Origin of the sequence: Streptomyces sp. NPDC057253, assembly GCF_042669125.1 — a bacterium.
GTDB lineage: Bacteria > Actinomycetota > Actinomycetes > Streptomycetales > Streptomycetaceae > Streptomyces.
Genome location: NZ_JBHUXV010000047.1, coordinates 1 through 55,578 on the forward strand (window position 1 = coordinate 1; position 55,578 = coordinate 55,578).

Sequence of the window (55,578 nt, forward strand, 5' to 3'; positions counted from 1 at the left end):
TGACCGGGCAGCGCCGATGTATAGCTCCTTGCGGATCGTTTCCGCCGAAGCGGGGCGTGGATGTTCTTCCCAGTGGCGGGCGTCAAGCGTGCGAACCTTCTCCAACAGAAGATCACCAGGCCTGTCGGCAGTAGTCGCTTCATCTGCTTCCTGCCTCCGCTCCAGATGGGCTGCGCCGTCCTTGGCTCCGTCTGCCGGACGGTGCACCAGCAGTTCGACCGAGAGCAACAGAGCTACCGGGGGCCACCCTGCGACAGGGACCGGTTTTCCTTTCCAAAGTCGGCGCCGCGGCAACGTTCGCGGCCAGCGAGACGGCAATCCCCTGCAGGAAGGCCGACCGAACAGCCCAGCGTGCACGACGCGTCACCGACTCCGAGTGCTTCAGGCGGCCGACCGTGGCCAATAGCAGCAGGCCGTCCACGGACAGCGGCCACATCGAGGCACTCACAGGATCCGCTCCGCCTTGCCGGGCGAACTCCCGCTGATGCACGTATGACGCATAGGCGGCGACCCCTGCGACAACCAGCGCGCACAGAGGTCGCGCCCATGCTTCGAGATCCATTGCGCGTTGACTCGGGAGGAGCTCCGTCGCCTCTTCGCGACGCTTCATCCGGCCCTCACAGGCGGCACTCGCCCCCCTGGACTTCCCATCCGGCCAACGCTCGCTGCCAGCCAAGGCGCGCCACCCGCCCCACAAGATCGTCGCACATTCAGTGCGCACTCGGCCGGGAACTGCCGGGAACTGGAGGGAAGTCCGCCGTATCCCGCAACGCAACTTTCCAGGTCAGCAAGGGTGCAGCTCAGGCCCAGGATGTCACCGGCATAAACGAACTGTCCTGCCGGAACTGTCCGGAGTCGCCGAGGACCATCTGATGGTGGTGCAGGCCTGCGTCGAGCTGGTCAAGCCGACCCTGGACGATCTGAAGGAGGTGGCCCAGCACTCCCGGCTGCTGCTGGGCCGGGGAAGCTGATCGGGCCAGCCGTTTCTGACTTTGCAGGTCCGGCGCATCCCCGACGACGAGGTACTCGCCCGGCGGGTGTCAGCCCAGTTCGACCAGGTGATCCACGCGGCGGCGTCACAACCCCCACCGCCACGGCAGCGCGCTGCCCACCGCGATGAGCCTGGTGAAGGGATTAGTCCTGGCCGCTCTGGGCGAACGCGGCAAGGTCGTCTCGAAGATCATCAAGCCGACGCAGTCCCTCGACACCATCCAGCACGACTCCGTCCCCGAGATCAAGAAGTTCAGCGGCGGAGAGCTGCTCACCGTCTCGGTGTTGCTGTACTGCACGCTGACCCGGCTGCGGGCCGCTAAGCAGGGCCGCACAGGGTCCTGAGGGGTGGGCACCCTGTACTGGACAACCCGTTCGGCAAGTCGAACTATGCGCCCTTCATCAGCCTGCAGCGCCGGGTCGCGCAGGCTCATGGCATCCAGCTCGTCTACACCACGAGCTCAAACGACCTTCCGGCCCTGGAGCGGTTCCCGCTCATCATCCGTTTACGCAGCGGCACCGACGCGCGCAACCGCGCCCAATACGTACAGATCGCAGGCCGCTACAGCGACGCCGTCGACCGCGGCCTTCAGCACGCCCCGCACTGGCATCAGCTCCGCCCGTCTGCACCGCCCCGACTGCGAAGAGACCTCGGCCCCGGATCAGGGCGGGACAGACATCCCCCGGCAAGGCAGCCAGCCGCAGCCCCCAGACGGTGAGCCGTCATGCCCCCCGCGCAACGCATGGCCGCCCATCTGCACGCGCAAACCCGGGTGAGCCCGTCCTCGTCAGATTCCGGCGCAATCCGGGTTCGGCAGAAACGGCCATGCTCGACCATCTCCACCAGCAGAACTGGTGCGGTACAAGCCTCCTCTGCCAGCCCACAACTGAATGAGCCACCTTTCGGGCCCACACCGGTCATTCGTAAGATCGCCGGGCCCCGCCGCGGCCGCGCAGGACCGCATGGCATCGTCGGCGCCCGGTTCTCGGCCGACGGGACTTCACCACGCCGATGCTGCGGCTGGACTCGTCGGGGGACTTCATCTGTTCGCCGACGGTCGAGGCGTGGCTGTACCTGGCGCCGTGATCGATCTGTGTACACGGAACGGCCCGGGCATCCTTCGCAGCCGCTCGGCGCCCGCGACGGCCGCCCTGCGCTCAGCTCCGCGAAAGCGCCGAGGTCGGCACGCGAAGGATTTCCCCTCGCGAGTCCGCGGCGCACGGAGTGTTTGTTTCAGGGCGGCCAGATCGCGGAACCGATCGACTCAGCCGCCGCTCTTGCGTCGGAAGGACCGCTGGCTCGCGGCCGGGCCGTTCGTCCTGCGGACCTTCGGCGCATCTCCGTTCTGAGCGAGGCCGGCGGAGTCCGTCTGCGCACCACGCTTGCGCGCAAGGGCCTCCCGGAACTTGCGTTTCAGGTCGTAGTTGCCGTCGCTGTCGGGGACCAGAGCGGACGTCTCGGGGTCAGCCGGCTCCGAACCTTCTTGGGATGCAGACTCTGCGGTCATGGTGACCTCCTGGGTTCGGACGGTGGGAAGCACAGCTTGTCATGCCGGGCGACGCACGGGCTCCGGCAACATCGCCACAGGTCGGCGGGATCGCCTCCGACGCACGGGGTCATCGGGCACCACTTCCGGATCCTCATGTCCGGCCAGCGCCTGGAATTCGACGTCCAGATGCTCGCACAGCCCGCCCACGACGCCGCCCTCCAGCCGTAGGCCGAGCTGATGTGTTCCTGTCCTCCCGGCCCCTGACTGGCCCCTGGTGCTCGATGAGTCGGACGGTCGCCACAGAAGCAGCCGCGTTCGCGCAGTTCAGCCAAGGCGACGGAACACTCACACATCGGATTCCCCTTCCCACTTACGGAGGCCGCCGACTGCCTCATTGACACCTCCGATCTGCGGCATTACCGGACTGGCGGTCCTCTGCTCGGCCTATTCGGTCGAGGACCGTAGGTGCCTGAAGGCGGCACTTGGCGCCCACTACGCCTGGTGCCCCGTGCCGGACGGCGTCCACCGTCGCTCCCGTGTTGTCCGGGAGCAGATCAGCCCGGAGGGGGAGCACGGCGGCGGGGACCGGTCGTCTCCTCGTGGCCGCGGCCGACGAGGAGGCGGGGCTCACGCTCCTGCGCTGCGACCGCGACGTCGAGACCATCGCCCGTACGACGGGGCAGCCTGCCCGCATGATCGGCCTCAGGACCCCGGCCCCCGGCCCAACTCCGTTTCGATGAAGTGACGCAGATGTCTCCGCGCGTCCTCCACCGTCAACGGCGGTGTCTGGCGCAGGCGTTGCAGGGCCAGGCCGTCGGCCAGGGCGGCGAAGCGGACGGTGAAGCCGTCCAGGTCCACGGAGGTGATGCCGCCCTCGAGGGCGCGTTCGGCGAGGGTTCGGATCTGCCGGTGCCAGCTCTCGTAGCGGCGGTCCTGGCCGCGGGCGAACGCCGGGTCCGGGTGGTGCTCGCCGACGTTCCAGTACTCGAACCACATCCGCCAGTGCCGGTCGGTGTCCTCGGTGAACAGCGCGTCGACCAGCAGCCGCAGCCCCTCCGCCCCGCTGGTGGCCTGGTCCGCGGCCTCGCTCAGACCCTTGTAGTACCGCTCGATCTGCAGCACCATCGCCTCGGAGAGGATCTCCTGCACGCTGCCGAAGTGGTAGGTGACCGTGCCGACGGACACCCCGGCCGCGGCGGCGACGTCCCGGACCCCGACCGAGGCATAGCCTCGCTCTGCGATCAGCGGGACCGCGGCCTCGACGATGAGCCTGCGACGCACCTCGGTGGGCTGCCGGGTGCGGTCGGCGGCGGGGACGGCGCGGCGCGGGCTCTTCTCGGCCTTCATCCCGACGTCCTCGGGGTGGTGCGGTGCCATACGCGCTTGGCCACTGTCTCTCCGTTCGCCCGTGCTTCGAGGTGACTGTCCATGACGAACTCCGTGGCCGTGGCCCGCAGTTCCGTCCGTGCGAAGACCTCGGTGTTCCACTCGTCCCCGTCCTCGCCACGGGTCAGCCGGATCGTCCACTCGGAGAGGGCCGAGGCCGAGAGGGTATCGTCGCTGCGGATACGGTACGTCTCCCTGGCGTTCTCCTCGTATCGCAGGCCGTCGGGGTAGGTGCGGGAGCCGCCGTAGCGCGGGTCGACCTCCAGGGTCCACTCCCCCGCCGCCACGTCATGGGTGACCAGGCGTTCCGGGCGCGGCTCGGAGGCGACGTCGTACGTCACCGGGAGCGGGGGTGCCTGTTCCGGTTCCTCGAAGCGGATCGGCGGCTCGTCGCCGGCCTCGCGGACCGGCAGCATGAGGGCGCTGTCCGCCGGCAGCAGGGTCAGCTCGCCGCGTTCTCCGTGCGGCCACACCCACGGCCAGTACGTGTCCGATACGGCGACCCTGATGCGGTGGCCGGGCGGGAAGGCGTACCCGGTCGCGTTGAGCTCGAACTCGACGTCCTCGCACGTGCCCGGCGTCCACTCCACCGCCTTGTCCCGTCCGTGCCGGGCGAGCAGGTTGAGTACGCCCCGGGTGACGAGGGTCGACGAGCCGTCCGGGGCCACGTCGCACACGCGGGCGATCACATGGGCGCGCGGGGTGGCGCTGTCCAGGCGGAGCCGGACGCGCGGGCGGCCCAGGATCTCGACGCGTTCGGTCAGCGGCGCCGAGTCCAGGCAGACCGAACGGCCGTCCTCCTCCCGCTGGTCGGGCGCCAGATCGCTCGCGTTGCCGAACGGGAAGAAGCGGCCCGCGTCGATGCCGGTGTGGTGCGGGGAGCGGACGAGGACGGGCGGGGTGCCGTCGATGCCCAGTGGGCGCTGCTGCCAAGTGACCCGCGGCGACGGCCACTTCGTGTCGCCGACCCACCGGCCCGGCATCACCTCGTACGACGTCGCGGGCGGGACCGGGTCGTTGACCCAGGCGCGCAGCAGCGGTTCGCTCATCGCGCCCGTGTCCTGGCCCTTGAGCCAGTGGTCCCACCAGCGCAGCGTCTCCTGGAGGAAGCCGATCGCCGGGCCCGGCGGCAGGCCGCGGTCGGGGTACTGGTGGGACCAGGGTCCGATCAGGCCGCGTACGCGGTCGTGCGGCAGGTGCTCCACCAGCCGCAACACCGTGTCGCGGTACGGGTCGTTCCAGCCGCCCACCGCCAAGACCGCGGCCTGCACCGCGCCGTAGTCCTCGCACACGCTCCCGTGCCGCCAGTACTCGTCGCGCTGCTGGTGGGCGAGCCACGTGTGCAGGAACGGGTCGAGGGCTTCGAGGCGCTCGCGCCACATCGGCAGCCAGCGGTCGGCGCCGACGTTCGCCGGGTCCGGCGGGCGGGCGGCGAAGGCGAGCATGGTGCCGGCCCAGGCGAGCATGTCGATGCCGAGGACTGCGCCGCCCATGTAGTGGACGTCGTTGTCGTAGCGGTCGTCGGTGGAGCAGACGGTGACGATCGCCTTGAGGGGTTCGGGGGCCAGGGCGGCGATCTGGAGGGAGTTGAAGCCGCCCCAGGAGATGCCGAACATGCCGACCTTGCCGGTGCACCAGGGCTGCCGGGCGAGCCAGTTGACGACGTCGACGCCGTCCGCCAGCTCCTGCGCGTCGTACTCGTCGCCCGGCGTGCCCTCACTGTCACCGTGGCCGCGGATGTCGACGCGGACGGAGGCGTAGCCGTGGCCGGCGTACCAGGGGTGGCGCTGGGCATCGCGCGGGGCGGTCCAGTCGCTCTTGCGGTACGGGAGGTATTCGACAAGCGCGGGCACCGGGTCGGCCTCCGCGTCGGCCGGGCGCCAGATACGGGCGTGCAGGTGGACCCTGCCGTCACGGGTGGGGATCCAGACGTCCTCGCGCACGACCTGGCGCTCAAACCGCTCGCGGTACTTCACGAAACTCCTTCGCTGACAGAGGTGAGGAGGGTATTGGCCGGGCGCCAGCGGCGGGCCCGGTGACCGTCGCCGAGGTCCATCCACAGCTCGCCCGGCTCCGCCGCGTCGAGCCACTCGGGGGCTTCCTCGACGAACGGCTGCGCGTCGGGGTCGGGCTCGAGGGCCGCCGCCATCAGCTCCCGGGTGTACGGGTGGGCCGGGTCGGCGAAGACGGCCTCGGTCGGGCCCTCCTCGACCACCACGCCCTGGCGCAGGACCAGCACGCGGTCGGCGATGCCCCGGACGACGGCCAGGTCGTGACTGATGAACAGGCAGGCCAACTGCCGTTCCCGCCGCAGGTCGTCGAGCAGGCGCAGCACCTCGGCCTGGACCGAGACGTCCAGCGCGGTCGTGATCTCGTCGGCGATCAGCACGTCCGGCTCACCCGCCAGCGCCCGCGCGATGCCGATGCGCTGGCGCTGCCCGCCGGAGAGCTGGGCGGGCAGCCGGTCGGCGAACGCCGGGTCCAGGCGTACGTCCCGGATGAGGTCGAGGGCCTTGGTGGCGGCCTGCCGCCGGTCGGGGGCGGTGCCGAAGAAGCGCAGCGGGCGGCGGATCGCGTCGCCGACCGTGCGGCGCGGATTGAGGGAGGTGTCGGCGTTCTGGAACACCAGCTGGACCAGGCGCCTGAGCGCGGTGGGGCGCCCGCGGGCGGGCTTGGCCAGGTCGCCGGAGCCGTGCCTCATCGTGCCGCCCGAGGGGGCGCGCAGACCGGCGAGGGACCAGGCGAGCGTGGACTTGCCGCTGCCCGACTCCCCGACCAGGGCGACGATCTCGCCGCACCGGACGTCGAAGGAGACGCCGTGCACGGCACGCGCCGAGCCGTAGTCGATGGTGACGTCCGTCGCCGACACCGCGACCGGAGCGTCCGCGGCCACCACCGCCTTCGCCCGCACCTCCCGCTCACCGTGCTCCCCGACGAGGGCGAGCCCGTCGTCGGTCAGGCGCGGCACGCTCGCCAACAGGCGCTTGGTGTAGATGTGTCGGGCTCCCGTGAAGAGGGTGCGGGTGGGTGCCGACTCCACGACCCGGCCCGAGCGCAGCACGCTCACCTCGTCGGCCATCCGCGCGACCACCCCGAGGTCGTGGCTCACCAGCACGGCGGCCAGGCCCAGTTCGTCGCGCAGGGCGGTGACGAGGTCGAGGATGCCGCGCTGGGTGACGACGTCGAGGCCGGTCGTGGGCTCGTCCAGGACGAGGACCCTGGGGCGGGCGGCGAGCGCCATGGCGATGGCGACACGCTGCTGCTGGCCGCCGGAGAGTTCGTGCGGGTAGCGGCGCGCGAGGTCGGCGGGGCGGGGCAGCCGTACCTGTGCGAGGAGGTCGAGGACCGGGACCTCGCCGCCGGCCTCGGCGATCTGCCGTCCGACGCGCATGGACGGGGTGAGGGAGTGCCCGGCGTTCTGGGCGACCATCGCCACCGTCCCGCCGCGCAGCCGCCGCAACTCCTTCTCAGGCAGGGCGAACACATCCTTGCCGTCCACCCGCACGCTCCCGCCGTCCAGGCGCGAGCCGTGTCGCAGATGGCCGAGCAGAGTGGCAGCGACGGTCGACTTGCCGCTGCCGGACTCGCCGACGAGGGCGAGGGTGCGGCCCTCGGCGACCTCGAAGGAGACGTCGTGCACGACGGGCACGTCACGCCCGCCCGAACGGTAGGAAACATAGAGGGAGTCGACACAAACCACAGCGGTCGAGGTCTTCACGAGCCCTCCCTGATCCGGTCCACGCCCCATGCCTTGGACAAGCCGTCGGCCGCGAGGTTGAGCCCGACCACGAGCGTGGCCAGGGCGATGATCGGCGCGAGGCTCGCCACGGGGACGACGGTGATGGCGGTGCGGTTCTCGGCGACCATGAGCCCCCAGTCGGGGGTCGGCGGGTCTGCGCCGAAGCCGAGGAAGGACAGCGAGGAGATCAGCAGCACGACCCAGGAGGCCCGCATGGCGAACTCCACGTACACCACGTCGGCGATGTTGGGCAGGACCTCCCGCCACAGGATCGACCAGGTGCGCTCGCCGCGGGCGCGGGCCGCGGTCACGTAGTCGGCGGGTACGACGGCCAGCGCCGCTCCGCGCACCACCCGTACGACCTGGGGTACGAAGACGACGGCCACGGCGATCACGATGACCGCCGGGCCGGTGCCGAGCGCGGTCACGACGACGAGCAGCGCGAGGATGGCCGGCACCGACAGCACCGCGTCTAGGACGCGACCGAGCACGTCGTCGAACCAGCCACCGCGCAGCGCCGCCGCACAGCCGATGACGGTGCCGAGGGCGACGGCGATGACGGTGGCGACGACGGAGACGCCGAGCGCGTAACGGCCGCCGTACAGCACGCGGGTGAGGACGTCCCGGCCGTACATGTCGGTGCCAGCCCAGTGCGACCAGCTCGGGCCGAGGAGGGCCTGGGCGGGGTCGTTGGCGGTGGGGTCGTATGAGATCAGCAGGGGGGCGAGGAGGGCGACCAGGGTGTGCACGGCCACGATCGCAAGGCCGACGAGGGCCGTTCGGGACGAGCGCAGGGTGCGCCAGGTGCGGGCCGCGCGTCCCGGCGTCGACGCCGCGGTCACCGGCAGCGTGTCGAGGGTGGTCATCAAGTCCTCCCGCGCGTACGGAGCTTGGGGTTGAGGGCCATGGCGCCGAGGTCGGCGGCGAGGTTGCAGACGACGTACACGACCGCGCTGATCAGGGCGACGGCCTGCACGACGGGCAGGTCCCGGTTCTGTACGGAGCTGAGCATCAGCTTGCCGATGCCCGGGTAGTTGAAGACGTTCTCGACGACGGCGACACCGCCCACCAGCCAGGCCACGTTCAGGGCGATGACGTGCAGGGTGGGCAGCAGCGCGCTCGGCAGGGCGTGCCGGGTGACGACCCGCCAGGTGGACAGGCCCTTGAGCCGGGCCGTGGTGACGTACTCGCTGGCCATGACGTCGATGACCGACGTGCGGGCCATGCGGATGATGTAGGCGGCCATCACGATGGCGAGGGCGAGCGCGGGAAGCCATACGGCGGGCAGGAGTTGGCCGACGCTCGCGTCGGGGCCGTACAGGACGACCGCCGGGAACCACGGCAGCGCGACCGAGAAGCACAGCACCAGGACGGTGGCGACCACGAACTCCGGGACGCTCATGCCGACCAGGCCGGCGGTTGAGATCACGTGGTCGGCCCAGCGGTCGCGGTACAGGCCGGCGAGGATGCCCAGCACGAGGGATCCGGTGACCGCGAAGACGATGGTGACGACGGCGATGAGGGCCGAGTTGCCCAGGTACTGGGCGACTTCGCTGCCCACGGGCTTGGCGGAGACCAGTGACGTACCGAAGTCGCCGTGCACGGCGCCCTTGATCCAGTCGAAGTAGCGTTCCCAGGCGGGCTGGTCGAGTCCGAGCTGCCCCCGCAGGGCGGCGACGGCTTCGGGGGTGGCGTCCTTGCCGAGGATCTGGGTGGCGACGTCGCCGGGCAGGGCCTGCAGGGCGAGGAAGACCAGGACGGAGGAGAGGAGCAGTGTGCCGAGGGCGGCTGCCAGTCGGCGGGCGACGAACACGAGCATGTTCAGGCTCCCTTCAGGCCGATGCCGAGGTAGTCGAACTCGAAGCCGTGTTCGGCGTATCCGCGCACCTTGCGGGAGATGCCCACCAGCCGGTCGGCGAACATCGGGGTCATCGCCCCGCCTTTCTCGATGACCATCGTCTGGGCCTGGCTGTAGAGTTCGCGGCGCGACGCGTCGTCGGTCTCGGCGCGGGCGCGGTCCAGGAGCGTGTCGAAGGTCTTGTCGGACCAGGCGGTCTCGTTGTAGGAGGAGCCGCTGCGGAAGATCTGTGTGAAGAGCTGGTCGACGGGCCGGCCCGTGTACCAGTAGGTCGCCATCAGCGGCTTCTTCATCCAGATCTGCGTGTAGTACGAGTCCGCGGCGGCGGTCTTGACGCGGATGCGGATGCCGGCCCGCTTGGCGGACTCCTGGTAGGCGAGGGCCATGGGCGTGAGCAGGGGGTCGTAGGCGGAGGTGTAGAGGTCGACGGCCAGCCCCTCCTGCCCGGCCTGTTTCAGCAGTGCCCGAGCCTGCTCCGGGTCGTGCTCGGGGTGCGTGGCAATGTGCAGCGGGTCGTCCGGCGGGACCGGGTTGTCCCAGCCGGCGGTGCCGGCGCCCTGCAGGGCGACCTTCACGACGTGCTCGGGGTCGTAGGCGAGCTTCATCGCCTGGCGTACGCGTACGTCGGTGAAGGGTTTGTCGGTGGTGAGCATCGGCAGGACGTACCACTGGGCGTTCTTCACGCGGGCGACGGTCGCGCGGTCGGAGGCGGCGACCACGCGGGCCGTGGCGAAGTCGAGGTTGGTCTGGGAGAGCAGGTCGACCTGACCCGCGAGGAGGGCGTTGGCGCGGGCGGACATGTCGGCGACGGAGTAGAAGGAGATCGCGTCGAGGACGGGGCGTCCGGCCCAGTGGTCGGCGTAGGCGGTGACGCGGCCGGGGCCCGCGGGCGCGAAGGACTCCAGTTTGAAGGGGCCGGTGCCGATGCCGGTGCGGCCGATGGACTTCGCGCTGCCGTCCGGGACGACGTAGCAGTTGTAGTGCGTGAGCAGGCTCGGGAACTCGGCGTTCGGGGACTTCAGCGGGACGACGAGGGTGTGCGCGTCGGGGGTGCGCAGGGTCTTCGCGTCGATGAGCGGGGCGAGGACGGCGGCCTGCGGGGAGGCGGTCGCCTTGTCGATGATGTGGCGCAGGGTGTAGGCGGCGTCGGCGGAGGTGAAGGGCCGGCCGTCGTGGAAGGTGACGCCCTTGCGGAGCCGGAAGGTCCAGGTGGTGGCCTTGGCGTCGGTCTCCCAGGACTCGGCGAGGTCGGGGGCGAGGGCGCCGTCGCTGCGGACGCGGACGAGGCGGTTGTAGAGGGCGCCGAGGTATTCGTACGCCGACAGGGAGCTGGCCGGGTCGAGGGTCTCGGCGTCGGAGGCGGGCGGCCGGGCGATGCGGAGGGTGCCGCCGTGGTCCGGGGTGCCCGCCGGCGCCGCGGCCGGCAGCACCGTGCCGGCGTCCGCGCCCGAGCATCCGGACAGCAGCCAGGACGCGCCGAGGCCGGCGGCGCCAGCCGCGCCGGCGGTGAGGAACGACCGCCGTCCTGGGTGGTGGGTGTCGGGCATGGGCCGACCGTCCTTCTCGTTATTCGTTCAGCGGAACGATTGAGTGGAGTGCGTGAACGATAGCCAGTGGACGGTTTCCCGCCAACCCTCGGGCGCGGAGAATTAACCGCGGAAACGGACCCGTAACCGGCGGGGCGGGGCCACGGGGAGCGCCGGGCGGCCGCCCGGCTGACTATCCTTTCCGCCATGACCAGCGCCGGAAGGCCCCGTGACACCTCGGTGCAGTCCGTGGACCGCGCCGTCTCGATCCTTCAGTCGCTGTCCCGGCGCGGGCCGTCCGGAGTCACCGAACTCGCCGAAGCGCTGGGCCTGCACAAGGCGACGGTCTTCCGGCTGCTCGCCACCCTGGAGTCGCGCGGTCTGGTCGAGCAGGACGCCGAGCGCGGGCGCTACCGCCTCGGCTTCGGCATGGTCGAGCTGGCCGCCGGTGCCGGGCGGCAGAGCGATCTGTCCCTGCTGAGCCGCCCGGTCTGCCGGGAGCTGGCCGCCGCCGTGGGCGAGACGGTGAACCTCGCGATCCACGACGGGCTCGAAGTGATCACCATCGACCAGGAGATGGGCGGCGCGACCATCTCCAGCATCGACTGGGTCGGCAAGCGCAGCCCCCTGCACGCCACCGCCGCCGGCAAGCTCTTCCTCGCCCACATGCCCGAGGAGCAAGCCGACGAGGTGCTGGGGCGCGGGCTCGCGCGGTACACCCCGCACACGATCACCGAACCGGCCCTGCTGAAGGCCGAGCTGCGCACGGTCCGGGAACGCGGGTACGCCACCACCTCACAGGAGCACGAGATCGGGCTGGCCGCCATCGCCGCGCCGATCCACGACCTGGACGGCCGGATCGTCGCCGCCGTCACCGTTTCCGGGCCGACCTTCCGCCTTGACCTCGGCGCCGGCGACGAGACCGTGCCGGCTCTCGCGGAGCAGGTCAGGCAGGCGGGCGAGCGGATTTCCGTACGCCAGGGACGTCGCCCGCAGGTCTGACGAGGCTCTTCCCCACCGCTGCCGCCTCTTGACGGCTACGGCTGACCGCCTCCACCATTTGTCTCGCATCGCGAGTCTGTTTCGCGATACGAGACAAACGCGCTCGTTGCGTGGCGCCGTCGACGCCCTCACGCAGCGGCCGGTCTCCCACTTCCCGAGGAGTGGTTGTGCCTTCCCAGAGCCTCGATCCCCTGCTCCAGCCCTTTCGCCTCAAACACCTCACCCTGCGCAACAGGGTCGTCTCCACCTCCCACGAACCCGCCTTCGGCGAGGACGGTCTGCCCAAGGACCGCTACCGCGCCTACCACGTCGAGAAGGCGCGCGGCGGTGTCGGCCTGACCATGATCGGTGGCTCCGCCGTGGTCTCGCCGGACAGCCCGCCCGCCTTCGGCAACCTGCTGCTGTACCGGGACGACATCGTGCCGTGGCTGCGCCGGCTCACCGACGAGGTGCACGAGGCCGGCGCCGCGGTGATGTGCCAGGTCACCCATCTCGGCCGCCGTACCAGCAACTACACGGGCGACTGGCTGCCGGTGCTCTCCGCGTCACCGCTGCGCGAGCCCGCGCACCGGGCGTTCCCCAAGGCCGCCGAGCCGTGGGACCTCGACCGGATCACCGCCGACTACGTCTCGGCAGCGCTGCGCTGCCGCGAAGGCGGCCTGGACGGCATCGAGTTGGAGGCGTACGGCCGCTTCCTCGACAGCTTCCTCTCCCCCACCACCAACCACCGCGACGACGAGTTCGGCGGCAGCCTGGAGCGCCGCATGGCGTTCCCGCGCCGGGTGGTCCGGGCGGTGCGGGAGGCGGTCGGCCCAAACTTCGTGGTCGGGATCCGGCTGATGCTGGACGAGGTCCGGCCCGGCGGGCTGACCTTCGACGACGCGCTGGTGGCGGCGGAGCGTTTCACCGAGGACGGCATCGACTTCGTCAGCACCATCCGCGGCTCCATCGAGAGCGACGCCTCGCTGGTACGGGCCATCCCGCCGATCGGCACTCCCTTGGGACCGTTCCTGGAGTTCACCGGCGAGGTCCGGCGCCGGCTGCGGGTGCCGGTGATGCACGCGGCCCGGATCGCGGATCCCGCCACCGCGCGGTATGCCCTGCGCGAGGGACTGCTCGACCTGGTCGGCATGACCCGCGCCCAGATCGCCGACCCGCATCTGGTCGCCAAGGTCGCCGCGGGCCAGGAGGACCGTATCCGCCCGTGCGTGGGCGCGAGTTACTGCCTCGACGCGATCTACGACTCGGGCGACACGAAATGCGTCCACAACCCGTCGACCGGGCGGGAGCTCCACCTGCCCCACACCATCCCGGCCACAACCGGCCCCCGCAGGAAGGCAGTTGTCGTCGGCGCCGGTCCGGCAGGGCTGGAGGCCGCCCGCGTCCTGGGCGAACGCGGCCATGACGTGGTGCTGTTCGAGGCGGGGGACCTGCCCGGCGGCCAGATCCGGCTCGCCGCCTCCAACCCCCGCCGCCGCGACCTGCTCGGCATCGTCGACTGGCGGGTCGCCGAGTGCAAGCACCACGGCGTCGACCTGCGTCTGGGCACGTACGCCGAGGCCGCCGACGTACTCGCCGAACACCCCGACCTGGTCGTCGTCGCCACCGGCGGCATGCCCAACAGCACCTTCCTGGACGTGGGCGAGGACCTGGTCGCCGACACCTGGGACGTACTGACCGGCTCACTGCGCCCGAAGGGCGAGGTGCTGGTCTACGACGACCATGGCGGCTATCCCGCCCTCGACGGCGTCGAGGTGCTCGCCGCCGCCGGCGCCCGCCTGCACTACGTGACACCGGAACGCACTCTCGCCCCCGACGTCGGCAGCATGAACTCCCCCGCCTACCTCCGGGTCTTCGCGGAACACGACGTCACCACCACCCTCGCCCGCCGCCTGCGCGCCGTGCACCGCGCCCCGGACGGCCGCCTGACCGCGACCCTGAGCAGCGACTACACCGACGCCGACACCGAACTCACCGTCGACCACGTGATCGTGGAACACGGAACCCTCCCGGCGGACGAGCTGTACCGCGAACTCCTGTCCGGATCGAGCAACTTGGGCGAGGTGGACCACCGCGCCCTGCTCGCCCACCGGCCGCAGACGGTGGTCCGCGACGATACCGGCCGCTACCAGCTGTTCCGCATCGGCGACGCGGTCGCGAGCCGCAACATCCACGCCGCCGTCTACGACGCGCTGCGCCTGTGCCTGCCGGTCTGACCGTCACCAACCGTCTGGAGAAACGACGTTGACGACATTCGCCCCCGTGACCTCGGTGTCGGACCCGGCCGCCCTGGTGGCGCGCCGCGCCCCCGGCCTGAGCCTCGAAGCCCCCTTCTACACCAGCCAGGACTTCTTCGACCTTGACATCGAGGCGGTTTTCGCCCGGAGTTGGCTGTTCGTGGCCGCCGAGGCCGAACTCCCTGAACCCGGCGACTACGTGACCGTGGCTCTCGGCCCGTACTCGGTGATCCTGCTCCGCGACGACGACGAAGAGGTACGGGCCTTCCACAACGTCTGCCGTCACCGCGGCGCCCGCATCCTCAACGAACGGCGCGGCTCAGTCGGCAACATCGTCTGCGGCTACCACCGTTGGACCTACGGCGTGGACGGCCGTCTGCTGCACGCGGAGTCGCTGCCGCCCGACTTCGACCGGTCCTGCTTCGGGCTGCGCGCCGTGCACACCCGTACCGTTGCCGGCCTGGTGTTCATCTGCCTCGCCGATCAACCGCCCGCCGACTTCGACGAGGTGGCCGCCCGCATCGAGCCGTACATCGCGCCGCACGGCCTGGGCCGGGCCAAGGTGGCCACGCAGATCGACCTGGTGGAGAACGGGAACTGGAAGCTCACCATGGAGAACAACCGGGAGTGCTACCACTGCGGCGGCCACCCGGAACTCCAGTGCTCCCTCTTCCCCGTCTACGGCTACGCGGAGGAGGACGTGCCGCCGGTACTGCGCCCGGCGTACGACCGCTACCTCCAGGCCGACGCCGAGTCCCGGACGACGTACGAGTCGCTGGGCCTGCCGTATGCCGCAATCGAGGAACTGGACACCCGCGCCACGGGTTTCCGCATCCAGCGCGAACCGCTGGACGGCGCGGGCGAGTCCTTCACCGAGGACGGCACGGCGGCCTGCAAGAAACTCCTGGCCGACTTCACCACGCCCCGCCTGGGCCGCCTGTCCCTGCACATGCAGCCCAATGCCTGGTTCCACTTCCTCTCCGACCACGCCATCACCTTCTCGGTGATCCCGCTCGCCCCGGACCGCACCCTGGTCCGCACAACCTGGCTGGTGCACGCCGACGCGGTCGAGAGCGTCGACTACGACCTCGACGCCCTGACCCGGGTATGGACGGCCACCAACGACCAGGACGCGGTCCTGGTCGCCCGAGCCCAGCAGGGCATCTCCAGCCCCGCCTATCTCCCAGGGCCCTACAACCCCACCGAGTACCAGGTCGAGGCGTTCGTCAACTGGTACGTGACCCGGCTGAAGGCACACCTCGCACGATGACCGACACCCTCCCGGCCTGGACCGACGCCCTCCCCTGGAACGACGAGGACACCGGCGGGCTCCTGGTCTGCAAGCAGGTCCACGTCCTCACCCCCGACGTCAGGACCTTCGTCCTCCAGCCCCCGCAACCCCGGCTCTTCCGCCACGACCCCGGGCAGTTCCTCACCCTCGGCGTCGACATCGACGGCCGATCCGTCGAGCGCTGCTACACCATCTCCTCACCGCCCACCCGCCCCCACTCCCTCACCGTCACCGTGAAGCGGGTGCCGGACGGGCTGGTCTCCAACTGGCTCCACGACCACCTGCGTCCTGGGGGCACGGTACTGGCGCGGGGCCCGCTCGGGGACTTCTCCTTCACCCGGCACCCCTCGCCGAAGTACCTCTTCCTGTCCGGCGGCAGCGGCGCGACGCCGATGATGGCCATGACCAGGACCCTGTACGACCTCGCACACCCGGCCGACGTGGTGTTCGTGCACAGCGCCCGCACCCCCGACGACATCCTCTTCCGCCGCGAACTCGACCTGATCGCCGCCACCGCGCCCACCATCCGGGTGGCGCACGTCTGCGAACAGGACGGCCCCACCGAACACTGGGGCGGCCACCGCGGCCGGCTGACCCTCGACATGCTCCGGCAGATCGCCCCCGACTTCCGCCAGCGGAAGATCTTCACCTGCGGCCCGGCCTGCTACATGGCGGCGGTGCGCGACCTGCTCTCGGCGGCCGGGTTCCCCATGGACCGCCACCACGAGGAAACTTTCACCTTCGAACCGCCCCAGGCCGACGAACCCCCGGCCGACCCGACCGACACCGCCGAAAACCCGTCGTACACCGTCGAGTTCACCCGCAGCCGGCGCACCCTCACCTGCGACGCGGACACCTCCCTCCTCGCGGCGGCCTCCCGGGCGGGCCTGAGCCTCCCGGCGTCCTGCGCCCAGGGAATGTGCGGTACCTGCAAGACGACCCTGCTCTCCGGGTCCGTCGACATGCGGCACAACGGCGGCATCCGGCCTCGCGAGATCGCCCAGAACAAGATCCTGCTGTGCTGCGCCAAGCCGCGGGAGGATCTCGTGGTCGACGCCTGACGACGCCGAGTGCGATCGGCGCGAGCGCTGTCATCGGGACAGCGTTCGGGACCGTCGGCAAGTACCGAACGAGGGCAACACCGTACGGACCGAAGGCGGACGTTTTCTGGCGCGACGGGAACCGACTCTCCAGCCCGGTGCCCCCATCCCGCCCGGTACTCTTCAAGCTCGTCGAGTCCGCCCAGCAGCGGTGGCGGGCCGTGAACGCCCCCCCACCTCGTCGTCTTTACACCCTGGCCCAGGGCGTGGCAGGCAGCTACCACGACCCCGGGCACGGTACGGATCATGCGGTCGCCTGGTCCCAGTACTCGGCGGAGGCCGCGCCTGCCTCACCCGGCCGCGGCAGGCTCCGGAGCCGGGGTGGTGGCCGGCGGGTGCATGAGGTCGTAGGCGCTCTCCGCGTGCAGGTGGACGTCGACGCCCTCGCGCTCCGCCTCGGGGTGGACCCGCAGGCCCATCGTCTTGTCGAGCGCCTTGGCGATGAGCCAGGTGATGGCGAAGGAGTAGGCGAGTACGGCGAAGGCGCCGACGGCCTGCTTGCCGAGGAGGGAGAGGCCGCCGCCGTAGAGGAGGCCGTCGACGCCGTTGGGGGCGTCCGAGGTGGCGAGGACGCCGACCAGGAGGGTGCCGGTGATGCCTCCGACGAGGTGGATGCCGACGACGTCGAGGGAGTCGTCGTAGCCGAACTTGTACTTCAGGCCGACGGCGAGGGCGCACACCCCGCCGCCGATGGCGCCGAGGACGAGTGCGCCGACCGGGGAGACAGCGCCGCAGGAGGGGGTGATGGCGACGAGTCCGGCGATCGCGCCGGACGCGGCGCCGAGGCTGGTGGGGTGGCCGTCGCGGAGCTTCTCGACGAGGAGCCAGCCGAGCATCGCGGAGCAGGTGGCGGTGAAGGTGTTCAGCACCACGACCGACGCGGCGTTCGAGGACGTCAGCGCGGAGCCGCCGTTGAAGCCGAACCAGCCGAACCAGAGCAGGCCCGCGCCGAGCATCACCAGGGGGAGGTTGTGGGGCCGTTCCTGGCCGCCGTCCTTGCCCCAGCCGATGCGTTTGCCGAGGACGAGGATCACGGCGAGGGCGGCGGCGCCGGAGTTGATGTGGACGGCCGTGCCGCCGGCGAAGTCGATGGCGCCGAGCTTGTTGACGATCCAGCCGCCGGTGACGTTCTCGCCGTCGAATGCGAACACCCAGTGCGCGACTGGCAGATAGACGAGGGTGACCCAGATGCCGGTGAAGGCCATCCAGGCGCCGAACTTGATGCGGTCCGAAATGGCGCCGCAGATAAGGGCGGCGGTCAGGGCCGCGAACAGGGCCTGGAAGGCGACGAAGACGGAGAGCGGGATGACGGCCTTCGGGTCGTCCTTCATGACGCCGCCGAGGCCGAAGTACTCGGTGACGTCCCCGAGGATCCCGGCGCCGCCGATCGAGTCGCCGAAGGAGGCCGAGTAGCCGTAGACGACCCAGATGCAGCCGACGAGGGCCACGGCTCCAAAGGTCATCATGATCATGTTGAGGACGCTCTTGGCGGCGACCATGCCGCCGTAGAAGAGGGCGAGGCCGGGCACCATCAGACAGACCAGTGCCGTGCTCGCGAGCATCCAAGCGGTACTTCCGGTGTCCATGCGCACACTCCGCGGAGAGGTCCAGCTACAGGAGACTTCGTTTCACCGCAGTAGACCGAAGGTGCGTTACAGGACACGCTCATGGCCGATTAAAGCCGGGTTTCAGTGCTGCGGGCTGTCCCCGAAGGCCGTCACCGTCAGGAAGCGGATCGGCAACTCCACCAGCCGCTCCGGGCCGTGCGGGGCCTCGCCGTCGAACTGGAGGGCATCACCGGGGCGCAGGGTGTAGCGGGACTTGCCGTGCCCGTAGACCATCTCGCCCTCCAGCATGTAGAGGAGCTCGGTGCCGGCGTGCTGGAAGAGCGGGAAGACCTCGCTCTGTTCAGTCAGCGTGACCAGCAGGGCGTCCATCCGCTTGTGCGCGCCGCGCAGCGAGCCGAGCTGGGCGTACTCGTGGCCGACCTTGGTGCCGCGCCGGACGATCCGGGCGCCGTGCCCGGCGGGGACGAAGACGGCCTCGCGTTCGTCGTCCATGCCGCGGAACAGGGCGGTGACCGGGACGTCGAGACCGCGCGCGAGCCGGGAGAGGGTGGTGAGGCTGCACGCGGTCTGGGCGTTCTCGATCTTCGACAGCATGGCCTTGGAGATGCCGACCCGCTGCGCCATCTCGCCGACCGACAGCCCGGCCGCCTGCCGGTACTCGCGGGCCCGGACCGCGATGATGCGCTCCAGGGCCTTGTCGTCGAGGTCCGCCGCGGGTTCAGGTTGATCGGTCACCGCCGCATCCTATGCGGTGGGCTTCAGGCGGAAGCGGTCGTGGGGCTCGGCACGGCCCGTGGCGAGATCGGCGGCCATCGCGCCGATGAGCGGGGTGAACTTGGCGCCCTGGCCGGAGCACGGGGAGACGATGACCAGCGGGCCGTGCCGGTCGAGGACGAAGTCGTCGTTCGGGGCGGTGGTGTACAGACAGGTCGCCTCCGCGACCGGGTCGGGGTCCAGGCCGGGGAGCCGGTGGCGGACGAAGTCGCTCACGCGGGTGCGCGACGACGGGTCGACGACACCGGTGCGGGTACTGGCGGTGGTGGGGGTGCCCCGGTCGTGCTCGGCGACCTTCATGGCGGGCCGCGGACCGCCGTCGCCGCCCGACGGCAGTCCGTACGTCTGCATGGTGTCGTCCTTGTAGACCAGGGTCGGCCACACGACCGAGGCCTCGCGCTGACGGAAGTGGAAGACCTGCTGCTGGGTCACCTTCAGGTGAAACGGCGGCAGCGGGACCGGCAGTTCGAGCTCGGGGAGCCAGGCTCCGGCGGCGATCACCACGGTGTCGGCGGTCAGTTCACGGCCGTCGTCGGTGCGCAGGAGCACCTTCTCCCCCACCTCGAAGCCGGTCACCCGCACCCCGATCCACGCGTCCGCGCCGTGCTCGATGGCCCTGCGCACACAGGCCGCGACCGTCTCGTCGGCGTCGATCACCCCGGCGCCCGGGTGGTGCAGGACCGGTCCGTCGAAGCGGACGTACGGCCAGCGCTCCGTGGCCTCCTCGGCGGAGAGCACTTCGTGCGGCACTCCGGCCTTCCCCAACACTCGTCCCAGGCCCTTCGGGTCACGTCCCGCCCCGAAGTCGAGCCCACCGGTCAGGCGCAGCAGGGGAGTCGAGCTGTCGTGCTCCAGTTCGCGCCACTGCTCGTACGCCTGCCCGGTCAGGTCCACGTAGAGCTTCTCGCCGTACGCCCGTCGGAAGATCCGCGAGCTGCCGTGCGAACTGCCCCGCTTGTGGCCGATGTCGTACGCCTCGATCAGCGTGACCGCATGGCCGCGGCGGGCCAGTTGCCAGGCGGTGGCCGCGCCCATCAGACCGGCACCCACGACTGCGATCACAGGCCCTCCCCGGGGATCCAGTTGGTGCCCGCGAGCGGGACGCGGGCCATGGCCGCCGACTCGATGGTAAGGGCGACCAGGTCCTCCGGCTCCAAGTGCAGCAGGTGCGCCTTGCCGCAGGCGCGCGCCAGGGTCTGGGCCTCCATGGTCATCACGCGCAGGAAGTTGGCGAGGCGTCGTCCGGCGTCCACCGGGTCGAGGCGGGTGGCCAGCTCCTCGTCCTGGGTGGAGATGCCGGCGGGGTCGCGGCCGTCCTGGTAGTCGTCGAAGTAGCCTGCGGCGGAGCCCAGTTGACGGTACTCGGCGTCGTACCGGGGGTGGTTGTCGCCGAGCGCGATGAGCGCCGCCGTACCGATGGCGACCGCGTCCGCGCCAAGCGCCAGCGCCTTGGCCATGTCGGCGCCGCCGCGGATACCTCCGGAGACGATCAGCTGGACCTCCCGGTGCACGCCCAACTCCTGCAAGGCGCGCACGGCTTGGGGCAGGGCGGCCAGGGTGGGGATGCCGACGTGCTCGATGAACACGTCCTGGGTGGCGGCCGTACCGCCCTGCATCCCGTCGACGACCACGACGTCGGCGCCGGCATGGACGGCGAGCTTGACGTCGTAGTACGTCCGGGTCGCGCCGACCTTCACATAGACCGGCTTCTCCCAGTCCGTGATCTCGCGCAGCTCCAGGATCTTGATGGCGAGGTCGTCGGGGCCGGTCCAGTCGGGGTGGCGGCAGGCGCTGCGCTGGTCGATGCCGACGGGCAACGTCCGCATTCCCGCGACCCGTTCGGTGATCTTCTGGCCGAGCAGCATGCCCCCGCCGCCGGGCTTGGCGCCCTGGCCGAGGACCACCTCGATGGCGTCGGCCTTGCGCAGATCGTCGGGGTTCATGCCGTAGCGGGACGGCAGGTACTGGTACACGAGATGCTTGGAGTGACCGCGCTCCTCGGGGGTCATCCCGCCGTCGCCGGTGGTGGTGGAGGTGCCGGCCTCGCTGGCACCCCGGCCGAGCGCCTCCTTGGCCTGGGCGGAGAGGGCGCCGAAGCTCATACCGGCGATGGTGACCGGGGTGGCCAGGCGCAAGGGATGCTTGGCGTGCCGGGTACCGAGGACGACGTCCGTGTCGCAGCGCTCACGGTAACCCTCCAGCGGATAGCGGGACATGGAGGCGCCGAGCAGCAACAGGTCGTCGAAGTGCGGGAGTCGCCGCTTGGCCCCCCACCCGCGGATGTCGTAGATGCCGGTCTCGGCGGCGCGCTGGATGGCGTGGATGGTGGCACGGTCGAAGGTGGCCGACTCGCGCAGGCCCTGGGATGCGGGTTCCATGTGCGTCGAACTCCCTCAGTATGCGCTCGTGTTGTCGACCTTGAAGTGGTACAGCTCCCGGGCCGAGCCGTAGCGGCGGAAGTCCGCCGGGTCCTCGTCCCGCTCGGCCGCCTTCAGCAACTCGGCCAGCTCGGCGAGGTGTTCGGGGCGCATCTCCTTCTCGACGCAGTCGGCGCCGAGGGACTTCACCGTGCCGCGGACGTAGATACGGGCCTCGTAGAGCGAGTCGCCCAGCGCGTCGCCCGCGTCTCCGCACACGACCAGCCGTCCGGCCTGCCCCATGAACGCGCTCATGTGGCCGACGTTTCCGCCGACGACGATGTCCACGCCCTTCATGGAGATCCCGCACCGCGCGGAGGCGTCCCCGTCGATCACCAGCAGGCCCCCGTGGGCGGTGGCGCCCGCCGACTGGGAGGCGTTGCCGCGCACGCGGACCGTGCCGGACATCATGTTCTCGGCGACCCCGGTACCCGCGTTGCCGTGGACGGTGACCGTGGCGCGCTGGTTCATGCCGGCGCAGTAGTAGCCGACGTGGCCCTCGATGTCGACGGCGAGGTCCTCCCGGATGCCGCAGGCCACCGCGTGCGCGCCGCGCGGGTTCAGGACACGCCAGGCCGTGGCCCCGGGCGCGTGCAGAGCCTGGTTGAGTTCGCGCACGGGCGTGGTGGCCAGATCGATCAGCGTCGCCATACGTACACCTCTTCCGGCTCGGGTTCGAAGATGCGGGCGTTCTCGATGCCCGGCAGGACGTCCAGCGCCCGGTACTCAGAGGCCATGGCCACCCATGCGTCGGTCTCGGCGACCAGGGCCGGCTTGCAGGCAATGGCGTCGCGGACGACCGCGAAGGAGTCGCTCGTGGAGACCAGGAGGGTGTAGAAGCCGTCGAACCGCTCGCACAGCAGCCGCAGCGCCTTCTCCAGGTCGGCGCCCTGCGCCAGCTGGTGGGCGACGAAGCGGGCGCCCACCTCGGAGTCGTTCTCACTGTCGAACTCGACGCCCTGGGCACGCAGTTCACGGCGGATGGTGGCGTGGTTGGCGAAGGAACCGTTGTGCACCAGGCACTGCCCGGGGCCCACCGAGAAGGGGTGGGCGCCTTCGGGGGTGACCGCCGACTCGGTGGCCATCCGGGTGTGGCCGATGCCCTGCCAGCCGGTGACGGAGGCAAGCCCGAAGGACTCGGCCAACCCCACAGGATTTCCGGTGCCCTTGAGCACGGCAAAGCCCTCACCTGAGCCGATCACCCTGGCGTCCGGGAGCGCGGCGGCGACCGAGGCGGCGTCCGTGTGCACGACCGTCGTGGCATCGGCGTCGTAGGCCCGGACGCCCGGCAGTACGGCCTCCACCTCGGCCTTCGACGTGCCCAGCACGGACACGACGGTGCGTCCCGGCGGACACAGGCCCGGGTCGCCGTAGACCGCGACCCCCGCGGAGTCGGGCCCGCGTTCGACGACCTGGCCCAGCATCGCGGTCAGCAGCTCACCGAGCCGGACTTCCAGGGAGGGCTCGCGCAGATGCAGCCCCACGATTCCGCACATCCCACGTCCCTTCAGAATGCGGTCAGATAGCGGTCGAGCTCCCAGGGGCCGACCGTGGCGTGCCAGTCGAAGAACTCCTCGCGCTTGAGGTCGGCGAAGTACGCGCTCACTCCGGTGCCCGCCGCGTCCAGCGCGCCGCTGATCACGTCGTCCGACTGGAGCGCCTCGACCGCGTGGAGCAGGGTCGGCGGGAGTTCCGGGCCCTTGCCCGCGGCACCGGGTTCGCCCGGATCGAGGCCGCGTTCGATGCCGTCGAGTCCGGCGGCGAGGGCGGCGGCCGCCGCGAGGTAGGGGTTGGCCGCGCCGTCCCCGCCGCGCAGTTCGATGCGGTCGCCGTCGGGGACGCGGACGAAGTGGGTGCGGTCGTTGCCGCCATAACTCGCCACGCGCGGCGACCAGGTGGCGCCCGACCGGGTCGAGACGGCACCCGTGCGCTTGTAGGAGTTGACGGTCGGCGCGATGACGGCCTGCAGTCCCCGCGCGTGCTCGACGATCCCGGCGACGAAGGAGTAGGCGAGCGCCGAGAGGCCGAGGCCACGCTCGTCCGTGCCGTCGGGAAAGGTGGGCTCCTCGCCCCTCCACAGCGACATGTGCAGATGCATGCCGGTACCGGTGCGGTCGGTAAACGGCTTCGGCATGAACGTGGCGGTCATGCCCCGCTGTTCGGCCAGCACCGACACCAGGTACCGCATTGTGATGACCCGGTCGGCGGTGGTCAGGGCGTCGGCGTGCTTGAAGTTCTGCTCGAACTGGCCGTTGCCGTCCTCGTGGTCGTTGGCGTAGTTGCCCCACCCGAGGGCGTTCATGGCACTGGAGACGGCGGTGAGGTGGTCGTACATCCGGGTCAGCCCACGGGCGTCGTAACAGGGTTGGGCCGCGGTGTCCTTGGTGTCGGCGACGCTGAGCACGCCATGCTCGTCGCGGTTGACCAGGAAGTACTCGACCTCGGCGCCCACGGAGAGCGAAAGGCCCCGGTCCGCGGCCCGCTCCAGCAGGCGGCGCAGGATGACGCGCGGGGCGTAGGGCCAGGGCTCGCCCGCCACGTACGGGTCGCAGTGCACGAGCGCGAGGCCTGGCTTGACGAACGGGACCGGCGTGTACGAGCGGGCATCCGGCCGGGCGATGACGTCCGGGTCGCTGGGCTGCTGGCCGAGCGCGCCGGCCGCGTATCCGGCGAACCCGACGCCCTCGTCGCGGAGTTCCTCCACGGCCTGGGCCGGCACCAGCTTGGCGCACGGCTTGCCGGTCAGGTCGACGAAGACGGCCAGCACGAACTCGATGCCGTCCGCGCGAACCAGGTCCGCGAGATCGGGGTCGGTCCTCACGGGATCCTCCCTGCCCACCAGAAGGTGTTTCCTGTAATGAATCTTTGTTGCACGTGAGTAGACACCACTGGGGTTACGGAATGATTTCCGCCTTGGAAGGGATCCGTTAGGCGACGTGCTCGGCCACAGCGGCCCGGTCCTTTGCCACCCTCCCGGACCGCGGGCGGCGCAGAGCGCGTGGACGTGGATCAGGGCGAGGCAGGCCAGCGTCGGCAATGAGCAGGCGATGGGTAGCGGGAGGAGCGCCCGGTACCGACAGCGAGGATCGGATCATCAGCACGCCGGTCTACCTGAGCAGCGTGAGGACCTGAGGAGGCGTCACGTACGTCCCAGACACGACGAGCCGCCGACGTCGCGGCCTGGTCCATCGCGCCGTCCATGCCCGGCGAGGCATCCGCCGGAATCCCTGCTCGCACCACGAACACTCTCCGTAACTGACGCACCCGCTTGACGGGACCGCGCAGGGCCGCGTGCGCGCCGTCTCCGGTTCCCTGCCTGGACGACGTAGTGCGTCGTCGCCCTTCTGCCGCCCCCGGACATACCGGTCGACGTCCAGACCGCCGTGTCGACGCGCTCGCGTCGGACTTGCCAAGCACTTATCGAAAACGTACTGTCGAAAACGCGTTTTCTATATTGGCGTCCGGGTGGGCGGGCGTGGACCGGCGACCTGGACGACGGGAGTCACTGATGAGCAAGCAGCCTCCGACCTCCAAACGGCGCAAACGGCTGACCGAGGAGCGCGAGCGAGAGATCCTCGACGTCACCTTCGACCTCGTCGCCGAGGTCGGCTACGAGCAGGCGACCGTGGACGAGGTGGCCAGGCGGACGCAGGCGAGCACAGCCACGCTGTACCGGCGGTGGGAGAACAAGCCCAGGCTCGTGATCACGGCGATGACGGCACGCAAGTACCCGCCCCTGCCGCCCATCGACACCGGCGGCCTGCGCGATGACCTGGTGGCGCTGGCTCGCATGATGCCGACGCCGCACCCGCAGGGTGCCCCGACTCTGGGGATCTGGCAGGCGGTCGTGTCCGACCCGGCACTCGCCCAGGCACTGCGGGATGTCCTGTTCGCCCCCTACCTCCACACGCTGCGCACCATTCTGGCCCGGCACATCGAGCGCGGAACGATCCGGGCCGACAACCCGGCCCTGGCGCACGTCGAGATGTTCCTGATGGGCAGCGTCTTCGTGGAGAAGCTCTTCACCGGCACCGAGGCCGACGCCGACCAGCTCATCGCGGTAATGGACGCCCTGCTGCTGCCGGCGCTGACCAGTTAGCCGCAGCCGACCACTTCCTCATGCGAAATACGAAAAGGACAAAGGAGTTTGGTCATGAGCAGCACTTCGACCCATACGTCGACCGATACCGTCCTGGTCACCGGAGGCTCCGGGTTCCTGGGCGGCCGTGTGATCGCCCAGGCACTCGGTGAGGGCTACCAGGTCCGCACCACGGTGCGGTCCCCCAGCCGCGAGGCGCAGGTCCGCAGGGACTTGGCGGCCATGGGTGTCGATGCGGGTAAGCGACTCACCTTGGTGGCGGCGGACCTCACCGCGGATGAAGGGTGGGCCGAGGCGGTGGCAGGCTGCCGCTACGTCCTGCACACCGCCTCCCCGTTCCCGGGCGGTGAACCCGACCACGAGGACGAACTGATCGTCCCGGCCATGGAAGGCACGCTGCGCGTGCTGCGCGCGGCCCGGGACGCAGGCGTCGAACGTGTGGTGGTCACCTCGTCCTTCGCCGCCGTCGGCTACGGCAGACCCGCCACCGAACAGCCCTTCACCGAGGACGACTGGACCGACCCTGACAGCGACGTCCCCGCCTACATCAAGTCCAAGGTGCTGGCCGAGCGGGCCGCCTGGGACTTCGTCGAGCGCGAGGGCAACGGCCTCCAGCTCACCACCGTGGCCCCGGTCGGCATCTTCGGCCCCGTCGTCGGCAGCGACCACTCCTCCTCGATCAGCATGATCACCGGCCTGTTCAGCGGCGCCATGCCGGGCGCGCCCCGCCTGTACTTCGCTGTCGTCGACGTCCGTGACGCCGCCGACCTGCACCTGAAGGCCATGACCGACCCCAGGGCCGCCGGCGAACGCTTCATCGCCGCCGCCGGCGACGCCGTCTCCCTGCACCAGATCGCCCTCGCCATCCGCGACCGGCTCGGCGACGCCGCGAGTGCCGTCCCGGCCGTCGAACTCCCGGACGAGGTGATACGCCGGGCCGCCGAGGCCAACCCGGCACTGAAGGGCCTGCTGCCCAACCTCGGCAAGGTCCGCCGTGTCAGCAACGACAAGGCTCGTACCGTCCTCGGTTGGAGCCCGCGCGGCAGCGAGGACGCCGTCGCGGCCACCGCGAAGAGCCTCCTGGAACTCGGCCTTCTGCCTGCGGCGGATCCCGCCCAGTACTCTGGCTGAAGTTCTTGATCACTGTTGCGGAGCGAACGAGCGCCCTCTGGGTTCGGTTGCGGGAGCTCCTTCAGGACCAGGAGCTTGACCCTGAGGTGACGGTCGTCGTTGGCCTCCTGCAGGAGCGCCCCGATCACGAGGAGGGCCAAGTCTCCGGCGACGGCAGGGTCTACAGGTGAGAGGTCTTCACCGGGGTCGCCTGATCCGCCTCGATGGTCCTGGCCGCCTCGGCTGCTTCCCGGAAGGTGACGACCGCCTCCCCGTTCTCCCGCGCCCATGCGGTCAGCATCCTGATGGGCTCCTCCAGGGTTCGCCCGAGATCGGTCCGGCCGTACTCCACGCGCGGCGGCGCCTCGGCGTACGCGTGCCGCTCGACGAGACCGTTGGCTTGGAGCCGGCGCAACGTCTGGGTCAGTACCTTGCGCGAAATGCCACCGCTCAGCTCGACCAACTCGCCGTGGCGCAACGGGCCGTCGGTCAGCGCGAAGAGCGTGACCATGGACCACTTGCTGGCGATGATCTCCATGGCCAGGAGAGCGGGACAGCCGGCGAGGAAGGCAACTCCGGGTCGCAGGCTCATGCCCCGAAGGTTACCTGGAGGTACCTGATGGCCTCCTATCGTCGTCGAGGTGCGCACGCCCCCTTACTCGCATCTCGCACGATTGAGGTTCAGCCATGTTCGTCTCCCTTGCCGTCGTCACCGTGTTCATGTCGGCGCTTCTCCTGGTATCGGCCGGGGCCAAGTCTCTGCGAACGCGGCACATCACCGAGCAGATGTCCACCCTCGGAGTGCCGCACAGCATGATGGCTTTCCTGATCGGCGCTCAGATCGCGGGCGCGGCCGGTGTGGTCGCCGGACTCTGGTGGGGACCCGTCGGAATCGCCGCCGCGATCGGCCTGACGCTCTATTTCGCTGGGGCGGTCGCCTTCCACCTGCGCGTCCGCGACCGCAAGGGCGCGTCTCCGGCGCTGGTCCTCACCATAGCCTCCGTCGCCCTCATCGTGCTCCGTGCTGCCACCCTCTGACAGCGGACAGCCGGTCTGACGGCAGCCTTGATCGTGCTGAGTGAGGTTGGTCTCCGATGAGGACGGCCACCGTTGATCATCCTGAGTTGTGTCGACAAGCGAAGATCAGCCGGTGGCCGTGGGCCACAGCGTCGATCCTGCTCGGTGGCCATCGGTATTCGAGGGCGTGATGGGCAAGGTGGCCGGCCGGTTCGCCCGGATGGAACCCCGCCGCCGAGCAAGGGCGTTCATGCTGAGGCTGCGCTTGCGGACCTGCCAAGGAAGAACTGCTGGACGATCGCCGGGCACGACGGGTAACGCCGGCCCGGCCGGCATGCGGCACCTGCTCAGCCGGGCCCGCCGGGATGCCGACCGAGTGCGTGACGACATAAGGGACTTCGTAGTCGAGCACCTCGGCGACGAGGACGCCGTACTGGTCGTCGACGAGACCGGGGACCTGAATAGCCGGAGTAGCCGGCGCAACCCGGAGACCGATCCGGGATGCTCTCTGGGCACAGAGTCCCCGTCAGCGAACTGACGGGGACTCATGAGCGATCGGAACCAAAGTTCAGGAATCGCGATCAGAGAGTCAGTACGACGCGCTCGTGCACCTGACCACTCTCCAGCAGGCGATGGGCCTCGCCGGCGTCCTGCATGCGCATGGTCCTGTACTCCCGCAGCCGAAGCCGCCCCTGAGCCAGCAACGGCATGGTCTCCTCCAGCGCGTGAGGAGCCCGCTCCGGACTGGGATGTGACAGTACGACACCGAAGTCCCCCGCAGCGGGGTCGGACAGGGTGATGACCCGGTCGGCGGCGCCGGTCAACGCGATCGCGTCCGCCAGCGCTCCCTTGCCGGACGCGTCGAACACGAAGTCGACGTCCCCGACACGTCGGACCGCGTCAACCAGCTCGGCGCCGTACCGTACGGGCGTGGCGCCCAGGGACGCGACCAGTTCGTCGTCCCGCGCGCCCACGGCACTCACCACCTTGATGCCCTGAGCGACAGCCAACTGCGTCGCGATCAAGCCGACGGCTCCGCCGGCACCGATCACCAGCAGGGTGTCGCCTGTCTTCACCCCCAACTGCCGCAGAACCCCCGCCGCGGCCTCCGCCGAGGCCGGCAGAGAGGCCGCGGCCGCCCACGGAACGGACGGTGGCTTCTCGACCCACATCGAGGCGACCGCGTATTCGGCGTATCCACCGAGGTCGAAGAGCAGCGCTGCCACTTCGTCGCCGACCTGCGTTCCGTCCACGCCGGGCCCCACCGCGTCGACGGTGCCGGCCACCTCGAAGCCGAGGACAGCGTTGGGCTGCAGCGAAAAGGCCTTGAGCCTGCCCGACCGCAGAGCGAGATCAGTCGGCCCGACACCTGCGGCTTTCACCTTCACCCTGATCTGCCGCTCGGCCGGCTGAGGCAGGGGCACGTCAGCCCACTGCAACACGTCAGGATTGCCGAAGTCGGTCAGCGTGATCGCTTTGGGCATGTTTCCTCCGTCGGGAAGTCCATGAATTCGTGTAACACCGTGGAGAGTGTTCTGCGGGGCGGAGGCTCGGCATCGGTGCCTACATGCGCTCGTGCAAGCCATGGCAGCAAGGATCTGTCCGCATCTTCGGAGTCTCGGATCCGGATCTCCTGCTGGTGGGCAGTGCCCCGGATCTCCTGCTGGTGGGCAGTGCCCGCAGCGAGTCAGGCCCGGATGGCGGGCTCGGCGCTCCTCCTGGTCCAAACTGCCGTCTCAGCAAAGGCACTTACGCAGTGGCTGCCTCTGGTCAGAGGGAAGGCAGAAGGCAGTGACACCGGCGGTCCCTTGGCAGGCAGATGTGCATCCCCCACCGCCTGGCCCCAGGCACACTACTCGGCCACACACCATCGGTCAGGCATGAGTTCATGCCTGTAGCACGGTGTGGGGGACCAAAAAGGTTCAGCCTGTAGTGGCCCATGTCGAGGAGAGGGCGCGCCCCCGCGACGTGGTGCAGGGGACCAAAGGTCACGCGTTCCGGCACCGGGTTCACCGCGATCTACGTCGAGGCCGCAGCCTGCGACGTGGCCCGCTGAGGCTGGGCGGGCATCCGGTCCGACGGAGCCACCGTCTCCGAGCTGCGAATTCCGCTGACTTGACCGCCGAGCACCGCTGTGGAGTCGTTGGATCATCGAGAGCCTCTCGCGACATCGTTGTGGCGGTTCGCGGTAGGTGTCACACCACGTCAGGCGCACTCTCCTTGACGGGATCTGGATGCCGGGTGATTCCCACCACCGGCCGGGGCGGCGGCACGCAGCGCCGCCTCGACCCGGCGGTTGCTGGTCGTGGTCGCGGTGACGGCGGTCATGGCGAGGAGGAGGCCGGCGGCGGTGTAGAGCGGGGTGCGGATGTCGTAGGTGGTGGCCAGCCATCCGCCGAGGAAGGCACCGAACGGGGCAGCGCACATGGCGAGCATGCGGGAGGTGGAGGCGACCCGGCCCATCAGGTGGGCGGGGACGATCGCCTGTCGGAGGGAGGGTGCGAGCACCATCGTGGCCCCCATGGCCGCGCCGCAGACGGCGAGCGCGAGGCCGGCGACGTAGGGGTTCGCGGCGGCGGCGAGGCCCAGGATGGCGAGTCCCTCGACTGCGGCCGTGCAGGTCAGTGCGGTGCCGGTGCCGAGTCGCCGGCCGAGGAGGGAGGCGATGCCCGCGCCGAGCAGACCGCCGGTGGCCTCCGCCGTGAGGAGCAGGCCGTAGCCGAAGGTGTCGATGCCGAGGCGGTCGTGGGCGAAGAGGGCGAGTACGGTCTCCACGGCGATGAAGGCGATGTTCCCGACCGCCGGGCGCAGCGCGAGCCCGAGCAGCAATCGGTCCCGGAATACGTACGAGGCCCCGGCGCGTGCCTGCCGGAGCAGCGACTCGCGGGTCTCGGGCACCGGCGGGGGTAGGGCGGGCAGCGTGCGTACGAGCAGGGCGGAGACGAGGAACGACATCGCGTCGGCGAGCAGCGGAACCGCGCGCCCGAGAGCGAGCAGCGCACTGCCCGCAGGCGGCCCGGCGAAGCCGGACATGGCGGTCTGGGCGCCGCGCAGGCGGGAGTTGGCACGTTCCAGGAGCGCGGGGTCGCGGCGGAGCAGGTCCGGCAGGTAGGCCGTGGCGGCCGTGTCGAAGAAGAGTCCGCCGAGGCCGAGCAGGAAGGCGACGGCCGCGAGCAGCGGAATGTTCAGCATGTCGAGCACGGCCGCTGTCGCCGGTATGGCGAGCAGCGCCGCACGCGCGGCGTCCGCGCTGCGCTCCACATCGTGCGCCGGCGGTCCCAGCGGTCCACCAGCGCACCGCCGAGCACCCCGAAGAGCAGCCACGGCAGCGTCCCGGCGGCCGTGACGACGGCGAGGGCCATCGGGTCGCGCGTGAGCGTCAACGCGATCAGCGGCAGTGCGGCGTGGGTGACCCCATCCCCGAGGGAGGAGACCGTCTGCGCGGTCCACAGGCGTGAGAAGCCGGCCGGCAACGGCGCCTTCCGTACGTCCGAGGTCACTTGGCGCCTCCGCCAGTCCGCTCGCCCTGCGCGGGGTGGAAGAGCGCGAACACGAGGGACGCGTCGGGCAGCGACGGATCGGACAGTTCGCGGTACTCGTCCGCCAGCGCCTGGAGCCGCTCCCCCAGCTCCGCGAACTGCTCGTCGGTGAGCCGCAGATGCGCCATCCGTACGTGCCGCTCGGCGTCCGCCGGGGCGGCCTCGAGGTCCGCCACCGCGTGCCGCATCAGCACGTCGGGGCCGCCCTCGCCCGGCTCCGGCAGCACGATCGACCGCGCGGCCATCGCGTAGTACCGCTCGGTGACCCCCCGCACCTTGCGCGTCCGCACCACCTTCACCAGGCCGGCCCGCTCCAGCAGTCGCACGTGATAGCTGGAACTCCCCTTGGCAAGGCCCACTCGCTCGGCGATCTGGGTGATCGTCGCGGGCTCGAAGCGGAGCACCGCCATGATCCGGTGGCGCGTGAGATTGGAGACGGCACGTAACTGTTCGTCCGTGGTGACGTGGACCGCCTCGGGAAGATCATCAGTAGGCATGTGAGCAATGGTCAACGATTCTTGACCATTCGGCAAGGGGATTTCGCGCGCACCTCCAGAATCTGCTGGCCGGCGCACGAAACTCCCCGGCCGAAGCCCCTCACCCGCCGCCGAGCCGGGCAGCCGTGGCGGACAGAACAAGATCCATCGCACGGCACGGGCGCCGGCTCAAGTCCAGCGTGGTCAAGAAGGCCTGATCCGAGACTGGGTCGGGTGACCGGCCGGCAACCTCCCCGCGCCGTCAGGCCCGCCGTGCTGCCTATGGATCGATCAGCCAGGCCGCAACAGGATGCTTAATTGCTAAATTTTGCAATTCATTAGATGCTGTGGTTGCTGTGCCGGTCGGTAGCCGCGGGCACAGCCTTCGCTTGCCCCAGGCTGGGGCGCTGTCGGGGAAGCCGAGGGATCGTGTCCGTTCCGCTGTACCAGGCCAAGGCCGAGTTCTTCCGGATGCTGGGGCATCCCGTACGGATACGGGTGCTGGAGCTGTTGCAGGACGGGCCGATGCCGGTGCGGGATCTGCTGGCCGCCATCGAGGTGGAGCCCTCCAGCCTGTCGCAGCAGCTGGCGGTGTTGCGCCGCTCGGGCATCGTCAGCTCCCAGCGCGAGGGCTCAAGCGTCGTCTATGCCCTCGCGAGCGGCGATGTCGCCGACCTGATGGCGACCGCGCGCCGCATCCTGACCGAGATGCTCACCGGGCGGAACGAGCTGCTGGCCGAGCTGCGGGAAACCGAGGTCGCCGCGCGATGAAGACCGCCTTTGGCCGGGTCGGCGCCCGGGTCGGTGCCCGGCTCACCGCGCTGCTGCCGGGTCGTACCGATCTGACGGAGATACGCCGCGACCCGCGCCGGGACCTGCTGGCCGGCCTCACGGTGGCGATCGTCGCACTGCCGCTCGCGCTCGGCTTCGGCGTCTCCTCCGGGCTCGGCGCCGAAGCGGGGCTGGCCACCGCGGTCATCGCCGGCGCGCTCGCTGCGATCTTCGGTGGTTCGAATCTGCAGGTGTCCGGGCCGACGGGCGCGATGACTGTCGTCCTCGTGCCGATCGTCGCCCGGCACGGGCCTTCCGGAGTGCTCGCCGTAGGACTGATGGCGGGCGTGATGCTCGTCGCGCTCGCCCTGCTCAGGGCCGGCAAGTACATGCAGTACGTGCCCGCGCCAGTCGTGGAGGGCTTCACCCTCGGCATCGCCTGCGTGATCGGTCTCCAGCAGATCCCGAACGCCCTGGGCGTACCCAAGCCGGAGGGCGACCGCGTCCTCGTGGTGACCTGGCGCGCGCTGGAGGAGTTCGCGAAGAGTCCGAACTGGACCGCCGTCGCCTTCGCCGTGGCGGTCGCCGCCGTCATGCTGACCGGGGCCCGCCGGCGGCCCACGATCCCCTTCTCCATCCTCGCGGTGATCGCGGCGACGATCGTGGCGCAGCTCGCCGGCCTGGACGCGGCCGAGCCGATCGGCGAACTGCCGTCCGGCCTGCCCGCACCGTCCCTCTCCTTCCTGCACCCGGGCACGCTCAGCTCTCTGCTTGCCCCGGCGGTCGCGGTGGCGGCGCTGGCCGCCTTGGAATCGCTGCTGTCGGCCTCGGTGGCCGACGGCATGACGGTGGGCCACCAGCACGATCCGGACCGCGAGCTGTTCGGCCAAGGCCTGGCCAATATCGCCGCGCCGTTGTTCGGCGGCGTGCCGGCGACCGGTGCGATCGCCCGCACCGCGGTCAACGTCCGTACCGGCGCGAGTTCCCGGCTGGCCTCCCTCGTTCACGCCGCGATCCTCGCGGTGATCGTGTTCGCGGCCGCACCGCTCGTCTCGAAGATCCCGCTGGCCGCGCTCGCCGGCGTGCTGCTGGCCACCGCGATCCGCATGGTCGAGGTCGGCTCGCTGCGGGCCATGGCCAGGGCCACCCGTTCGGACGCGCTGATCCTCGTCCTCACCGCCGCCGCGACCCTCGCGCTCGACCTCGTGTACGCCGTGATCATCGGCCTGGTCGTGGCGGGTGCGCTCGCCCTGCGCGCGGTGGCCAAGCAGGCCCGTCTGGACCAGGTCCCGCTCGACCGCGGTGACCACGGCGCCGAGGAGCACGCGCTGCTCGCCGAGCACATCGTGGCGTACCGCATCGACGGCCCGCTGTTCTTCGCCGCTGCTCACCGCTTCCTGCTGGAACTGGCCGAGGTCGCCGACGTCCGCGTGATCATCCTGCGCATGTCCCGGGTCACCACCATCGACGCCACCGGCGCCCTCGTCCTCAAGGACGTGGTGGAGAAACTGAACCGGCGCGGCATCGCCGTCATGACGTCCGGCATACGCCCCGGCCAGCGCCAGGTCCTGGACTCCGTCGGTGCGCTGGAACTGCTGCGCCTGGACGGGCGCGAGCACGCCACCACGCCGGAGGCGATTCAGGCCGCGCGCACCTTTCTGGAGGGCACCGGCGTGATGCCGCCTCCTTCCCGGAAGTCCCGGCCCCTCAGCGAGGAAACAGAGGAAACCGTCGGATGAGCACTGCCCCCGCACGCCCGCGTACGGCCGATATCCCCGGCGCCAAGGCCCTGTGGCTGCTGGAACACAGCGCGCCGGGACGACTGGTCCACGTCCGGCGGGAGACGGCCCTGGTGCACCCGGCCCCGCACCTGCGGGAGCTCGGACGCCTCCCTGGGCGCACCCCGGTGCAAGCGACCGTGCTCCCCCGGACGGCGACGTACCACGCGGAGGAGATCTGCCTCAGACCGGCACCGGCTGGACCGTCACCGTCTCCGGACCGGTCGACGTGATCAGCGATCCCGATGAGACCGCCCACGACCAGCGCACCCCCGGCTGGAGTCACGGTCCCCACGACACCCTGCTGCGTATGCAGCCGCAGACCGTGACCGGATTCCGCCCGGCCCGCGCGGAGGCGTGATGAGCACCCGGCTCGAAGCCCTGCCCCACCGCCATGTGCTCACCCTTCCCACGCTGCCGTCCGCCGTCCGGCTCTCCCGCGAGACCGCCGAGCGGGCCCTGGCCGAATGGGGGATGGACCTGCGCCATCCCGCCATCGGCCCCGCACTCCTGATCCTCGGCGAGCTGGTCACCAACAGCATCCGGCACGCCGCGGTGCTCTCCCCGCAGGTGACCGTCATCTACGCGGCCGGCGAGAACTGCCTGGCGTTCGCCGTCCACGACCGCCACCCCTACCAGCCCCCGCTGTACGGCGCGGTCGCCGATACCGGTGGCGGCGGGCTGGCCACCGTCATGGAGCTCACCCTCGGCCTCGGCGGCACCGCGGTCGTCCGGGGCGACGCCGACGGCAAGGGCAAGAGCATCTGGATCACCCTGCCCCTGTGAATCAACAGGCTTACCGCACAAGGAAGTTGACGGCCATGACTATCGAATGGCGCTACACCGTCGAGCAGGACATCGGCATCCTGTCCGTCTCCGGCCACCTGGGCCCCGACGCCGCCCATCGCTTCACCGGCGCCATCGGCTGGGTGGTGGGACGAGGGAGCGGACCGGTCATCGTCGACCTGACCGAACTGCGCGGCTGGTCTACGGAAGGGCAGCTGGCGATCACCGAGGCCGCCCGGCGTCTCGCCGCAGCGGGCCGCGTCCTGGAACTGGCCGCCATCCCCGCCGAAGGCTCCCTCGTCCCCGACGGGGACTGCCCGCCCATCCCCGTCCACGCAAACCTGAACGGCGCGCTCGCGGCACACAGCACACAGCACGGCGAGGCACCTGAGGGCCGCCACGAGTGGCGGACGACGGGGTGGCAGACCGGAGACGACACGGGAGAATGAGCCCGGCTGGTTCAGCAGGGGCGAAGGCACCGTCAGGGTCCCGTACGGGCAACAACGGTGCAGCTGTCCTCCTCCGTCGCGATGGCCACGTCCGCGGCGAAGCCCGTTGCGGCCGGCTCCCGACCGCAGGCGCGAGCCGCGATGGCGCGGGTGAGGTCGGGGGTAGCCTCGTAGGCCGCTTGCACGGCGGACGCCTCAGCGGGCAGCGATCCCGCGCCCTGAGCGTGCGCGTCGGCGATCAGGGCACCGGCGCCCAGCAGGTCCTCCAGCGCGGGGCGCAAGCTGCGGTCCGGCCATCGCTCACCCGCGGTGATCACGGCCACCGGAGGCTCGCGCGTGCCGTAGCCGCGGGCGGTGAGCCGGCTGCCGACCGCGGTGATGTTGCGCAGTCAGGCGGCGTCCGTTACGAGGCGGCTCGCTCCGGCAGGCCCCACTCGAAGCGGATCCCGCCACCGACCGGACGGCCCAGGTCACCCATGCCCCACCTCCCTCGCGAATCCGTGTGCCGTGCGCGGGTCAGCCCCGGTCTTCGCCGTCCGGCGTGGACGCGGTGGACCGACCGCCGAAGGGCAGCGGCATCATGTGGGAGTGCCCGCACCGGGAGCAGGAACCATCCGGGCCGACTTGAGGCGGCATGCGGGGCACTTGTGCCAGGCGACGCTCGCGCCGGGCAGCGGAGTGATCACGCAAACCCCCTCACGCAACGTATAGAGTTGCAAACCTTGGCAATTGTTGAGGTCGTCATCTCTGGTTTCGGATGGCTCTGTTCTCGTCCGCGGATTGGCGTGACCGCGCCGCACGGGAGGATGGGGCTCATGTTGTTGACGAGTAGGCGGATGCGATGGGCCCAGGGCCGGCCGGTGCGGTTGGGCTGCTGTACCGGGGAGGCGACGGCACGATGAGTACGCCGCTGTACCAACTGAAGGCCGAGTTCTTCAAGACACTGGGGCATCCGGCGCGTATCCGGGTACTGGAGCTGCTGAGCGAGCGTGAGCACGCGGTGGCGGAGATGCTGCCCGAGGTGGGGATCGAGGCGGCGCACCTGTCGCAGCAGCTCGCGGTGCTGCGGCGGGCCAACCTGGTGGTGACCCGCAAGGAGGGCTCGACCGTGTACTACTCGCTCACCAGCCCGCACATCGCCGAACTCCTGCGAGTCGCGCGGACCATCCTCTCCGGGGTGCTGGCCGGGCAGGCCGAACTGCTGGCCGATCTGCAGGCCGCCCAGACGGAGGCGAAACCGCCGTCCTAGCGACGGCCCCGAAGCGGCGGCCGCCTCCCGGGAGTTGACACCGCTCCGTGGTGCGGGAGGCCGCCGCCTTCACCCCCTGAGTGACGTTCATCCGGTCGCGGGTGACCTGTTGGGCACCCGTCGACAAGTCCTCACCGTGCCAGGCAGGTTTTGTAGGGCCTGTTGCGCAAGATCAGCGACACCGGGCAGGTGGCCGACCCCGCGCCACCGCGCCCGGCCCGGACCCACCAACCGGCCGCCTAGGTAACCGCCGACACCACCAGCGCCAACTACCAGAATCCGCACGTCATTTCCTCCTAGAGCTGTACCTGAATCCATCATTGGTTGATGCAAAGGCCTAAGGTCGCTGCGCCAGGTCTCACACCCCTGCCGCCCCGACGCCCACGACCCGCTTTCCTCTGCGGGCGGGCAGTCGTTCGGTTGTGGATCCTGTGCGCAGGCCCAGGAGCGCGATCGCACAGGCCACGGCCATGACTGCCGCCATCCCGTACATGACCGGCCGGGTCGCCTCGGCGAACGCGAGTCGCACGAAGTGCGGTACGGCGGCATCGCTGCCACCGGTGCCCGAGCCAAGGCGCGCGATCCTGGCGGCCTCGGTGCTCGCCACCTTGTGCGGCAGGCCCTGAGCGGTCAGCCCCTCCGTCAGCCGGGACTGCAGAGCAGCGGAGAAGAGGGGGCCGAGCACTGCCAAGCCCAAGCTCGCGCCGTAGTTGCGGACTGTCTGGGTGACGCCCGTTGCCTCGCCGTAGGACGTCTCCGGCGCCCGGTTGAGCGCGTCGGTGTTGGACTGGCCGAGCATCAGACCCAGGCCGCCGCCGGCCATCACTGCGCACCAGACGATCGCGCGCTCGTCCAGGGCGGTCACCTGGCCGGCCCAGAGGAAGTAGCCGGCAGCTCAGAGGAAGTTGAGAACTTCCTGTGTGAGGCTGCGCGCCGTCGGCACATCGTGTGTGACCAACCTGCTGGAGGAGAACCTATGAGCCTGATCAACGGCCTGCCCGCGCACGTCCTGCTCGTGCATTTCGTCGTCGTGCTCGTTCCCTTGACCGCGCTGGCGCTCGCGGCCTGCGCGATCTGGCCGAGCGCGGCGCAGCGCATGGGCATCATGCTGCCGCTGCTGGCCTTGGTCACCCTCGTGAGCGTTCCGCTGGCCACGCAGGCCGGGGAGTGGTTGGAAGAACACGTCGACAGCGACGCCCTGGTGCGCCGGCACGCCGCCCTCGGCGACGGCCTGCTGCCCTGGGTCGCAGGCCTGTTCCTTCTGGCGGTCTTCGTCTGGTGGGCGGCCCGCCGCAGCACCACGTCCGGGTCCGAGACGTCGCGCGGCATACGCCGGTCGGCCGCGCCGGTGCGTATCGCGGTCGCCGTTGTGTCACTCGTCGTGGCCGTGGGAGCTTCCGTGGACGTCTACCGCATCGGCGATTCGGGGGCGAAGGCCGCATGGCACGACGGCTACTCCAAGGCAGCCTCGGGCGGCAACGGGGACGAGCACTGACCCGTATCCGTACGCCCCGGCGGTCGGGGCGTACGGATACAGGTGCGGGAACTCACCCGGCCGGTGTCGCGGGCCACGAGTGCGTGTCACACGGGAGCGTCCTCGGAGTGCAGGGCCAGGCGGGGGCAGGCGGCGACGGCCCGACCAGCACCCGCGTCTCCCCGGCACCCCGCTGGTCTGGGCGTACATGACCTCTGCCCGCCTTCCTGCCGGTATGGGCCAGGCGCCCCCCGTCGAGGGATCACCTCGTCTCGCTGGTGTCCGTGGTGGTGACGAGCGCCGCCCGGCCGGCCTCCAGACGCGCCGCCGGGATACGGAAGGGCGAGCAGGAGACGTAGTCCAGACCGGCCCGGTGGAAGAAGTGGATGGACTGCGGGTCGCCGCCGTGCTCGCCGCACACGCCGGTCTCCAGGCCCGGGTCGACCTCGTGGGCGGCCGTGACCGCGAGCTCCACCAGCCTGCCCACGCCCTCCTGGTCGATCGATTCGAACGGCGACACCGCGAAGACGCCCTTGTCCAGGTAGAGCGGGAAGAAGGAGGCCTCGGCGTCGTCGCGGGACAGCCCCCAGGTCGTCTGGGTCAGGTCGTTGGTGCCGAAGGAGAAGAAGTCGGCGTCCTCGGCGATACGGCCCGCGGTGAGCGCGGCGCGCGGCAGCTCGATCATCGTGCCGATCGGGCAGTCCAGCGGCGTGCCGCTCTCGGCGGCGACCTCGGCCAGGACGCGTTCCGTCTCCGCGCGGGCCAGACGGAGTTCCTCGACCGTCCCGACCAGCGGGATCATGATCTCGGCCCGCGGTCGGCCACCGTCGCGCAGGCGCCGTACGACCGCTTCGGCGATCGCCCGCACCTGCATGGCCATCAGCCCGGGCACGGCGAGTCCCAGGCGCACTCCGCGCAGGCCCAGCATGGGGTTCTGCTCGTGCATCCGCTCTACGGCGTCCAGGAGTTCGCGGTCGTGGAGGTCCGGGTGGACGGCCTGGGCGAGGCGGACGGCGAGTCCGGTGCGGTCGGGCAGGAACTCGTGCAGCGGCGGATCGATGAGCCGGATGGTCACGGGCAGGCCGTCCATCGCCTCCAGGATGGCGGTGAAGTCCGCGCGCTGGAGCGGCAGGAGGGCGTTCAGAGCCTGCTCGCGGGCGGTGTCGTCGTGGGCCAGGATCATCGCCTCGATCAGGGTCCTGCGCTCGCCGAGGAACATGTGCTCGGTACGGCACAGCCCGATGCCCTGGGCGCCCAGCGCCCTGGCCCGTACGGCGTCCTCGGGTGTGTCGGCGTTGGCGCGCACCTGGAGACGGCGTACCGCGTCGGCGTGCGCCAGTGCGCCGAGCACGGCCTCGGTGAGCGCTCCCTCACCCGTGCCCGACTCCAGCGCGCGGCCCACGTCGGAGGCGGTCAGCGGCAGGGCCCCGAGGTGCACCGTGCCCGCGGTGCCGTCCACGGAGACCGTGTCGCCCTCGTGGACCACCGTGCCGGAAGGGGTGGTGAAACGGCGGGCGACGGGGTCGACGGCGAGTTCCTCCGCGCCGCACACGCACACCTTGCCCATGCCGCGTGCGACGACGGCCGCGTGGCTGGTCTTGCCGCCCCGGCTCGTCAGCACCGCCTGGGCGGCGATCATGCCGGGCAGGTCGTCGGGGGTGGTCTCCCGCCGGACCAGGACCACCTTTTCACCGGCGGCGGACCGCCGTACGGCCTCGGCGGAGTCGAAGACGACGGCCCCGACGGCTGCGCCCGGCGAGGCGGAGATCCCGCGGGCGAGGGGCGCGCCGGTGGCCCTGGCGTCGAAGCGGGGGAACATCAGCCGGGTCAGTTCGGCGCCGCTCACGCGCACGAGCGCCTCGTCGGCCGTGACGGTGCCCTCCTCGCGCAGGTCGTGGGCGATGCGGAAGGCCGCCTCGGCGGTGCGCTTGCCGACGCGGGTCTGCAGGATCCACAGCCGTCCGCGTTCGACGGTGAACTCGACGTCGCACAGGTCCTGGTAGTGGCCCTCCAACATCCGCAGGTGGTCGCCCAGTTCGACGTACGAGCGGGGGTCGAGCTTCTTCATCTCGCTGATCGGCAGCGCGTCACGTACGCCCGCGACGACGTCCTCGCCCTGGGCATCGGGCAGGTAGTCGCCGTACAGTCCGCGCGCGCCGGTGGCGGGATCACGGGTGAAGGCGACTCCGGTGCCGCTGCTCTTGAACGCCGCTGTCGGGCCGAGGTTGCCGAAGACCATGGCCTGCACGTTGACGGCCGTGCCGAGGTCCTCGGGGATGTGCTCGCGGTGACGGTAGACACGGGCGCGTTCGCCGTTCCAGGAGTCGAAGACGGCACGGACGGCGCGGGCGAGTTGCTCGGCCGGGTCCTGGGGAAAGTCCTCGCCGGTCTCCTTGCGGATCAGGTCCTTGAACTCGGTGACGAGGGCGGTGAGTTCGGTGGCCGAGAGTTCGTGGTCGCTCGCCACGCCGAGCGCTGTCCGGTGCCCGGCGATGGCCTCCTCGAAGAGGTCTCCGTCCACGCCCATCACGGTGTGGCCGAACATCTGCACAAGGCGCCGGTAGGAGTCCCAGGCGGAGCGTTCGTCGCCCCTCACCTTGGCGAACCCGGCGACGGACTCGTCGTTGAGGCCGATGTCGAGGATCGTCTCCATCATGCCCGGCATCGAGAAGCGGGCGCCCGAGCGGACGGACACCAGCAGCGGGTCGGCGGCGGCGCCGAGGGTGCGGCCCATGGTGTCTTCCAGTCCGGCCAGGGCCCGGGCGATCTCGACGCCCAGTTCGGGCGGCTCCTCCCCAGTGGCCAGGTAGACCTTGCAGGCCTCGGTGGTGACAGTGAATCCGGGCGGCACCGGCAGTCCCAGCCGGGTCATCTCGGCGAGGCCGGCGCCCTTGCCGCCCAGCAGGCCGGCCATCTCCCGGCTGCCCTCGGCGAACGTGTACACGTACTTGGTCGGCGTGCTCATCACGGCTCCGGACCTCTCGCTCAGGGGATCTCACTCATGGGGGACGACGGCCACGGGGCAGCCGGCGTGGTGAATGACTGCGTGCGCGACGGGGCCGGTGCGGGCGAGCGCCGGGCCCTGGGTGATCCGGCGGCCCACGACGAGCAGACTCGCCGCGCGGGCCGCACGGATCAACGGGGAAGCCGCCCGGCCCTCGATGAGGGTCTCGACGACTTCGACGCCGGGGTATTTGTCGCACCAGGGCTGCAGGACGGCGGTCATGAAGTCCCGCCACTCGGCGGCGCGCCACGGCTCCTCGATCAGGCCGATCTCCCCGGGGCCGAGCGCGAAGGGCGCGGGTGGCGGCCAGGCGTGGACCGCCCGCAGCCGGCTCCCGCGATCGCGTGCGGCCTCGAAGGCGAACTCGATCACCTCGTCGCACGGGTCCGCCAGGTCGAGCCCCAGCACCACATCCCGCCCACCACCCTCCTCGGGCTCGGCGCGCAGGTACACGCCCGCGCCCTTGCCGGCCGAAGGCACGAGGACGACGGGCCGCACGGCCCGCGCGACGACGCCGAGGGCGACCGAGCCCACCAGGAAACCCGTGAATCCGCTCAGCCCTCGCGAGCCGAGCACCAGCACGTCCGCCTGTGCGGCGGCCCGCACCAGGGCCGCGGTGGCGGGCCCCTCGACCTGCTCCTCCTCGAAGCGCACCTGCGGACAGGCGCGGCCGATGCGTTCCCCGGCCTGCCGCAGAGCCCGGCGCGCCATCAGACGCTGGGCCGCGGTGGCGGGCTCACCGTCCTGGCGAGGGTGCCAGCTCCAGACGTGCACGAGCCGCAGCGACCGCCCGCGCCGTACGGACTCGCGGGCGGCCCACTCGGCCGCCGCGAGGCTCTCGGCCGAACCGTCGACTCCGGCGATGACGGGCGGGGGCATGGCGCGCACCTCCTGCGCTTCGACTGCTCCTCGCTGCCAGCGTCGCCCCGGCGCCCCTCGCCGGGTATGGGCCGCCAGGGCTCGGGCCGGGTCCGATCGGCCCCCTTGGCGAGCCCGCCCGCTGCGACCGGTGGGCGCGCGGGGGAAACCCGGCCCGGGACCATGGGTCGTTCGGCCCCTGTGGGGTCGGCCGGCGGCGGGGCACCGTCAGGGGCATGAGGCTGTGCACGCGGATCGCCGTCGTCGGCGTGGGCAACGAGTTCCGGCGCGACGACGGCGTGGGCTGGGCCGTCGTGGCCCGGCTGAGGGAACGGGCCGCGCGGCAGTCGTGGCCGCGGGACGTCGTGCTGGCCACCTGCGACGGAGATCCCGCGCGGCTGATCGGGCTGTGGGAGGGCGTGGATCTGGCCGTCGTCGTGGACGCCGCCCACGCCCACCCGGGCACACCCGGCCGGGTGCACCGCCTCGCGCTGCGCGAGGCCCGCCTGGACGGACCGACGACCACCAGCTCGCACGGCCTGGGGCTCGGTGAGGCGGTGGAACTCGCGCGCGTCCTCGGTCTCCTGCCGCGCGAGCTGGTCGTGTACGCCGTGGAGGGCGCCGACAGCGACTTCGGGACCGGGCTGTCCCCCGCCGTGGCCGCCGCCGTGGACCCGCTCGCCGAAGCCGTCGAGAGCGACATCGCGCGACACCGGGAACCGCTGTCCGGGAACCGGCCGTGAACGCGCGGCGCTTCGAGGTGTACGGCATCGTCCAGGGCGTCGGCTTCCGTCCCTTCGTGTACCGGACCGCGGCCACACTCGGGCTGACCGGCTGGGTGGCCAACGTCAATGGTCACGTGGAGGGCGAGGTCGCCGGCCCCGCCGCGCAGGTCAAGGCGTTCGCCGACCGGTTGCGGTCGGATGCGCCGGCCCTGGCCGAGGTGCGCCGGATCCGCATGACCGAGGGCGGCGCCCGGCCGTCGTACGGCGAAGGGTTCCGGGTTCGCCACAGCATGCCCGCCTCCTGCGACCCGGCCGCGCGCGAGGTCCCGCCCGACGCCGCGATCTGCGACGCCTGCCTGAGCGAACTGCGCGACCCGGGCGACCGCCGGTACCGCTATCCGTTCGTCAACTGCACCGACTGCGGCCCCCGTGCAACGATCATCGAGGATCTGCCGTACGACCGGATCCGCACCACGATGCGGGGGTTCCCGCTGTGCGGCAACTGCGCCGCCGAGTACGCCGATCCCGGGGACCGGCGCTTCCACGCGGAACCCGTGGCCTGCCCGGTCTGCGGCCCCCGGCTCGCCTGGCAGGATCTGCGCGGCGAGAAAGCGTTGGGGGCGGCAGTCGACATGATCGCCGGCGGCGGGATCGTCGCCCTGAAGGGTCTGGGCGGCTATCAGCTGGTGTGCGACGCCGGTGATCCGCGCGCCGTGGCCGAGCTGAGGCGCCGCAAGCACCGTCCGGCGAAGCCGTTCGCCGTGATGGTCGACGGACTGCGCACCGCGTCGAGCCTGGCCATGGTCGGCGCGACGGAGGAGCGCGCCCTGACGTCTGCGGAACGTCCCGTCGTGCTCCTGGCCCGCCGCCGGACGCGAGGGAACTCCCGGCTCGCCCCGCAGGTGCACCCCGGTCTCCCGCGCGTCGGACTGTTCCTGCCGACCACAGGCCTGCACCACCTCCTCCTCGACGACCTGGCCCGGCCTCTCGTGGTCACCAGCGGCAACCTGAGCGACGAGCCCATCGCCGTGGACGACGCCGAGGCCCGCCGCACCCTGTCAGGTGTGGCCGACGGGTTCCTCACGCACGACCGCCCGATCCGGGCCCGCTACGACGACTCCGTGGTGCAGTTCGCCGGCCGGACCCGGATCACCGTCCGCCGCGCCCGAGGCCTCGCCCCCGGACCACTGCCCCTGCGCGTGCGCGCACCGGTCGCCGGTGCCGGGGCCCAGCTCAAGCACACCTTCACCCTCGCAGCCGACGGCCGTGCCGTCCTCGGTCCCCACACCGGTGACCTGTCCGACCTGGCGTCCCACGAGGCGTTCCAGGCGTCGTACGAGCACTTGAGGCACCTCACGGGCATCGAGCCGCGTGTCCTGGCGCACGACCTCCACCCCGGCTACCTGTCGACACAGTGGGCCAAGGCGCAGCCGCTGCGCCGTATCGCCGTACAGCACCACCACGCACATGTGGCCGCCTGCGCGGCCGAGCACGCGGTGCGCGGCCCCTTCCTCGGCATCGCCTACGACGGGCTCGGGCTCGGGGACGACGGCACTCTGTGGGGCGGCGAGATCCTCGTCGCCGATCTGACCGGCTACCGCCGCGTGGGCAGATTCGCGACCGCGCCCCTGCCCGGCGGCGACGCGGCGGTACGCCACCCCTCCCGCACCGCCCTCGGGCACCTGCTCGGCGGCGAGGCACTGGGCTCGCCCCGGCCCAACCCGTGGCTGACCCGCACCTTCACCGACCGGCTCGACCCGCACGAGGTCACCACCGTGACCGCCATGGTCGCCAGGAACGTCAACTGCCCCCGTGCCTCCAGCGCCGGACGGCTCTTCGACACGGTCGCCTCCCTGCTCGGCCTCGCCGACCGCGTCGGCTACGAGGGCGAGGCGGCCGTCCTGCTGGAGGCGGCGGCCGGTGACACGCACGCGGTGCCGCTCGCCCACCGGCTGGTGCGGGTGGACGGGCTGTGGGTGTACGACCCCGCCCCGACCCTCGCCGACCTGCTGGTGCGACAGCTCGACGGGGAGCCGGTGGCCCAGCTGGCCGCGGCCTTCCACCTGACCTTGGCGATCGTCACCGCGGACCTCGTGGCCCACGCGGTCGCCGAGGGCGCGCCGCACACGGTGTGCCTGGGCGGCGGCTGCTTCGTCAACCGGCGCCTGCTGACCGAGGTGCGGCGCCGGCTGCGCGCGCAGGGGCTGCGGGTGCTGGTCGGCGGTCAGGTGCCCGTCGGGGACGGCGGCATCAGCTACGGCCAGGCGGCGGTCGCGGCCGCGCGGCTGACCGGGAAGGAGTGAGGACCGATGTGCCTGGGGATCCCGGGGCTGGTGCTGGAGGTCCACGACGACGCGGGGCTGCGGATGGCGACCGTGGACTTCGGAGGGATACGGCGCGAGGTGTGCCTGAGCTGCACGCCGGAGGCGGAGGTCGGGTCGTACGTGATCGTGCACGTGGGGTTCGCCATCACGCTGGTCGACGAGGCGGAGGCCAAGCGGACGCTTGACGTGCTGCGCGCCATGGCGGGGGCGGTGGAGGGGGAACTGGGCGAGCCGCTGCCTGGGGAACGGGCCAAGAGCGGTCCGGGCGGCTGAACGGCGCTCACGGTCCCGTGGCCCGGGGGCCTGACGGCCCCATGACGGGACGGTCGGCCCATGCCCGCGACACCGGTCCGGCCACACGCTGGAAGTGGAACCGTCCGAAGCGAGGAGGACCGTCATGACCGCCGCCGTCGACACCGCCGTACTGGACCGGGACGGGCTCGGTTCTCTGGTCGACGCGCTCGTCGGCGACGGGCGGACCGTCGTCGGGCCGACCGTCCGGGACGGGGCCGTAGTGCTCGCCGAACTGGCCTCCGCGGACGAACTGCCCTACGGGTGGGGCGTCGAGCTGGACGCCGGGCGCTACCGGCTGGTCCCCCGCGACGACGGGGCCGTCTTCGCGCACAGCGCGGGACCGCAGTCCTGGAAGTCGTATCTGCACCCGGCGCGCGAGCGGCTGTGGAGCGCCGACCGTACACCGGAGGGTGACGTGTCCTTCGAGCGGCACGAGCCCGAGGCGCCGGCCTACGCGTTCCTCGGGGTACGGCCCTGCGATCTGCGGGCCATCACGATTCAGGACCGTGTGCTGACCGGGGGACGGTACGCGGACGACGGGTACGGCGCCCGCAGGCGGCGCGCGCTGATCATCGCCGCCGAGTGCACCGAGCCTGGCGCGACCTGCTTCTGCGTCTCCACGGGCGGCGGCCCCGCGGCCGACCCCGGATACGATCTCGCGCTCACCGAGGTCATCGACGACGACGGCCACCGGTTCCTCGTCCGGGTCGGCAGCGAGGAGGGCGCACAGCTGCTGGAGCACGTTCCCCACCACGATGCCGACATGGTCACCGAGGCCGTCGCACGCGCCTCGGTCGACGCCGCCCGGGACCGCATGGGCCGTGCGCTGCCGCCGGTCGACCTGCGCACGCTGCTGGGCGCGAGCCTGGAGGCCGATCGCTGGGACGACGTAGCCGAGCGATGTCTGACCTGCGGCAACTGCACGCTGGTCTGTCCCACCTGCTTCTGCACCACGACCGAGGAGGTCACCGACCTCACCGGGGATCACACCGAGCGGTGGCAGCGCTGGGACTCCTGCTTCGACCTGGACTTCTCGTTCCTGCACGAAGGCCCGGTGCGCCCCTCGGGGCGGGCCCGCTACCGGCAGTGGCTCACCCACAAGCTCTCCACCTGGCACGACCAGTTCGGCAGCTCCGGATGTGTCGGCTGCGGACGGTGCATCGCCTGGTGCCCCGCCGGTATCGACATCACGGAGGAAGTCGCCGCCCTGCACGCCGAGTCCCAGACGGAGGCATGAGCGATGACCCCCTCGATCGCCCTGCGCGTGACCCACGCGCTGTCCCCCGCCCACCGGGAGCGACTGCTGCGCGTGGCCCACGAGGTGGACCTGCCGCCGGGCGCCCGGCTCTTCGACGAGGGCGGACACGCCGACCGGTTCTGGATCGTCCGCGAGGGCACGGTCGCCCTGGACCTGCATGTGCCCGGCCATCGCACGCCGGTCATCGAGACGGTGGGCACCGGGGATCTGGTCGGCTGGTCGTGGCTGTTCGCGCCGTACGTCTGGCAGTTGGGCGCCTGCACGGTCACGCGGGTGACGGCCTACGAGTTCGACGCCGTGGCCGTGCGACTGATGTGCGAGGAGGACGCCGAGTTCGGCCGGGACGTCGCCGTATGGCTCGGCCGGGTGTTGTCCCAGCGGTTGAGCGCGGCCCGGACCCGGCTGGTCGACCTGTACGGGGCTCCGGCGGGCGGTGACGGGCGATGACGGGCGTACCCGTCCCGTATCTCGTGGTCGACCACCGACGCGAGACCTCGGACTCGGTCACCCTGTGGTTGGAACCGCTGGCCGAGGCGCTGGACGACTTCGCGCCGGGTCAGTTCGCGATGGTGCACTGCTTCGGGCGCGGGGAGATCCCGCTGTCCGTGAGCTCCGTCCAGGCCACGGGCGGGCTCGCCCACACCGTCCGCGCCGTGGGCGCGGTCTCCGCGGGACTGTGCGAGGCCCGCACCGGGTACGTACTGGGGCTGCGCGGTCCGTACGGCACCGGCTGGGAGCTGGAACAGGCGCGCGGCCGGGACCTGTTGGTCGTCGCGGGTGGCATCGGGCTCGCCCCGCTGCGGCCGCTGGTCCTGAGCGCGCTGGCCGAGCCGGCGGCGTACGGGCGGATCAGCGTGCTGATCGGCGCCAGGACCCCGGCCGACCTGATCGCCCGCGAGGAACCGAAGCTCTGGCGCACGGCGTACACCGGGGTGACCGTCGACTGGCCCGACCAGGACTGGCGCGGCGACGTCGGCGTGGTCACGCAGCTCCTGGACCGGGCTCCCTTCGAACCGGCGAACACCACCGCGTTCGTCTGCGGCCCCGAACCCATGATCCGCGCCACCTCCCGTGAACTCGCCCGGCTCGGCGTGCCCCCGCAGCGTGTCCGGGTCTCGCTGGAACGCAACATGCGCTGCGCCACCGGGCACTGCGGACACTGCCAGCTCGGCCCGCTGCTCGTGTGCCGGGACGGACCGGTCGTCGGCTGGGACCGGGCCGAACCCCTGCTTGCCGTAAGGGAGTTGTGACATGAGCGCCCCGACCCTCGCCGTGTTCAAACTGGCCTCCTGCGACGGCTGCCAGCTCACCCTGCTGGACTGCGAGGACGAACTCCTGTCGCTGGCGGGCGGGGTGCGCATCGCCCACTTCCTGGAGGCGTCCAGCGCGGTGGAGCCCGGACCCTACGACCTGACCCTCGTCGAGGGCTCGATCACCACGCCCCAGGACGCCGAGCGCATCCGTGCGATCCGGGCCGCCTCCCGTCACCTGGTGACGATCGGCGCCTGCGCGACGGCGGGCGGCATCCAGGCCCTGAGGAACTTCGCGGACGTGGAGGAGTTCCGGCGCGTGGTCTACGCACACCCCGAGTACCTCTCCACGCTCGCCACCTCCACCCCCGTCTCCGCACACGTGGACGTCGACTTCGAGCTGCGCGGCTGCCCGGTCGACCGGCGTCAGCTGCTCGAAGTGATCACGGCGTTCCTCGCCGGACGCAAGCCCGACGTGCCGAACCACAGCGTGTGCTTCGAGTGCAAGCAGCGCGGCACGGTGTGCGTCACCGTCGCGCACGGCACACCCTGCCTCGGACCGGTCACGCACGCCGGATGCGGAGCGCTGTGCCCCGCGTACGGACGCGGCTGCTTCGGCTGCTTCGGGCCGTCCGGGTCCGTCAACCTGCCCGCGCTCATCCCCCTGCTGCGCCGCGACGGTCTCGACGACGACGCCGTGGAGCGCTTCCTGCACACCTTCAACGCCGCCGCTTTCGACCAGGAGTTGAGGACGTCGTGACGCACCGCGGATCCCGTGTCCTGCATGTCGGCTCACTGTCCCGGGTCGAGGGCGAAGGCGCGCTGCGCCTGCGCGTCGAGGGCCGCACCGTCACCGAGGCGCACCTGGAGATCTACGAACCGCCGCGCTTCTTCGAGGCGTTCCTGCGCGGCCGCTCCTACACGGAGCCTCCGGACATCACCGCGCGGGTGTGCGGGATCTGCCCGGTGGCGTACCAGATGAGCGCCTGCGCGGCGATCGAGGACGCCTGCGGGGTGAGCGTCGACCCCGTGATCCGTGACCTGCGGCGGCTGTTGTACTGCGGGGAGTGGATCGAGAGCCAGGCCCTGCACATCTACCTGCTGCACGCCCCGGATTTCCTGGGCCGGGCGAGCGCGATCGAGCTGGCGCGCACGCACCGGGCCGAGGTCGAGCGGGGGCTGCGGCTGAAGAAGGCCGGCAACTCGTTGATGGAGGTGCTCGGGGGGCGGGCCATCCATCCCGTCAACGTGCGTCTCGGCGGCTTCCACCGAGCCCCGACGGGCGGCGAACTCCACTCCCTGTCCGAGGAGTTGAAGCGGGCACTCGACGATGCCTGGGCCACCGTGCGCTGGGTGTCCGGGTTCGAGTTCCCCGACGCGCACACCGACGCCGCCCTGCTCGCGCTCGCCCGCCCGGACACGTACGCGATAGAGACCGGTGTTCCCACCGTGCTGCGTGCCGACGGAACCTGGGGCTCCTTCCCGGTGCGGGACTTCACCGAGCGGGTCCGCGAGAGCCATGTCCCGCACTCCACCGCGCTGCACTCCCGGCTCGACGGGCACCTGCACCTGACCGGTTCCCTCGCCCGGTTCGCCGTCGGCGGCAGGCGGCTGTCGCCGGTCGCGATCCAGGCCGCGATCGAGGCCGGACTGGGTGACCCGCGCGAAGGCGCCGTGTGCCGCAACCCCTACCGGTCCATCCTGGTGCGGGCCGTGGAGATCGTGTACGCCGTCGGTGAGGCGCTGCGCATCGTCGAGGCGTACGAGCCTCCCAAGCACTCCTTCGTCGAAGTGCCGCCGCACGCAGGCGTCGGGCACGGCGCCACCGAGGCGCCCCGCGGGCTCCTCTACCACCGCTACGCACTGGCCGAGGACGGGACGGTGACCGACGCGCTGCTGATACCGCCCACCGCCCAGAACCAGGGCGCGATCGAGCACGACCTGCTCCGGCTCGCCCAGCGGGCCCTGGCCGAACACGACCCGAAAGACGAGGAGTTGACGGCTCTGTGCGAGCGGGCCATCCGCAACCACGACCCGTGCATCTCCTGCTCCACCCACTTCCTCGACCTGACGGTCGTCCGCACCACCCCGGGAGGCTCCCATGCCTGAATCCCCGTACACCGTGAGCGACGTGATGACCCACACCGTCATCGCCGTCGGGCGCGACGCGCCCTTCAAGGAGATCGTCGAACTCATCGACCAGTGGAAGGTCAGCGCCCTTCCCGTCCTGGAAGGCGAGGGCCGGGTGATCGGAGTGGTCTCCGAGGCCGACCTGCTGCCCAAGGAGGAGTTCCGCGACACCGACGAGGGGGATCTGGCGCAGCGGGCCAAGGCCGAGGGTGTCACCGCGGGTGAGCTGATGAGCACCCCGGCCGTGACCGTGCACGCGGACGCCTCGCTCGCCGAGGCCGCCCGGATCATGGCCCGGCGGCGCGTCAAGCGGCTGCCCGTCGTGGACGGCGTGGGCATCCTCCAGGGCGTGGTCAGCCGCGGTGATCTGCTCAAGGTCTTCCTGCGCGGGGACGAGGAGATCGCCGAGGAGATCCGGCACTCCGTACTGTCCCGGCTCCCGGTCACCACCGGCGCCCTGACCGTGACCGTGGCCGAGGGCGTGGTGACCCTCCACGGCTCCCTTCCCGAACGAACCCTGGTGCCAGTGGTGGCCCGCGCGGTCCGGGCGGTCGAGGGGGTCGTCGACATCCGGATGGACCTGACCCACCGATGAAGTACCTCGACGAGTACCGGGACCCCGTGCTCGCCCGGCGCCTGCTGGACGAGCTGCGGCAGGTCGCCGTGCACCCCTGGCGGATCATGGAGGTGTGCGGCGGGCAGACCCACACCCTGGTCCGCCAGGGCATCGACGAGCTGCTGCCCGCCGGTATGCGCATGATCCACGGCCCCGGCTGCCCGGTCTGCGTCACACCGCTGGAGACCCTGGACCGGGCCATGGCCGTCGCCGCCCGCCCCGGTGTGATCTTCACCAGCTTCGGCGACATGCTGCGCGTCCCCGGCACCGACACCGACCTGCTGTCCCTGCGGGCGCGGGGCGCGGACGTGCGGGTGGTGTACGCCCCGATGGACGCCGTACGCCTGGCCGCCGAGCACCCCGACCGCGAAGTGGTCTTCCTCGCGGTCGGGTTCGAGACGACGGCCCCGGCCAACGCCATGGCCGTGCTGCACGCCGCCCGCCTGGGCCTGGCCAACTTCTCGATGCTCGTCAGCCATGTCCTGGTGCCGCCCGCGATGACCGCGCTGCTCGACGACCCGGACTGCGAGGTGCAGGCGTTCCTGGCGGCCGGGCATGTGTGCGCGGTGATGGGCTGGCGCGAGTACGAGCCGATCGCCGACCGCTACCGGGTGCCGATCGTGGTCACCGGATTCGAGCCGCTGGACCTGCTGGAGGGCATCCTGATGGCCGTACGGCAGTTGGAGGCGGGCCGGCACGAGGTGGAGAACCAGTACGTACGGGCCGTGCGCCGGTCGGGCAACACCGCTGCCCAGGACGCGGTCCGCGAGGTCTTCCGGGTGACCGACCGGTCCTGGCGAGGGATCGGCGCACTGCCCGCGAGCGGCCTGGAACTCAACCACGACTACGCCCGGTTCGACGCATCCCGACGCTTCGACGTGGCCGGGCTGTGTCCGGTCGAGGACCCGGAGTGCGTGGCCGGCGCCATCCTCACCGGGGCGAAGCTGCCCACCGACTGCACCGCGTACGGCACCCGCTGCACGCCCCGTCATCCGCTCGGTGCACCGATGGTGTCGTCCGAGGGCACCTGCGCCGCGTTCTTCGCGGCCGGACGTACCAGGAGTGCGACATGAGCGTCGAATGCCCCACCCCGAACCACGAGGACGAGGTCGTGCTGCTGGGCCACGGAGCCGGTGGCCGGCTCACGGCGGAGCTGCTCGACGAGATCGTGCTGCCGGCCCTGGACGGTGAGCCGGGGCCCATGGAGGACGCGGCGCTGCTGCCCGGGTACCGGGAGCTGGTGATCAGCACCGACAGCTTCGTCGTCAGTCCGCTGTTCTTCCCCGGCGGCGACATCGGCTCGCTGGCCGTGCACGGCACGGTCAACGACCTCGCCATGCGGGGCGCCTGGCCCGTCGCCCTGTCGGTCTCCCTCATCATCGAGGAGGGCCTGCCGGTGGCCGAACTCCGTTCTGTGATGCGCTCGTTGGGCAAGGCCGCGCAGAGCGTCGGGGTACCGGTCGTCACCGGGGACACCAAGGTCGTGGGGCGGGGTGCGGCGGACCGGCTGTTCGTCAACACCACGGGGGTCGGGCAGCGGCACGGCTCCCTGCACCCGTCCGCCGCGCTGGCCCGGCCAGGGGACGCGGTCCTGCTGTCCGGTCCGATCGGACTGCACGGCACGACCGTGCTCAGCACCCGCGAAGGCCTCGGCTTCGAGGGGGACATCGCCTCCGACAGCCGGCCGCTGCACCGGCTGGTGCGCGCGCTGGCGCCGCTCGGTGCGGCGGTGCACGTGCTGCGCGACCCCACCAGGGGCGGCCTCGCCGCCGCCCTGAACGAGATCGCCCGCGACTCGGCCGTGGCCGTGGAGATCGAGGAGAGCGCCGTGCCCGTGCCCGGACCGGTCGCCGCCGCCTGCGACCTTCTGGGTCTGGACCCGCTGGTCGTCGCCAACGAGGGCTGTCTGGTCGCCTTCATGGAGCCGGCGGCCGCCGAGGAGGCGCTCACCGTGATGCGGTCGCTGCCGGAGGGCTCCGGGTCCGTACGCATCGGCGAGGTGCTGCCCGAGGGCCCGTCCGGACGGGTGACCCTGCGCACCCTCGTCGGTGCCCGGCGGATCGTGGACATGCCGTTGGGCGAGCAACTCCCCCGTATCTGCTGACGTGTCCGATGATCCCGGTCATCGTCGGAGCGGAACCGGGCCGTGGGTGAGCACCTGGCTGAGCGGGCGCCGCAGCGTCGAGCGGACATACGGAGGGCGGCCCAGACGCAACACCATCTGCGGATGGCGGCCCACCGTCACCCGTCGGTGCACCTTCTCGCGCAGATCGGGCCGTTCGAGGGGCTGGGTGTGGAAGGCCGCCATGACGCCGTGCCCGGCCGCGCACAGCAGGACGCGCTGAAGCGCCTGCCCCGCGATCAGCCAGTCGGCGCGTTGGTCGTAGGGCGTGCACAGGACGGCGACGATGCCCGTTCCGGCGCCGCGCCGGCGTTCCGGAACGGTGTACCGGCGGGACAGCCCGAGGTAGTCACGGCCGGCCAGGAGAGTGAGGTCGGGGTGGGCGCGGCACGCCGTGACCGGTACGCCGGTCGGCCCCACCCGGTGCGCCAGCTCGACGGCGCGCCACAGGTCCGCCCGGTCCGACCGCTCGGCGGTGTCCACCAGCCGGGCGAGCAGCGCCGCCTTCTCCGGGACGTCGAGCACCTGGAGGATCGCTCCCTCCGCCCGTGCCTGGTCGCGCAGGTCCGCGAGCAGTGCCTCCGTCACCGGCTCGGGCCCGAACGGCCCCCGGTGCGTGTGCCGCAAGGGCAGTGCCCGCGCCAGGGACTCCTCGTCGCCGGTGGGCGCGGCATGGGCCCCGAAACCGACCCGGGCCAGGAAATCCTGGTCCGCGAGCTCGGGCAGCACGTCCACGACCGGGCGGAAGCCCAGCTGATGTACGGCCGTCCGGACGTTGAAGAGGGCGGCCCCACAGGCGATGACCATCTCCCGCCCGCCCGGATCGGTCAGGGGCATCCGGCGCCCGGCGTCCGCGTGCACCTCGAAGGCCCTGTCATGGCCCTCCTCGACGAAGAACCAGGGCTGGCTGTTGTGCGGCGAGGGGGCGAAGGAGGCTGCGCGAGCGAGGTGAAGCGCCGCGCGACCGGGTTTCCCGCCCGTGACGGTCATCGTGGGTACCGCCCTTCGTGAGGCGTGCGCTCTCGGCCCCGGTGGCGTGGCCCGGCGGGAGCGGCCCTTCGGCAAACACCTGGCGTTGGGGCCATCGGCCAGGGACTTCGTGGCCCTGGGACCGTGCGCGGCAAGCGCTGTGCCGGAGGTGTCGCAGGAGAACCGCGCCGTCGGCCGGCGAGCATCGAGTGCGGCTCGCGGGGCGGGGAGGCCCCGGCGCCGGCCGCGTGCGCCGGGGATCGTCCATGCATCCGCGTCGTCGCACGGTCAACTCTGCCGGGCACCGGCCAGTTCCTGGGCGACCTGTGCCGCCCACTGCTCGATCGCGGTGAAGTCGCGGAAGTCGCCGCCCTTACCGCTGCGCAGGATCATGCCCGCGATCCGGCCCTTCGCGCCCTCCTCCAGGCAGCCGCCGAAAGTGACGTGCCCGCGGGCGTCGAGCCGGGTAATGGCCCGCCGTACCGCGGGAACGGGCGGGATGTCGCGCTCGGCGGCCGAGGCGTCGAGCGGGCCGCTGCTGAACAGCCACAGGGGGCGTTCGGCCAGGGCGTGGCGGTGCCGACGCAGGAAGCGGCGGGCGTCCTTGTGCCAGCGGCCGGCGTACAGGGCGCCTCCGACCACGACGGCGTCGCAGTCGCCGAGGTCCTCGACGGATGCGGCCGGACGCGCCCGGGCCGTGAGTCCCTCCTTGTTCAGCACCTCGGCCACGGCCTCGGCGATCTGCGCGGTGGATCCGTTCTTGGTGCCGTAGGCGACCAACACATCGGTGGTCATGGCGGGTCCGCCTCCTCTCGGGTCAGGTCCGGTGCAGCCAGTCGTCGGCCACACCGTGCAGCGCCTGCTCGTCGGGCTCGATCCGGGCGTCGTCGATCCGGTAGGTGAGCTTGTCGACGACGGCGACCACTCCGTCGACCCGGACCGTCATGGCGACCGCGATCTCGGTTTCGCTCTTGCGTTCCATCTGGCCGGCCAGGGTGACCACGCCGTCGGTGACCGAGACGTCCACGCTGCGCGGCGCCAGCCACAGTGCCCGCACGAGTACCTCGTCGATCACTTCCCTGCGGATCTCCGCGTCCGGCCGCAGGAACACCTGGAGCAGGTCGCGCCGGGTGACGATGCCGACCAGCCGGCCCTCCTCGTCCAGGACGGGCAGTCGCTCCACACGGTTCTTGGCCATGGTGCGGGCCGCCTCGACGATCGTGTTGTCGGCCCGGACCGTGACGGGCGGTTCGCTCATCAACTGGCCGGCGGTGCGCGCCCGGGCCTTCGCCGCCTGCCGGCGCGCGGCGGGTGTCAGGCCGGCCAGCTGGAAGCGCCTCTTGGGCTCGTACGGGTCGGGCAGCCGGGCTTGACGGGTCATCAGGTCGGTTTCGGAGATGACCCCGATGACCTTGTCGTCCTCGTCGAGAACCGGCAGTCCGCTGATGCGGTGTTCGCGGAGCAGACGGGCCACTTCCTTGAACGTGGTGCCGTACGTGGCGCGGACGACCTCCGTCGTCATGACGGAGCCCACTTTGCTGTGCTTCATGGCTGTCTCCTCCTCAACGGAGCCGGCGAAGGTAGGGGTCCTGCCGGCGACGCGGCAGCAGGCGGACGCGCGCGTCGAGGACGGTCACTCCGCCCGGCGCGGCGAGTACGGGGTTGAAGTCCGCCTCGGCGAGCTGGGCAAGGTCGCTCGCCATACGGGAGAGGCGGTGCAGCAGCTGTTCGAGGCCGGGGAGGTCCACGGGCCCGCCGCCGGCCGCACCGAAGAGAAGGGGAGCACAGCGCGGGGACGTGATCAGGTCGTGCACGTCGTGATCGGTGAGCGGAGCCAGACGTGCGGCGTGGTCGGCGAGGATCTCGGTGGCGGTGCCGCCGAGACCGAACAGGACGAGCGGT

Annotated in this window: 53 protein-coding genes and 3 pseudogenes (1 of these 56 only partly in view); 28 read left to right on the top strand and 28 right to left on the bottom strand. The window is 71.3% G+C overall.

Annotated elements, in window-relative coordinates; translation table 11 throughout:
• Positions 1-228, bottom strand: a pseudogene (locus ACFULQ_RS24770) (hypothetical protein); the annotation flags it as partial.
• Positions 140-610: a DUF2637 domain-containing protein gene (locus tag ACFULQ_RS24775; RefSeq protein WP_383547260.1), complete on the bottom strand. Its 471-nt coding sequence runs from the start codon at positions 608-610 to the stop codon at positions 140-142. The pseudogene ACFULQ_RS24770 and the gene ACFULQ_RS24775, both read right to left, overlap by 89 nt.
• Positions 611-1,116: 506 nt before the next feature.
• On the opposite strand from ACFULQ_RS24775, the gene ACFULQ_RS24780 reads away from it, so the two are divergent.
• On the top strand, positions 1,117-1,335 hold the full coding sequence (locus ACFULQ_RS24780; protein WP_383547261.1) for a hypothetical protein: 219 nt from the start codon (positions 1,117-1,119) through the stop codon (positions 1,333-1,335).
• A gap of 920 nt (positions 1,336-2,255) precedes the next feature.
• On the opposite strand, the gene ACFULQ_RS24785 is transcribed toward ACFULQ_RS24780, so the two are convergent.
• From ACFULQ_RS24785 to ACFULQ_RS24815, 7 genes are all read right to left on the bottom strand, one after another.
• Positions 2,256-2,498 (bottom strand): DUF5302 domain-containing protein, encoded by a 243-nt coding sequence (locus ACFULQ_RS24785; RefSeq protein WP_383547263.1) that lies wholly within the window; start codon positions 2,496-2,498, stop codon positions 2,256-2,258.
• A gap of 684 nt (positions 2,499-3,182) precedes the next feature.
• Positions 3,183-3,827: a TetR/AcrR family transcriptional regulator gene (locus ACFULQ_RS24790; RefSeq protein WP_383547264.1), complete on the bottom strand. Its 645-nt coding sequence runs from the start codon at positions 3,825-3,827 to the stop codon at positions 3,183-3,185.
• Complete coding sequence (locus tag ACFULQ_RS24795; RefSeq protein WP_383547266.1) at positions 3,824-5,842, bottom strand: CocE/NonD family hydrolase; 2,019 nt, start codon at positions 5,840-5,842, stop codon at positions 3,824-3,826. Before ACFULQ_RS24795 ends, ACFULQ_RS24790 begins: the two co-directional genes overlap by 4 nt.
• Positions 5,839-7,614, bottom strand: a complete 1,776-nt coding sequence (locus ACFULQ_RS24800; RefSeq protein ID WP_383547267.1) for a dipeptide ABC transporter ATP-binding protein — start codon at positions 7,612-7,614, stop codon at positions 5,839-5,841. The genes ACFULQ_RS24795 and ACFULQ_RS24800 overlap by 4 nt, the downstream gene beginning before the upstream one ends.
• The gene (locus ACFULQ_RS24805; protein ID WP_383547269.1) at positions 7,581-8,471 is read right to left on the bottom strand and encodes an ABC transporter permease; all 891 of its coding nucleotides are present in this window, start codon (positions 8,469-8,471) and stop codon (positions 7,581-7,583) included. Before ACFULQ_RS24805 ends, ACFULQ_RS24800 begins: the two co-directional genes overlap by 34 nt.
• A complete protein-coding gene (locus tag ACFULQ_RS24810; protein WP_383547271.1) occupies positions 8,471-9,424 on the bottom strand; it encodes an ABC transporter permease in 954 nt (317 codons plus the stop codon). The genes ACFULQ_RS24805 and ACFULQ_RS24810 overlap by 1 nt, the downstream gene beginning before the upstream one ends.
• 2 nt (positions 9,425-9,426) lie before the next feature.
• Positions 9,427-11,010: an ABC transporter substrate-binding protein gene (locus ACFULQ_RS24815; RefSeq protein ID WP_383547273.1), complete on the bottom strand. Its 1,584-nt coding sequence runs from the start codon at positions 11,008-11,010 to the stop codon at positions 9,427-9,429.
• 186 nt (positions 11,011-11,196) lie between these two features.
• On the opposite strand from ACFULQ_RS24815, the gene ACFULQ_RS24820 reads away from it, so the two are divergent.
• The 4 genes from ACFULQ_RS24820 to ACFULQ_RS24835 all read left to right on the top strand — a co-directional run bounded on the left by ACFULQ_RS24820 (position 11,197) and on the right by ACFULQ_RS24835 (position 16,580).
• Positions 11,197-11,991: an IclR family transcriptional regulator gene (locus ACFULQ_RS24820; protein ID WP_383547274.1), complete on the top strand. Its 795-nt coding sequence runs from the start codon at positions 11,197-11,199 to the stop codon at positions 11,989-11,991.
• A 167-nt stretch (positions 11,992-12,158) separates the two neighbouring features.
• The gene (locus tag ACFULQ_RS24825) at positions 12,159-14,207 is read left to right on the top strand and encodes an FAD-dependent oxidoreductase (protein ID WP_383547276.1); all 2,049 of its coding nucleotides are present in this window, start codon (positions 12,159-12,161) and stop codon (positions 14,205-14,207) included.
• A gap of 46 nt (positions 14,208-14,253) precedes the next feature.
• Positions 14,254-15,498, top strand: a complete 1,245-nt coding sequence (locus ACFULQ_RS24830) for an SRPBCC family protein (protein ID WP_383547278.1) — start codon at positions 14,254-14,256, stop codon at positions 15,496-15,498.
• Positions 15,495-16,580, top strand: coding sequence for a 2Fe-2S iron-sulfur cluster-binding protein (locus tag ACFULQ_RS24835; protein WP_383547280.1), 1,086 nt, complete (start codon positions 15,495-15,497; stop codon positions 16,578-16,580). The genes ACFULQ_RS24830 and ACFULQ_RS24835 overlap by 4 nt, the downstream gene beginning before the upstream one ends.
• 329 nt (positions 16,581-16,909) lie before the next feature.
• Here the strand turns inward: ACFULQ_RS24835 and ACFULQ_RS24840 are convergent, their stop codons facing one another.
• The 7 genes from ACFULQ_RS24840 to glnT all read right to left on the bottom strand — a co-directional run bounded on the left by ACFULQ_RS24840 (position 16,910) and on the right by glnT (position 24,199).
• Positions 16,910-18,205 carry an ammonium transporter gene (locus ACFULQ_RS24840; protein WP_383547282.1) on the bottom strand — a complete coding sequence of 432 codons (1,296 nt, stop codon included), beginning with the start codon at positions 18,203-18,205 and terminating at the stop codon, positions 16,910-16,912.
• Between the two features lie 102 nt (positions 18,206-18,307).
• Entirely contained in the window at positions 18,308-18,922 is a 615-nt protein-coding gene (locus ACFULQ_RS24845) for an XRE family transcriptional regulator (RefSeq protein WP_059190389.1), read from the bottom strand.
• Positions 18,923-18,931: 9 nt separating this feature from the next.
• The gene (locus ACFULQ_RS24850) at positions 18,932-20,023 is read right to left on the bottom strand and encodes an FAD-dependent oxidoreductase (RefSeq protein WP_383547284.1); all 1,092 of its coding nucleotides are present in this window, start codon (positions 20,021-20,023) and stop codon (positions 18,932-18,934) included.
• Entirely contained in the window at positions 20,020-21,339 is a 1,320-nt protein-coding gene (locus ACFULQ_RS24855; RefSeq protein ID WP_383547285.1) for an FMN-binding glutamate synthase family protein, read from the bottom strand. The genes ACFULQ_RS24850 and ACFULQ_RS24855 overlap by 4 nt, the downstream gene beginning before the upstream one ends.
• 15 nt (positions 21,340-21,354) lie before the next feature.
• Positions 21,355-22,029: a glutamate synthase gene (locus ACFULQ_RS24860; RefSeq protein ID WP_383547287.1), complete on the bottom strand. Its 675-nt coding sequence runs from the start codon at positions 22,027-22,029 to the stop codon at positions 21,355-21,357.
• Positions 22,017-22,874: a glutamine amidotransferase family protein gene (locus ACFULQ_RS24865; RefSeq protein WP_383547289.1), complete on the bottom strand. Its 858-nt coding sequence runs from the start codon at positions 22,872-22,874 to the stop codon at positions 22,017-22,019. Before ACFULQ_RS24865 ends, ACFULQ_RS24860 begins: the two co-directional genes overlap by 13 nt.
• Positions 22,875-22,885: 11 nt before the next feature.
• Positions 22,886-24,199, bottom strand: coding sequence for a type III glutamate--ammonia ligase (gene glnT, locus ACFULQ_RS24870; protein WP_383547290.1), 1,314 nt, complete (start codon positions 24,197-24,199; stop codon positions 22,886-22,888).
• Positions 24,200-24,886: 687 nt separating this feature from the next.
• Between glnT and ACFULQ_RS24875 the strand changes: the two genes are divergently transcribed.
• Together ACFULQ_RS24875 and ACFULQ_RS24880 are read left to right on the top strand one after the other, a co-directional pair.
• A complete protein-coding gene (locus ACFULQ_RS24875) occupies positions 24,887-25,477 on the top strand; it encodes a TetR/AcrR family transcriptional regulator (RefSeq protein WP_383547292.1) in 591 nt (196 codons plus the stop codon).
• 54 nt (positions 25,478-25,531) lie between these two features.
• Positions 25,532-26,608, top strand: coding sequence for an SDR family oxidoreductase (locus tag ACFULQ_RS24880; protein WP_383547294.1), 1,077 nt, complete (start codon positions 25,532-25,534; stop codon positions 26,606-26,608).
• Positions 26,609-26,768: 160 nt separating this feature from the next.
• Here the strand turns inward: ACFULQ_RS24880 and ACFULQ_RS24885 are convergent, their stop codons facing one another.
• Positions 26,769-27,179 (bottom strand): winged helix-turn-helix transcriptional regulator, encoded by a 411-nt coding sequence (locus ACFULQ_RS24885; RefSeq protein WP_383547296.1) that lies wholly within the window; start codon positions 27,177-27,179, stop codon positions 26,769-26,771.
• Positions 27,180-27,274: 95 nt separating this feature from the next.
• Here ACFULQ_RS24885 and ACFULQ_RS24890 point away from each other — a divergent pair, with 95 nt between their 5' ends.
• Together ACFULQ_RS24890 and ACFULQ_RS24895 are read left to right on the top strand one after the other, a co-directional pair.
• Positions 27,275-27,625: a DoxX family protein gene (locus ACFULQ_RS24890; RefSeq protein ID WP_383547298.1), complete on the top strand. Its 351-nt coding sequence runs from the start codon at positions 27,275-27,277 to the stop codon at positions 27,623-27,625.
• Positions 27,626-27,794: 169 nt separating this feature from the next.
• Positions 27,795-28,064, top strand: a pseudogene (locus tag ACFULQ_RS24895) (transposase); the annotation flags it as partial.
• 121 nt (positions 28,065-28,185) lie between these two features.
• On the opposite strand, the gene ACFULQ_RS24900 reads toward ACFULQ_RS24895, so the two are convergent.
• From ACFULQ_RS24900 to ACFULQ_RS24910, 3 genes and pseudogenes are all read right to left on the bottom strand, one after another.
• Positions 28,186-29,088 carry an NADP-dependent oxidoreductase gene (locus ACFULQ_RS24900; RefSeq protein WP_383547299.1) on the bottom strand — a complete coding sequence of 301 codons (903 nt, stop codon included), beginning with the start codon at positions 29,086-29,088 and terminating at the stop codon, positions 28,186-28,188.
• A gap of 711 nt (positions 29,089-29,799) precedes the next feature.
• A pseudogene (locus tag ACFULQ_RS24905) lies at positions 29,800-31,077 on the bottom strand (MFS transporter).
• A gap of 23 nt (positions 31,078-31,100) precedes the next feature.
• Positions 31,101-31,640 (bottom strand): ArsR/SmtB family transcription factor, encoded by a 540-nt coding sequence (locus ACFULQ_RS24910; RefSeq protein ID WP_383547300.1) that lies wholly within the window; start codon positions 31,638-31,640, stop codon positions 31,101-31,103.
• Positions 31,641-32,048: 408 nt separating this feature from the next.
• Here ACFULQ_RS24910 and ACFULQ_RS24915 point away from each other — a divergent pair, with 408 nt between their 5' ends.
• The 6 genes from ACFULQ_RS24915 to ACFULQ_RS24940 are packed head-to-tail and all read left to right on the top strand — an operon-like array spanning position 32,049 to position 35,403.
• Positions 32,049-32,390, top strand: coding sequence for an ArsR/SmtB family transcription factor (locus tag ACFULQ_RS24915; protein WP_383547302.1), 342 nt, complete (start codon positions 32,049-32,051; stop codon positions 32,388-32,390).
• Positions 32,387-34,129 carry a SulP family inorganic anion transporter gene (locus tag ACFULQ_RS24920; RefSeq protein WP_383547304.1) on the top strand — a complete coding sequence of 581 codons (1,743 nt, stop codon included), beginning with the start codon at positions 32,387-32,389 and terminating at the stop codon, positions 34,127-34,129. Before ACFULQ_RS24915 ends, ACFULQ_RS24920 begins: the two co-directional genes overlap by 4 nt.
• On the top strand, positions 34,126-34,401 hold the full coding sequence (locus tag ACFULQ_RS24925; RefSeq protein ID WP_383547305.1) for a hypothetical protein: 276 nt from the start codon (positions 34,126-34,128) through the stop codon (positions 34,399-34,401). The genes ACFULQ_RS24920 and ACFULQ_RS24925 overlap by 4 nt, the downstream gene beginning before the upstream one ends.
• Complete coding sequence (locus tag ACFULQ_RS24930; RefSeq protein ID WP_383547307.1) at positions 34,398-34,529, top strand: hypothetical protein; 132 nt, start codon at positions 34,398-34,400, stop codon at positions 34,527-34,529. The genes ACFULQ_RS24925 and ACFULQ_RS24930 overlap by 4 nt, the downstream gene beginning before the upstream one ends.
• Positions 34,529-34,954, top strand: a complete 426-nt coding sequence (locus tag ACFULQ_RS24935) for an ATP-binding protein (RefSeq protein WP_383547309.1) — start codon at positions 34,529-34,531, stop codon at positions 34,952-34,954. Before ACFULQ_RS24930 ends, ACFULQ_RS24935 begins: the two co-directional genes overlap by 1 nt.
• Before the next feature lie 35 nt (positions 34,955-34,989).
• Positions 34,990-35,403 (top strand): anti-sigma factor antagonist, encoded by a 414-nt coding sequence (locus ACFULQ_RS24940; RefSeq protein WP_383547310.1) that lies wholly within the window; start codon positions 34,990-34,992, stop codon positions 35,401-35,403.
• 32 nt (positions 35,404-35,435) lie between these two features.
• Here the strand turns inward: ACFULQ_RS24940 and ACFULQ_RS24945 are convergent, their stop codons facing one another.
• Entirely contained in the window at positions 35,436-35,726 is a 291-nt protein-coding gene (locus ACFULQ_RS24945; RefSeq protein ID WP_383547312.1) for a 2-phosphosulfolactate phosphatase, read from the bottom strand.
• A 575-nt stretch (positions 35,727-36,301) separates the two neighbouring features.
• Here ACFULQ_RS24945 and ACFULQ_RS24950 point away from each other — a divergent pair.
• Positions 36,302-36,652: an ArsR/SmtB family transcription factor gene (locus tag ACFULQ_RS24950; protein ID WP_383547313.1), complete on the top strand. Its 351-nt coding sequence runs from the start codon at positions 36,302-36,304 to the stop codon at positions 36,650-36,652.
• 358 nt (positions 36,653-37,010) lie between these two features.
• On the opposite strand, the gene ACFULQ_RS24955 is transcribed toward ACFULQ_RS24950, so the two are convergent.
• Complete coding sequence (locus ACFULQ_RS24955; RefSeq protein ID WP_383547315.1) at positions 37,011-37,517, bottom strand: hypothetical protein; 507 nt, start codon at positions 37,515-37,517, stop codon at positions 37,011-37,013.
• A 111-nt stretch (positions 37,518-37,628) separates the two neighbouring features.
• Between ACFULQ_RS24955 and ACFULQ_RS24960 the strand changes: the two genes are divergently transcribed.
• The gene (locus ACFULQ_RS24960) at positions 37,629-38,147 is read left to right on the top strand and encodes a DUF2231 domain-containing protein (RefSeq protein WP_383547316.1); all 519 of its coding nucleotides are present in this window, start codon (positions 37,629-37,631) and stop codon (positions 38,145-38,147) included.
• 241 nt (positions 38,148-38,388) lie between these two features.
• On the opposite strand, the gene ppdK is transcribed toward ACFULQ_RS24960, so the two are convergent.
• Positions 38,389-41,091, bottom strand: a complete 2,703-nt coding sequence (gene ppdK, locus ACFULQ_RS24965) for a pyruvate, phosphate dikinase (RefSeq protein ID WP_383547318.1) — start codon at positions 41,089-41,091, stop codon at positions 38,389-38,391.
• A gap of 30 nt (positions 41,092-41,121) precedes the next feature.
• The gene (locus tag ACFULQ_RS24970; protein ID WP_383547320.1) at positions 41,122-42,009 is read right to left on the bottom strand and encodes a universal stress protein; all 888 of its coding nucleotides are present in this window, start codon (positions 42,007-42,009) and stop codon (positions 41,122-41,124) included.
• A 215-nt stretch (positions 42,010-42,224) separates the two neighbouring features.
• On the opposite strand from ACFULQ_RS24970, the gene ACFULQ_RS24975 reads away from it, so the two are divergent.
• From ACFULQ_RS24975 to hypE, 11 genes are all read left to right on the top strand, one after another.
• A complete protein-coding gene (locus tag ACFULQ_RS24975) occupies positions 42,225-42,731 on the top strand; it encodes a hydrogenase maturation protease (protein WP_383547322.1) in 507 nt (168 codons plus the stop codon).
• Positions 42,728-45,016 (top strand): carbamoyltransferase HypF, encoded by a 2,289-nt coding sequence (hypF, locus tag ACFULQ_RS24980; protein ID WP_383547324.1) that lies wholly within the window; start codon positions 42,728-42,730, stop codon positions 45,014-45,016. The genes ACFULQ_RS24975 and hypF overlap by 4 nt, the downstream gene beginning before the upstream one ends.
• A 6-nt stretch (positions 45,017-45,022) precedes the next feature.
• A complete protein-coding gene (locus ACFULQ_RS24985) occupies positions 45,023-45,310 on the top strand; it encodes a HypC/HybG/HupF family hydrogenase formation chaperone (RefSeq protein ID WP_383547326.1) in 288 nt (95 codons plus the stop codon).
• A 124-nt stretch (positions 45,311-45,434) separates the two neighbouring features.
• Positions 45,435-46,568, top strand: a complete 1,134-nt coding sequence (locus ACFULQ_RS24990; protein ID WP_383547328.1) for a 4Fe-4S dicluster domain-containing protein — start codon at positions 45,435-45,437, stop codon at positions 46,566-46,568.
• Positions 46,569-46,571: 3 nt separating this feature from the next.
• A complete protein-coding gene (locus tag ACFULQ_RS24995; protein WP_383547330.1) occupies positions 46,572-47,036 on the top strand; it encodes a Crp/Fnr family transcriptional regulator in 465 nt (154 codons plus the stop codon).
• Complete coding sequence (locus ACFULQ_RS25000) at positions 47,033-47,839, top strand: FAD/NAD(P)-binding protein (RefSeq protein ID WP_383547331.1); 807 nt, start codon at positions 47,033-47,035, stop codon at positions 47,837-47,839. The genes ACFULQ_RS24995 and ACFULQ_RS25000 overlap by 4 nt, the downstream gene beginning before the upstream one ends.
• A 1-nt stretch (position 47,840) precedes the next feature.
• Positions 47,841-48,599, top strand: coding sequence for an oxidoreductase (locus ACFULQ_RS25005; protein ID WP_383547333.1), 759 nt, complete (start codon positions 47,841-47,843; stop codon positions 48,597-48,599).
• The gene (locus tag ACFULQ_RS25010) at positions 48,596-49,948 is read left to right on the top strand and encodes a Ni/Fe hydrogenase subunit alpha (protein WP_383547334.1); all 1,353 of its coding nucleotides are present in this window, start codon (positions 48,596-48,598) and stop codon (positions 49,946-49,948) included. The genes ACFULQ_RS25005 and ACFULQ_RS25010 overlap by 4 nt, the downstream gene beginning before the upstream one ends.
• Positions 49,941-50,564: a CBS domain-containing protein gene (locus ACFULQ_RS25015; RefSeq protein ID WP_383547336.1), complete on the top strand. Its 624-nt coding sequence runs from the start codon at positions 49,941-49,943 to the stop codon at positions 50,562-50,564. Before ACFULQ_RS25010 ends, ACFULQ_RS25015 begins: the two co-directional genes overlap by 8 nt.
• Positions 50,561-51,658 carry a hydrogenase formation protein HypD gene (gene hypD / locus ACFULQ_RS25020; protein ID WP_383547337.1) on the top strand — a complete coding sequence of 366 codons (1,098 nt, stop codon included), beginning with the start codon at positions 50,561-50,563 and terminating at the stop codon, positions 51,656-51,658. The genes ACFULQ_RS25015 and hypD overlap by 4 nt, the downstream gene beginning before the upstream one ends.
• Positions 51,655-52,689 (top strand): hydrogenase expression/formation protein HypE, encoded by a 1,035-nt coding sequence (hypE, locus tag ACFULQ_RS25025; protein ID WP_383547339.1) that lies wholly within the window; start codon positions 51,655-51,657, stop codon positions 52,687-52,689. The genes hypD and hypE overlap by 4 nt, the downstream gene beginning before the upstream one ends.
• A gap of 18 nt (positions 52,690-52,707) precedes the next feature.
• Here the strand turns inward: hypE and ACFULQ_RS25030 are convergent, their stop codons facing one another.
• The 4 genes from ACFULQ_RS25030 to ACFULQ_RS25045 form a co-directional block, all read right to left on the bottom strand.
• Entirely contained in the window at positions 52,708-53,697 is a 990-nt protein-coding gene (locus tag ACFULQ_RS25030) for an Acg family FMN-binding oxidoreductase (protein ID WP_383547341.1), read from the bottom strand.
• A 267-nt stretch (positions 53,698-53,964) separates the two neighbouring features.
• Complete coding sequence (locus ACFULQ_RS25035; protein ID WP_383547342.1) at positions 53,965-54,471, bottom strand: flavodoxin domain-containing protein; 507 nt, start codon at positions 54,469-54,471, stop codon at positions 53,965-53,967.
• 22 nt (positions 54,472-54,493) lie between these two features.
• On the bottom strand, positions 54,494-55,225 hold the full coding sequence (locus ACFULQ_RS25040) for a CBS domain-containing protein (protein ID WP_383547344.1): 732 nt from the start codon (positions 55,223-55,225) through the stop codon (positions 54,494-54,496).
• Between the two features lie 13 nt (positions 55,226-55,238).
• A protein-coding gene (locus ACFULQ_RS25045) for a GNAT family N-acetyltransferase (RefSeq protein ID WP_383547345.1) crosses the window boundary here: on the bottom strand, positions 55,239-55,578 show its end. 2,354 nt of this gene lie beyond the right edge of the window; only the last 340 of its 2,694 coding nucleotides appear in the window; its start codon lies beyond the right edge, outside the window; it ends in the stop codon at positions 55,239-55,241.

Excerpts from the sequence above, each read along its gene's own strand:
- ppdK (WP_383547318.1), bottom strand. The coding sequence starts at position 41,091 with ATGAGCACGCCGACCAAGTACGTGTACACGTTCGCCGAGGGCAGCCGG.
- ACFULQ_RS25030 (WP_383547341.1), bottom strand. The coding sequence starts at position 53,697 with ATGACCGTCACGGGCGGGAAACCCGGTCGCGCGGCGCTTCACCTCGCT.
- ACFULQ_RS24860 (WP_383547287.1), bottom strand. The coding sequence starts at position 22,029 with ATGGCGACGCTGATCGATCTGGCCACCACGCCCGTGCGCGAACTCAAC.
- ACFULQ_RS24935 (WP_383547309.1), top strand. The coding sequence starts at position 34,529 with ATGAGCACCCGGCTCGAAGCCCTGCCCCACCGCCATGTGCTCACCCTT.
- ACFULQ_RS24975 (WP_383547322.1), top strand. The coding sequence starts at position 42,225 with ATGAGGCTGTGCACGCGGATCGCCGTCGTCGGCGTGGGCAACGAGTTC.
- ACFULQ_RS24880 (WP_383547294.1), top strand. The coding sequence starts at position 25,532 with ATGAGCAGCACTTCGACCCATACGTCGACCGATACCGTCCTGGTCACC.
- ACFULQ_RS24805 (WP_383547269.1), bottom strand. The coding sequence starts at position 8,471 with ATGACCACCCTCGACACGCTGCCGGTGACCGCGGCGTCGACGCCGGGA.
- ACFULQ_RS24820 (WP_383547274.1), top strand. The coding sequence starts at position 11,197 with ATGACCAGCGCCGGAAGGCCCCGTGACACCTCGGTGCAGTCCGTGGAC.
- ACFULQ_RS24840 (WP_383547282.1), bottom strand. The coding sequence starts at position 18,205 with ATGGACACCGGAAGTACCGCTTGGATGCTCGCGAGCACGGCACTGGTC.
- ACFULQ_RS24900 (WP_383547299.1), bottom strand. The coding sequence starts at position 29,088 with ATGCCCAAAGCGATCACGCTGACCGACTTCGGCAATCCTGACGTGTTG.
- ACFULQ_RS24800 (WP_383547267.1), bottom strand. The coding sequence starts at position 7,614 with ATGGGGCGTGGACCGGATCAGGGAGGGCTCGTGAAGACCTCGACCGCT.
- hypD (WP_383547337.1), top strand. The coding sequence starts at position 50,561 with ATGAAGTACCTCGACGAGTACCGGGACCCCGTGCTCGCCCGGCGCCTG.
- ACFULQ_RS24890 (WP_383547298.1), top strand. The coding sequence starts at position 27,275 with ATGTTCGTCTCCCTTGCCGTCGTCACCGTGTTCATGTCGGCGCTTCTC.
- ACFULQ_RS24835 (WP_383547280.1), top strand. The coding sequence starts at position 15,495 with ATGACCGACACCCTCCCGGCCTGGACCGACGCCCTCCCCTGGAACGAC.
- ACFULQ_RS24995 (WP_383547330.1), top strand. The coding sequence starts at position 46,572 with ATGACCCCCTCGATCGCCCTGCGCGTGACCCACGCGCTGTCCCCCGCC.
- ACFULQ_RS25040 (WP_383547344.1), bottom strand. The coding sequence starts at position 55,225 with ATGAAGCACAGCAAAGTGGGCTCCGTCATGACGACGGAGGTCGTCCGC.
- ACFULQ_RS24960 (WP_383547316.1), top strand. The coding sequence starts at position 37,629 with ATGAGCCTGATCAACGGCCTGCCCGCGCACGTCCTGCTCGTGCATTTC.
- ACFULQ_RS24910 (WP_383547300.1), bottom strand. The coding sequence starts at position 31,640 with ATGCCTACTGATGATCTTCCCGAGGCGGTCCACGTCACCACGGACGAA.
- ACFULQ_RS24920 (WP_383547304.1), top strand. The coding sequence starts at position 32,387 with ATGAAGACCGCCTTTGGCCGGGTCGGCGCCCGGGTCGGTGCCCGGCTC.
- ACFULQ_RS24885 (WP_383547296.1), bottom strand. The coding sequence starts at position 27,179 with ATGAGCCTGCGACCCGGAGTTGCCTTCCTCGCCGGCTGTCCCGCTCTC.
- hypE (WP_383547339.1), top strand. The coding sequence starts at position 51,655 with ATGAGCGTCGAATGCCCCACCCCGAACCACGAGGACGAGGTCGTGCTG.
- ACFULQ_RS24940 (WP_383547310.1), top strand. The coding sequence starts at position 34,990 with ATGACTATCGAATGGCGCTACACCGTCGAGCAGGACATCGGCATCCTG.
- ACFULQ_RS24875 (WP_383547292.1), top strand. The coding sequence starts at position 24,887 with ATGAGCAAGCAGCCTCCGACCTCCAAACGGCGCAAACGGCTGACCGAG.
- ACFULQ_RS24815 (WP_383547273.1), bottom strand. The coding sequence starts at position 11,010 with ATGCCCGACACCCACCACCCAGGACGGCGGTCGTTCCTCACCGCCGGC.
- ACFULQ_RS24990 (WP_383547328.1), top strand. The coding sequence starts at position 45,435 with ATGACCGCCGCCGTCGACACCGCCGTACTGGACCGGGACGGGCTCGGT.
- ACFULQ_RS24970 (WP_383547320.1), bottom strand. The coding sequence starts at position 42,009 with ATGCCCCCGCCCGTCATCGCCGGAGTCGACGGTTCGGCCGAGAGCCTC.
- ACFULQ_RS25000 (WP_383547331.1), top strand. The coding sequence starts at position 47,033 with ATGACGGGCGTACCCGTCCCGTATCTCGTGGTCGACCACCGACGCGAG.
- ACFULQ_RS24810 (WP_383547271.1), bottom strand. The coding sequence starts at position 9,424 with ATGCTCGTGTTCGTCGCCCGCCGACTGGCAGCCGCCCTCGGCACACTG.
- ACFULQ_RS24865 (WP_383547289.1), bottom strand. The coding sequence starts at position 22,874 with ATGTGCGGAATCGTGGGGCTGCATCTGCGCGAGCCCTCCCTGGAAGTC.
- ACFULQ_RS25005 (WP_383547333.1), top strand. The coding sequence starts at position 47,841 with ATGAGCGCCCCGACCCTCGCCGTGTTCAAACTGGCCTCCTGCGACGGC.
- ACFULQ_RS24950 (WP_383547313.1), top strand. The coding sequence starts at position 36,302 with ATGAGTACGCCGCTGTACCAACTGAAGGCCGAGTTCTTCAAGACACTG.
- ACFULQ_RS24790 (WP_383547264.1), bottom strand. The coding sequence starts at position 3,827 with ATGAAGGCCGAGAAGAGCCCGCGCCGCGCCGTCCCCGCCGCCGACCGC.
- ACFULQ_RS25035 (WP_383547342.1), bottom strand. The coding sequence starts at position 54,471 with ATGACCACCGATGTGTTGGTCGCCTACGGCACCAAGAACGGATCCACC.
- ACFULQ_RS24780 (WP_383547261.1), top strand. The coding sequence starts at position 1,117 with ATGAGCCTGGTGAAGGGATTAGTCCTGGCCGCTCTGGGCGAACGCGGC.
- ACFULQ_RS24925 (WP_383547305.1), top strand. The coding sequence starts at position 34,126 with ATGAGCACTGCCCCCGCACGCCCGCGTACGGCCGATATCCCCGGCGCC.
- ACFULQ_RS24785 (WP_383547263.1), bottom strand. The coding sequence starts at position 2,498 with ATGACCGCAGAGTCTGCATCCCAAGAAGGTTCGGAGCCGGCTGACCCC.
- ACFULQ_RS24855 (WP_383547285.1), bottom strand. The coding sequence starts at position 21,339 with ATGGAACCCGCATCCCAGGGCCTGCGCGAGTCGGCCACCTTCGACCGT.
- ACFULQ_RS25015 (WP_383547336.1), top strand. The coding sequence starts at position 49,941 with ATGCCTGAATCCCCGTACACCGTGAGCGACGTGATGACCCACACCGTC.
- ACFULQ_RS24775 (WP_383547260.1), bottom strand. The coding sequence starts at position 610 with ATGAAGCGTCGCGAAGAGGCGACGGAGCTCCTCCCGAGTCAACGCGCA.
- ACFULQ_RS24985 (WP_383547326.1), top strand. The coding sequence starts at position 45,023 with ATGTGCCTGGGGATCCCGGGGCTGGTGCTGGAGGTCCACGACGACGCG.